General features: G+C 44.0%; 49 protein-coding genes, 4 tRNA genes and 1 rRNA gene (1 of these 54 running past the window's edge). 17 read left to right on the top strand and 37 right to left on the bottom strand.

From position 1 onward, the window contains the following. The 4 genes from htpX to FXV91_RS10510 form a co-directional block, all read left to right on the top strand. Positions 1 to 596, top strand: partial view of a zinc metalloprotease HtpX gene (gene htpX / locus FXV91_RS10525; protein ID WP_229390554.1) — the 3' portion only. Its footprint begins 265 nt before the window's first position; 596 of the gene's 861 nt are visible here — the last part of the coding sequence; its start codon lies beyond the left edge, outside the window; it ends in the stop codon at positions 594 to 596. Between the two features lie 560 nt (positions 597 to 1,156). Continuing rightward, positions 1,157 to 1,810 (top strand): thymidylate synthase, encoded by a 654-nt coding sequence (locus FXV91_RS10520; protein WP_229390552.1) that lies wholly within the window; start codon positions 1,157 to 1,159, stop codon positions 1,808 to 1,810. 115 nt (positions 1,811 to 1,925) lie between these two features. Then, the gene (aroA, locus tag FXV91_RS10515) at positions 1,926 to 3,218 is read left to right on the top strand and encodes a 3-phosphoshikimate 1-carboxyvinyltransferase (RefSeq protein WP_229390551.1); all 1,293 of its coding nucleotides are present in this window, start codon (positions 1,926 to 1,928) and stop codon (positions 3,216 to 3,218) included. A 294-nt stretch (positions 3,219 to 3,512) separates the two neighbouring features. Continuing rightward, positions 3,513 to 4,493 carry a 50S ribosomal protein L11 methyltransferase gene (locus FXV91_RS10510; protein ID WP_229390550.1) on the top strand — a complete coding sequence of 327 codons (981 nt, stop codon included), beginning with the start codon at positions 3,513 to 3,515 and terminating at the stop codon, positions 4,491 to 4,493. Positions 4,494 to 4,729: 236 nt separating this feature from the next. Here the strand turns inward: FXV91_RS10510 and mcrA are convergent, their stop codons facing one another. Genes mcrA through mcrB form a run of 5 tightly spaced genes read right to left on the bottom strand, consistent with a single transcriptional unit; the run spans position 4,730 to position 9,672 of the window. Next, on the bottom strand, positions 4,730 to 6,445 hold the full coding sequence (gene mcrA / locus FXV91_RS10505; protein WP_229390548.1) for a coenzyme-B sulfoethylthiotransferase subunit alpha: 1,716 nt from the start codon (positions 6,443 to 6,445) through the stop codon (positions 4,730 to 4,732). 10 nt (positions 6,446 to 6,455) lie between these two features. Further along, positions 6,456 to 7,202: a coenzyme-B sulfoethylthiotransferase subunit gamma gene (gene mcrG, locus FXV91_RS10500; RefSeq protein ID WP_229390542.1), complete on the bottom strand. Its 747-nt coding sequence runs from the start codon at positions 7,200 to 7,202 to the stop codon at positions 6,456 to 6,458. Position 7,203: 1 nt separating this feature from the next. Then, positions 7,204 to 7,824 carry a methyl-coenzyme M reductase I operon protein C gene (gene mcrC, locus FXV91_RS10495; RefSeq protein WP_229390541.1) on the bottom strand — a complete coding sequence of 207 codons (621 nt, stop codon included), beginning with the start codon at positions 7,822 to 7,824 and terminating at the stop codon, positions 7,204 to 7,206. Positions 7,825 to 7,830: 6 nt separating this feature from the next. Then, positions 7,831 to 8,343, bottom strand: a complete 513-nt coding sequence (mcrD, locus tag FXV91_RS10490) for a methyl-coenzyme M reductase operon protein D (RefSeq protein WP_229390536.1) — start codon at positions 8,341 to 8,343, stop codon at positions 7,831 to 7,833. Positions 8,344 to 8,367: 24 nt separating this feature from the next. After that, complete coding sequence (gene mcrB / locus FXV91_RS10485) at positions 8,368 to 9,672, bottom strand: coenzyme-B sulfoethylthiotransferase subunit beta (RefSeq protein WP_229390535.1); 1,305 nt, start codon at positions 9,670 to 9,672, stop codon at positions 8,368 to 8,370. Positions 9,673 to 10,093: 421 nt separating this feature from the next. On the opposite strand from mcrB, the gene mmp10 reads away from it, so the two are divergent. After that, positions 10,094 to 11,329, top strand: coding sequence for a methyl coenzyme M reductase-arginine methyltransferase Mmp10 (gene mmp10, locus FXV91_RS10480; protein ID WP_229390534.1), 1,236 nt, complete (start codon positions 10,094 to 10,096; stop codon positions 11,327 to 11,329). Between the two features lie 359 nt (positions 11,330 to 11,688). On the opposite strand, the gene FXV91_RS10475 is transcribed toward mmp10, so the two are convergent. The 22 genes from FXV91_RS10475 to FXV91_RS10370 all read right to left on the bottom strand — a co-directional run bounded on the left by FXV91_RS10475 (position 11,689) and on the right by FXV91_RS10370 (position 37,972). Then, complete coding sequence (locus tag FXV91_RS10475; RefSeq protein WP_229390530.1) at positions 11,689 to 15,141, bottom strand: DNA polymerase II large subunit; 3,453 nt, start codon at positions 15,139 to 15,141, stop codon at positions 11,689 to 11,691. 37 nt (positions 15,142 to 15,178) lie between these two features. Next, positions 15,179 to 15,424 (bottom strand): hypothetical protein, encoded by a 246-nt coding sequence (locus tag FXV91_RS10470; RefSeq protein ID WP_229390529.1) that lies wholly within the window; start codon positions 15,422 to 15,424, stop codon positions 15,179 to 15,181. 106 nt (positions 15,425 to 15,530) lie between these two features. After that, entirely contained in the window at positions 15,531 to 16,622 is a 1,092-nt protein-coding gene (locus FXV91_RS10465; protein WP_229390528.1) for an L-threonylcarbamoyladenylate synthase, read from the bottom strand. 114 nt (positions 16,623 to 16,736) lie between these two features. After that, the gene (gene rbcL / locus FXV91_RS10460) at positions 16,737 to 18,023 is read right to left on the bottom strand and encodes a type III ribulose-bisphosphate carboxylase (RefSeq protein WP_229390527.1); all 1,287 of its coding nucleotides are present in this window, start codon (positions 18,021 to 18,023) and stop codon (positions 16,737 to 16,739) included. A gap of 246 nt (positions 18,024 to 18,269) precedes the next feature. Further along, positions 18,270 to 20,228, bottom strand: a complete 1,959-nt coding sequence (locus tag FXV91_RS10455) for a hydantoinase/oxoprolinase family protein (RefSeq protein WP_229390526.1) — start codon at positions 20,226 to 20,228, stop codon at positions 18,270 to 18,272. A 255-nt stretch (positions 20,229 to 20,483) separates the two neighbouring features. After that, positions 20,484 to 21,218 carry a metallophosphoesterase gene (locus FXV91_RS10450; RefSeq protein ID WP_229390525.1) on the bottom strand — a complete coding sequence of 245 codons (735 nt, stop codon included), beginning with the start codon at positions 21,216 to 21,218 and terminating at the stop codon, positions 20,484 to 20,486. A 457-nt stretch (positions 21,219 to 21,675) separates the two neighbouring features. Continuing rightward, entirely contained in the window at positions 21,676 to 22,026 is a 351-nt protein-coding gene (gene mnhG / locus FXV91_RS10445) for a monovalent cation/H(+) antiporter subunit G (RefSeq protein ID WP_229390524.1), read from the bottom strand. Further along, positions 22,026 to 22,301 (bottom strand): cation:proton antiporter, encoded by a 276-nt coding sequence (locus FXV91_RS10440; protein WP_229390523.1) that lies wholly within the window; start codon positions 22,299 to 22,301, stop codon positions 22,026 to 22,028. Before FXV91_RS10440 ends, mnhG begins: the two co-directional genes overlap by 1 nt. Then, on the bottom strand, positions 22,298 to 22,795 hold the full coding sequence (locus FXV91_RS10435) for a Na+/H+ antiporter subunit E (RefSeq protein ID WP_229390522.1): 498 nt from the start codon (positions 22,793 to 22,795) through the stop codon (positions 22,298 to 22,300). The genes FXV91_RS10440 and FXV91_RS10435 overlap by 4 nt, the downstream gene beginning before the upstream one ends. Next, positions 22,792 to 24,360 carry a proton-conducting transporter membrane subunit gene (locus tag FXV91_RS10430; protein WP_229390521.1) on the bottom strand — a complete coding sequence of 523 codons (1,569 nt, stop codon included), beginning with the start codon at positions 24,358 to 24,360 and terminating at the stop codon, positions 22,792 to 22,794. The genes FXV91_RS10435 and FXV91_RS10430 overlap by 4 nt, the downstream gene beginning before the upstream one ends. Further along, on the bottom strand, positions 24,357 to 24,782 hold the full coding sequence (locus tag FXV91_RS10425; protein WP_229390520.1) for an NADH-quinone oxidoreductase subunit K: 426 nt from the start codon (positions 24,780 to 24,782) through the stop codon (positions 24,357 to 24,359). Before FXV91_RS10425 ends, FXV91_RS10430 begins: the two co-directional genes overlap by 4 nt. Then, positions 24,779 to 25,225, bottom strand: a complete 447-nt coding sequence (locus FXV91_RS10420; protein ID WP_229390519.1) for a monovalent cation/H+ antiporter subunit B — start codon at positions 25,223 to 25,225, stop codon at positions 24,779 to 24,781. The genes FXV91_RS10425 and FXV91_RS10420 overlap by 4 nt, the downstream gene beginning before the upstream one ends. After that, a complete protein-coding gene (gene mbhE / locus FXV91_RS10415; RefSeq protein WP_229390518.1) occupies positions 25,222 to 27,633 on the bottom strand; it encodes a hydrogen gas-evolving membrane-bound hydrogenase subunit E in 2,412 nt (803 codons plus the stop codon). The genes FXV91_RS10420 and mbhE overlap by 4 nt, the downstream gene beginning before the upstream one ends. 1,065 nt (positions 27,634 to 28,698) lie before the next feature. Then, on the bottom strand, positions 28,699 to 28,887 hold the full coding sequence (locus FXV91_RS10410) for an MnhB domain-containing protein (protein ID WP_229390517.1): 189 nt from the start codon (positions 28,885 to 28,887) through the stop codon (positions 28,699 to 28,701). A gap of 298 nt (positions 28,888 to 29,185) precedes the next feature. Continuing rightward, positions 29,186 to 29,683 carry an Hsp20/alpha crystallin family protein gene (locus tag FXV91_RS10405; protein ID WP_229390516.1) on the bottom strand — a complete coding sequence of 166 codons (498 nt, stop codon included), beginning with the start codon at positions 29,681 to 29,683 and terminating at the stop codon, positions 29,186 to 29,188. 31 nt (positions 29,684 to 29,714) lie between these two features. After that, complete coding sequence (gene hsp20 / locus FXV91_RS10400; protein ID WP_229390515.1) at positions 29,715 to 30,239, bottom strand: archaeal heat shock protein Hsp20; 525 nt, start codon at positions 30,237 to 30,239, stop codon at positions 29,715 to 29,717. A 170-nt stretch (positions 30,240 to 30,409) separates the two neighbouring features. Further along, positions 30,410 to 32,695, bottom strand: a complete 2,286-nt coding sequence (locus tag FXV91_RS10395; protein ID WP_229390514.1) for a CDC48 family AAA ATPase — start codon at positions 32,693 to 32,695, stop codon at positions 30,410 to 30,412. Then, complete coding sequence (locus tag FXV91_RS10390; RefSeq protein ID WP_229390513.1) at positions 32,692 to 33,384, bottom strand: ArsR family transcriptional regulator; 693 nt, start codon at positions 33,382 to 33,384, stop codon at positions 32,692 to 32,694. Before FXV91_RS10390 ends, FXV91_RS10395 begins: the two co-directional genes overlap by 4 nt. A 537-nt stretch (positions 33,385 to 33,921) precedes the next feature. Beyond that, positions 33,922 to 34,590, bottom strand: coding sequence for a hypothetical protein (locus FXV91_RS10385; protein WP_229390512.1), 669 nt, complete (start codon positions 34,588 to 34,590; stop codon positions 33,922 to 33,924). A 14-nt stretch (positions 34,591 to 34,604) separates the two neighbouring features. Beyond that, complete coding sequence (locus FXV91_RS10380; protein ID WP_229390511.1) at positions 34,605 to 35,981, bottom strand: hypothetical protein; 1,377 nt, start codon at positions 35,979 to 35,981, stop codon at positions 34,605 to 34,607. Between the two features lie 263 nt (positions 35,982 to 36,244). Further along, a complete protein-coding gene (locus FXV91_RS10375) occupies positions 36,245 to 36,703 on the bottom strand; it encodes a Zn-ribbon domain-containing protein (protein ID WP_229390510.1) in 459 nt (152 codons plus the stop codon). A 543-nt stretch (positions 36,704 to 37,246) separates the two neighbouring features. Continuing rightward, a complete protein-coding gene (locus FXV91_RS10370) occupies positions 37,247 to 37,972 on the bottom strand; it encodes a phosphoribosyltransferase (RefSeq protein ID WP_229390509.1) in 726 nt (241 codons plus the stop codon). Between the two features lie 320 nt (positions 37,973 to 38,292). On the opposite strand from FXV91_RS10370, the gene FXV91_RS10365 reads away from it, so the two are divergent. After that, entirely contained in the window at positions 38,293 to 39,075 is a 783-nt protein-coding gene (locus FXV91_RS10365; RefSeq protein WP_229390615.1) for a winged helix-turn-helix domain-containing protein, read from the top strand. Here FXV91_RS10365 and FXV91_RS10360 read toward each other — a convergent pair. Beyond that, entirely contained in the window at positions 39,057 to 40,004 is a 948-nt protein-coding gene (locus tag FXV91_RS10360; protein ID WP_229390614.1) for a formyltransferase family protein, read from the bottom strand. The two genes, FXV91_RS10365 and FXV91_RS10360, sit on opposite strands and share 19 nt — an antisense overlap. 384 nt (positions 40,005 to 40,388) lie before the next feature. Between FXV91_RS10360 and FXV91_RS10355 the strand changes: the two genes are divergently transcribed. Continuing rightward, positions 40,389 to 41,249, top strand: coding sequence for a protease inhibitor I42 family protein (locus FXV91_RS10355; protein WP_229390508.1), 861 nt, complete (start codon positions 40,389 to 40,391; stop codon positions 41,247 to 41,249). Between the two features lie 142 nt (positions 41,250 to 41,391). On the opposite strand, the gene FXV91_RS10350 is transcribed toward FXV91_RS10355, so the two are convergent. Continuing rightward, positions 41,392 to 41,583, bottom strand: coding sequence for a hypothetical protein (locus FXV91_RS10350; protein ID WP_229390507.1), 192 nt, complete (start codon positions 41,581 to 41,583; stop codon positions 41,392 to 41,394). Between the two features lie 239 nt (positions 41,584 to 41,822). On the opposite strand from FXV91_RS10350, the gene FXV91_RS10345 reads away from it, so the two are divergent. From FXV91_RS10345 to FXV91_RS10335, 3 genes are all read left to right on the top strand, one after another. Further along, a tRNA-Met gene (locus FXV91_RS10345) sits at positions 41,823 to 41,897 on the top strand. A gap of 69 nt (positions 41,898 to 41,966) precedes the next feature. Then, a tRNA-Met gene (locus tag FXV91_RS10340) sits at positions 41,967 to 42,041 on the top strand. Positions 42,042 to 42,396: 355 nt separating this feature from the next. Further along, entirely contained in the window at positions 42,397 to 43,728 is a 1,332-nt protein-coding gene (locus tag FXV91_RS10335; protein ID WP_229390506.1) for a signal recognition particle protein Srp54, read from the top strand. Positions 43,729 to 43,884: 156 nt separating this feature from the next. On the opposite strand, the gene FXV91_RS10330 is transcribed toward FXV91_RS10335, so the two are convergent. Then, the gene (locus FXV91_RS10330; RefSeq protein WP_229390505.1) at positions 43,885 to 44,454 is read right to left on the bottom strand and encodes a GMP synthase subunit A; all 570 of its coding nucleotides are present in this window, start codon (positions 44,452 to 44,454) and stop codon (positions 43,885 to 43,887) included. Positions 44,455 to 44,980: 526 nt separating this feature from the next. Here FXV91_RS10330 and FXV91_RS10325 point away from each other — a divergent pair. From FXV91_RS10325 to FXV91_RS10300, 6 genes are all read left to right on the top strand, one after another. Further along, positions 44,981 to 45,778, top strand: coding sequence for a 2-amino-3,7-dideoxy-D-threo-hept-6-ulosonate synthase (locus tag FXV91_RS10325; RefSeq protein ID WP_229390504.1), 798 nt, complete (start codon positions 44,981 to 44,983; stop codon positions 45,776 to 45,778). A 127-nt stretch (positions 45,779 to 45,905) separates the two neighbouring features. Continuing rightward, positions 45,906 to 47,048: a 3-dehydroquinate synthase II gene (locus FXV91_RS10320; protein WP_229390503.1), complete on the top strand. Its 1,143-nt coding sequence runs from the start codon at positions 45,906 to 45,908 to the stop codon at positions 47,046 to 47,048. A 140-nt stretch (positions 47,049 to 47,188) separates the two neighbouring features. Next, positions 47,189 to 47,932 carry a type I 3-dehydroquinate dehydratase gene (aroD, locus tag FXV91_RS10315; RefSeq protein WP_229390502.1) on the top strand — a complete coding sequence of 248 codons (744 nt, stop codon included), beginning with the start codon at positions 47,189 to 47,191 and terminating at the stop codon, positions 47,930 to 47,932. Continuing rightward, positions 47,929 to 48,771 carry a shikimate dehydrogenase gene (locus tag FXV91_RS10310; RefSeq protein ID WP_229390501.1) on the top strand — a complete coding sequence of 281 codons (843 nt, stop codon included), beginning with the start codon at positions 47,929 to 47,931 and terminating at the stop codon, positions 48,769 to 48,771. Before aroD ends, FXV91_RS10310 begins: the two co-directional genes overlap by 4 nt. Before the next feature lie 23 nt (positions 48,772 to 48,794). Then, entirely contained in the window at positions 48,795 to 50,282 is a 1,488-nt protein-coding gene (locus FXV91_RS10305; RefSeq protein WP_229390613.1) for a prephenate dehydrogenase, read from the top strand. 77 nt (positions 50,283 to 50,359) lie between these two features. Beyond that, positions 50,360 to 51,916 carry a HEAT repeat domain-containing protein gene (locus FXV91_RS10300; RefSeq protein ID WP_229390500.1) on the top strand — a complete coding sequence of 519 codons (1,557 nt, stop codon included), beginning with the start codon at positions 50,360 to 50,362 and terminating at the stop codon, positions 51,914 to 51,916. Positions 51,917 to 52,154: 238 nt separating this feature from the next. Here the strand turns inward: FXV91_RS10300 and tpiA are convergent, their stop codons facing one another. The 6 genes from tpiA to FXV91_RS10270 all read right to left on the bottom strand — a co-directional run bounded on the left by tpiA (position 52,155) and on the right by FXV91_RS10270 (position 56,180). Then, positions 52,155 to 52,823 carry a triose-phosphate isomerase gene (gene tpiA / locus FXV91_RS10295; RefSeq protein WP_229390499.1) on the bottom strand — a complete coding sequence of 223 codons (669 nt, stop codon included), beginning with the start codon at positions 52,821 to 52,823 and terminating at the stop codon, positions 52,155 to 52,157. Between the two features lie 195 nt (positions 52,824 to 53,018). Beyond that, positions 53,019 to 54,197: a bifunctional 5,6,7,8-tetrahydromethanopterin hydro-lyase/3-hexulose-6-phosphate synthase gene (locus tag FXV91_RS10290; RefSeq protein ID WP_229390498.1), complete on the bottom strand. Its 1,179-nt coding sequence runs from the start codon at positions 54,195 to 54,197 to the stop codon at positions 53,019 to 53,021. Between the two features lie 264 nt (positions 54,198 to 54,461). Then, on the bottom strand, positions 54,462 to 55,079 hold the full coding sequence (gene nth / locus FXV91_RS10285) for an endonuclease III (protein WP_229390497.1): 618 nt from the start codon (positions 55,077 to 55,079) through the stop codon (positions 54,462 to 54,464). Positions 55,080 to 55,251: 172 nt separating this feature from the next. Next, positions 55,252 to 55,323: transfer RNA gene (locus FXV91_RS10280), tRNA-Cys, on the bottom strand. Positions 55,324 to 55,396: 73 nt separating this feature from the next. Then, positions 55,397 to 55,468, bottom strand: a tRNA-Cys gene (locus FXV91_RS10275). A gap of 142 nt (positions 55,469 to 55,610) precedes the next feature. Next, positions 55,611 to 56,180, bottom strand: coding sequence for a YIP1 family protein (locus tag FXV91_RS10270; protein WP_255680157.1), 570 nt, complete (start codon positions 56,178 to 56,180; stop codon positions 55,611 to 55,613). 358 nt (positions 56,181 to 56,538) lie between these two features. On the opposite strand from FXV91_RS10270, the gene bfr reads away from it, so the two are divergent. Next, positions 56,539 to 57,009, top strand: a complete 471-nt coding sequence (bfr, locus tag FXV91_RS10265; protein WP_229390495.1) for a bacterioferritin — start codon at positions 56,539 to 56,541, stop codon at positions 57,007 to 57,009. A gap of 540 nt (positions 57,010 to 57,549) precedes the next feature. Here the strand turns inward: bfr and rrf are convergent. After that, positions 57,550 to 57,671: ribosomal RNA gene (gene rrf, locus FXV91_RS10260) — 5S ribosomal RNA — on the bottom strand.

The raw sequence follows: 57,671 nt of genomic DNA, 5'->3' as shown, positions 1-57,671 counted from the left end.
ATATTGTTGAGTCCGGGATGCCAAATGCATTTGCAACAGGCAGGAACCCAAAACATGCAGCTGTAGCGGTTACAACCGGGATTCTCAACCTGCTTTCGAGTGAGGAGATCGAAGGGGTGCTGGCACACGAGCTGGCTCATGTCAAAAACCGTGATACCCTTATCAGTGCGGTGGCTGCAACCATTGCCGGTGTCATCACAATGCTTGCTACCTGGGCCCGCTGGGCTGCAATCTTTGGCGGTTTTGGTGGCAGGGATGACGACAACGGCGGAATCGTAGGCTTTATCGTAATGGCTGTGCTTGCCCCGCTGGCTGCAACTCTGATCCAGCTCGCAATCTCCCGTTCAAGGGAATTTGCCGCGGATTACGAAGGCGCCAGGATGTGCAAAAAACCCTGGGCACTTGCAAATGCCCTGGAAAAACTGGAATATGGAAACTCCCACTTCCAGCCAAGCATCAGGGACGTACAGGCAAAAGAGACCACAGCCCACATGTTTATCGTCAACCCTCTCAAAGGTGGAACTATTCAGTCCCTTTTCAGGACTCACCCTGTAACCGATGAACGTGTAAAGCGCCTGAGGGCAATGAGATTCTAAAGCTCTCTGAAAAAACATTTTTTATTTAATTTTAACTTTCCTTTTTGTATTTTTTCTTTTTATTCTTATTTTCAACCTTTATTTACTGATGTATTTGTTCTCTATTTTTCTTTACTTCTTTAACGTTTCACAATTATTTTCATTCTCCGCAACGATTGTACTCATTTCTCTCGCTTTACTTTCTCTCTGAAAGTTTATCCGGTATTCTTTTAAATTTTGCATGCTATATGTTATCAAATTGCATAGAGAAATACCGGGCTTTGCAGGAGAAAAAACACTTATAAAAGAAAGTGATAGATAAAATAGGAAGGACAAATTGTTAATAAAAGACAATAAAAGTCAGTAAACGAATCAGTTTATGACGAACTTACTGACAAGAAGTAAGAACCCAGCCCGCCAAAACAGCATATTTACTGGCTCTTATTTAGAGTTTTTACTTGCCATTTGTAGAAAACGTTCGAAAAGGCAAATTAATAAATCGGGCTGAAAAGCACTTTCTCAATAATAAATTATTACGTTGATTATCCACACCCTACCTTAACCTGAATGGGGAATTTTCTATGGAAGACAAGTTTGAGATTGGCAGGATTATCAGGGCAAAGAATATCTCTGATGCATGGTACCGCGGGCTTAATATTATCTGGAATCACGGGCAGGTGATTACCGACGAAAGGGGGAGCCAGATCAGGGAATTCATGGACTTGATGGTGGTAATCGAAGACCCCTATACGGATAGAATTCCCGAAGATACTGCCTGGAATGAAGAACGGCTCGAAGAATATGCAAAACAGCTGATCTCGGGCGAAAACGTGCAGGACTTTGAATACACCTACGGTCAGCGCCTCAGGAACTGGAATGGAGAAGTGGATCAGATCGAATATGTAATCGAAAAGCTGCAGGAGAGCCCCACTTCCAGACGAGCTACAGCTGTTACCTGGATACCGCCTGTGGATACTAAAGTCAATGAAGTTCCCTGCATGATACTCGATGACTTCAAAATCAGGAATGGGAAGGTCCACCTTACTACTCTATTCAGGAGCCACGATTTCGGAGGAGCCTACCCTGCAAACCTTTACGGGCTTTCCAGGTTACTTGAATATGTTGCCGAAAGGGTAGGAGTCGAACCGGGAACAATCACCACGGTCAGCATTTCAGCCCATGTTTACGACCACGACTGGGATATGGTAGAAAATATCGTGAAAGGCATAAACTGAGAGTTTTTAATCAAATTCAGAATAACCGTATTCAGAATAACCGTATTCAGAAAGCCAAAAGCAAGCAGTTGACAGGAAAAAGTCAGGAATAAAAAATCGAAGAGCTCTGATACACATGCGCATCTCTATCAGCAAATCCTCAGTTACAGGGGAAGTCTTTGCCCCCCCTTCAAAGAGTTACACCCACCGGGCTATAACCCTGGCAGCCCTTTCAAAAGAATCGATCGTTCGCCGTCCCCTGCTCTCCGCCGATACCTTTGCTACAATCAGAGCTTCTGAGATGTTCGGAGCCTCGGTTAAAAGAGAGGAAGAGAATCTCATCATCCACGGTATGAATGGAAAACCCGGTGTTCCGGACGATGTAATTGATGCCGCAAACTCAGGAACAACCCTCCGCTTCATGACAGCAATTGCAGCTCTCACTGACGGAATCACGGTGCTTACAGGAGACGCTTCCCTTCGAACGCGGCCAAACGGGCCTCTTCTTGAAGCCCTCAACAGACTGGGAGTAAAAGCCTGCTCTACGAGAGGGAACGAAAAAGCTCCTATTGTTGTCAAAGGCGGGCTTGAAGGATCTGAAATAGAAATTAATGGCTCAATCAGTTCTCAGTTTATTTCTGCTCTCCTTATAGCCTGCCCTCTTGCAGAAAACAGCACCACGCTCTCCATTACAGGAAAACTGAAATCAAGACCTTACGTGGATGTAACCATCGAGATGCTTGAACTGGCAGGAGTCAAAATACATACGGACGATAAAAACGGTACCAGGTTCATCATTCCTGGAAAACAGAAATATGACCTTAAAGAATATACCATTCCAGGAGACTTCTCGTCTGCATCTTACCTGCTCGCAGCTGCAGCCATGCTCGAAGGAGCCGAAATAACGGTTAAAAACCTTTTCCCCTCAAAACAGGGAGATAGGGCAATTATTGAAACTCTGAAACAGATGGGAGCAGATATCATATGGAACAGAGAAGCCGGTACTGTGACCGTCAGAGGAGGAAGAAAATTAAAAGCCATTACGTTTGATGCCGGAGCAACTCCTGACCTTGTCCCGACTGTTGCCGTCCTGGCAGCTGTTGCCGAAGGAACTAGCAGGATAGAAAATGCCGAACATGTGCGCTACAAGGAAACTGACCGGCTTCGAGCCCTTGCAACCGAACTTCCGAAACTGGGAGTTTGCCTCAAAGAAGAAAAGGACAGCCTGACAATTACCGGAGGAACCCTTAAAGGAGCCGAAGTCCACGGTTGGGATGACCACAGGATTGTTATGGCTCTTTCAATAGCAGGGATGGTTGCGGGAAACACGACAATTGACACCACTGAATCAGTATCGATATCTTATCCTGATTTTTTTAAAGATATGCGCAACCTTGGAGCAAAAATTGAAGAAGTTTCAGAAGAATAAGTTGAAAATAAAATCTAAATTTCTAAGTGCAGATTAGATGCAGACTGAATACGGGTTCTATCTCGATAAGGCGAGATGACTCCTTCCTCGGAACGTAAGCGAAAGGGAGGAATAGTTCACTTAATTTTGATAACTGATCATGAGATGGACCCTCAAACTTTCAGTATTCTCTTTTTTGAATTAACCTCCAATCAGTCAAAGAAACCACCTATATTCTGATGAATCTGAACCAAAGTTCAGGAATAATAAAAAAATGGAATAGTACTTTTACATGGAATATCCATATTTAAGTACATGGAAATAAGATGTAGGTGTGGAGATACGTGCATAAGGCCTGTTTCAGAAGCACTAAAAGACATTGAATCATTCTACAAACCTTGCAACGATTGCAAAACCGAAAAAATAAAAAAATTCTCTCCTCTAGCAGAACAGATTAATTTAGATGAAATAGATAACCATTTTGGAAGTTGTAAATGTGGTAAGAGACAACTTGATACTGTAATATCTCACGTGTTAAAAATAATGATGGATGAAGGAATAAAAGATAAAAAAGCTAATTTAAGGAATGCATGTGTCCCTCTTGTGACTCCTGGCTATCCAGCTAATTCTGTTCCCTATTTGCCTGAAGATTCTTTAGTGATATTATCTAATGAAGTGGATAAAAAATGTGCTGAGACCATTGTAAAGGAAGTTGAGGAAGTTAAAGGGGTTTTAAAGGGAGATATAAGAAAAACTGTGGGTATAAGGGATTCCGATTCTAATCCTCACGTATATGAACTTCTTGCTGGATGCGATTTAAGATGTGATATTATACAGACTCCTTACGGTGCTTTAGGAATATACAAATATCAGCATGAAATTCATATAGAGTTTCCGACGGTGAAATCGCCGAAAATAGAGATACTTGAAAAAGCTTTAGAAGATAATGATGAGCCTACTGTTCTTGATTGTACATGTGGTCCTGGGACTTTAGGAATCGCATGCCTTAAAGCCGGCGCGCGAAAAGTTGTTTTTAATGATATATGGAATCCTGCAATAGAAACTACTTTGCTTAATTTAGAAGCTAATGGATTTCCAGTCAAACTTCCAGGCAGTAAAGAAGAATTAATAGCATCTGGAGGCAAATTTGAAGTTTATAATATGGATATAAGAGAATTAACGGATTGTTTAGATGAAAAATTTGACATTTGTATTATAGATACATTTCCTGGTGTAGATACAACAGAATTTGTAGAAGCCGCAGACAAAATAGGCAAAAAACTTGTCGTGATTTGAAGGGAATTATATGAATTTGGAATGGAAGGAATACTGTTAACACATCTACATTTTTTGAATGAGAGAAAAGAAGCAATTTCACGTAAAATTAGTCCTCTTGAGCGAAGCGAAAAGGACCGCGTACTCCCGAGGCGCAATTCGGGCGAGGCGCAATTCGGGCGAGGCGCAATTCGGGAAAAAGAGAAAAAAGCAGGCCAGAAGGCCTACTCTGTTTTAAAGTGTTTAATTTATAGAGTTTATTTTGCCGGGATGATGAGGGATCTCTCACCAGCAGGCACGAACTCTCTGATGGCACCGCGGCCGAACTCTCTCCTGGGTTCTGCAAAGTTGAACGGCATGAGGTCGTCAGCGAAGCAGACCTTGATGAGTGGGTTCACGGTGAATGCGTCTCCGCGGCCTGCGTGGGCTGCCTGAGCGATACCTGCGTATCCACCCTGGTGACCGACGTTCATTGCATAGTTGGGGTAGTTTGGACCACGGAGTTCGTCTGGGAGACCTTCGTCGCCCTGGTAGGACAGAACGTTTGTGGCACCGCACTGGTCCTGCAGGTCGAAACCGAAGAAGCCGAGACGGCCCCATGCTTCCTTGTGCAGGTACATGGAGAGGTACCAGCCGGAAAGACCAGCGTTGGCGTTTGCAGTTCCGAGGGCAGTTGCAACACCGGCTGCAGCTGCGAGCACGGTTGCTCTCTGGGATCCACCGAAGTGGTCTTCAAGGGCAGTTGGGAACTTCTCGTATGTCTCGATACCGTAGAGTGTGGACTCGGTTGCGATGTCCTTTACGACTTCGAGGGTGGCTTTTACCTTGTTGTCCTTGCCGATGTTTGCAGCACCGTTGTACTTGTCGTTGATGTAGTCTACGTCATAGTACACGTTGTTGTCGAGGATGTCATCGGTGTATGCAGCTGTTGCATACTGTGTGAACCCGACACCACCGGACATGTAGGATCCGAGCCAGATCTGGTCGTAAAGCATGCAGCCTGCACCTACGACTTCGAGGGCAACCTTTGCGGGGTCGTCAGTCACTGTGCGGCTTGTCTGGACGATGTCTGAGAGGTGACCGAAGGAAAGTCCACCGGGCTCGTTGGGTCCACGTGCACGCCTTGCGGGGAGCATTTCACCCATGGAGACGAGGGCTGCGTGCTTTGCAGCGAAGGACAGGTCAGCAACTGCTGCTTCACCGGCGCACATTGCGTATGCGGAGATGAAGGACATACCGATCTGCATGGCTGCCCATCTGGAAGTCTGAGCACCGTCAGTTGTTCTGGAGACAATTGTTGGGATGTGAATTGCCTGCCAGGAGGTCTTGCCGATGGAGGCTTTAAGCTGGGCTGCCTGTTCCTCAGTGAACATCTTGTTGATGTTAATGAGGTACTGCTTGTCGATTTCATCTGCAAGCTCGTCGTCACCTGTGAAGATCTTGACGTAGCAGTCGTCGACAAGAGCGGGGTGGGTTTCGACCATCATTTCCTGAACCACTGCTGCACCGGGCATTGCGTGGTTGAGGGTCTCAAGGTAGTGGTTGATGGTTTCAGGGGTAACTTCCTTACCCAGCCTCTTCTCGAGGGTCTCGTGAGCCATGTCAAGACCGACAATACAGGTTCTCCTGATGTCGTCCCACATCTGCTGCATTGCAGCGTTGTTCACGTAGTGCAGGTCGTCTGGTTCTGCAACAATGTCAGTTCCAGAAATGACGTAAGGGGTAATTGCACGCTGACCGAGGGGTGCACCGGTGTGCATCATCGGGTTGTAGAATGCAATGCCTCTCTTCTCTGCGATCTCTTTTCCGGCCTTAATCATTTCGGCCTTTCTTGCGTCCTGCTCAGGCCCAAGTCTCAGGAACTTCTCGGTCTTGCCGGTGATGTCCGTGGTGGACTGCTGGTTTGAACCAAATTCCTGTGTGAACTTGACTTCCATTGACTTCTTAAATTTAGAGAAAATATCTGCTGCCATTATGGTCACCTCATTTCGGCTGGAATCCGTAGGTAGTCCTCTTATCGAATATTCTGTGTACCCATTCGACGACTTCTGAATCGTCCCTGAAAGCCACATTGTCCACACGGTAGATGGTTGTCCTCTTTGCGGCTTCTTCTTCAGACATGGGTTTACCGAGGTCTACTTTCCTGTCGAGTGGAATTGCAACCTGGTCCTTGTCCATAATGATAGTGCCGTTTTCGAGTCTTCTCCTGTCGACCATGTCAAACATTACGCCGTCTTCCTGAAGACGGACTGAGTGACCATGCACAGTTGAACCGCGCATACCGGAAAGTGCAGGGCAGCTCATTTCAGTTTCCAGCTGGACCTTTGCGCACTTTTCCATGTCCCTCTCACGAGCTTCAACGATCTGACGACCGGAAAGGGTACCTGGGTCTACACCTCTAAAGTTAATTGCTGCGAAGTATGATCTGAAGTAAGGGGTAGCCGGAGCGTTGTACATTGAGTCAGCGAACTGAACGTACCTGACCCTGTCTCCTGCTGCTGCACCGGGTGTTGCTGCTACAGCCTCACGGACGGAACATGCGGGCTCTCCCATTTCTGCAAGTGGTGGGTGGGTGCTTGGGTAGTCGCTCCCTGGGGCACGGTGTCCGAGGACTGCAGTTAAGTCTTCGTCGGAAATTTCCCTGAGTTTCTCAAGTTTTCCGGACATGTGCTTTCTTCTGTTAGCGCCAACTGATGTAGCGCCTGGATAAAATTGTGGTTCGTATGCCATCTCATGCAACTCCTTTATGATCTTCTAACTGGTCTAATGTCGTCTTGACGTATTTTACGATTGAATTTAGTTTATCCCTGGGACAGAAGTCACCACGTGTAACTCCACTTACCATATCCATTACAATTCCCTTCGTACGAATATTTTCATCCCTTGGCATCACTAATCTCGTCTTTATCCCTGCTTCTGCAAAATCTTCAAAATCCACCGGAATCTGGCTGACAACAATTGCCGGGATATCAGCCTGGCTCAGGATCTCCCTGGTTTTTCTAATCACGTGATCCTTAATATTTCCGAGGTGAATAACAGCCAGCTTGTGCATTTCAATCTGTGCGACTTCTACCGGACTCAGTACAAACGATCCTGTCCTCATGCCGGATTCAGGTATCCCTGAACCTGAGTAGAGTACAAGCACACTCACCTGAATGTTTTCCTTCCTCATCCCGTATGTAATCTCGCATACCGGTTTTGTGATATGCCTCTGGCCGGGACTCATAGCAATAGCTACCACATCGGCACGACCAGCTTCCGAAAGAGTGCCTCTTTGAGCAAGCCCTCCTCCTTTGCCGAGTCCTCCGCCGCATCGGCAGTCAACTACCTGTGTTTCCCGATCGATCATCATATCCTTTCACTCATCTTTGTCTTTGTCATCTTCTTCTTCTTGTTTCTCGATGAAGACGAGCTGGTTTACCTTGGCTTTGGGATCCACCATGCCAAGCAAGCGAGGGTCGGTTTCAGGACCATATTTTGCATAATCAGTCACTGTGGGCTTTTTCCTGAAGAAATGTCCTTCCCTGAATTCAAAAGAGAACGGGAGCACTTTATCGCATACTGCCCTGACCTTTTCTTTAGTTTCGGCATTTGAGATTTCAAGCCTGATCCTGCCTACACTGATCTTAAGCTCAATAACCTGATCTCCGATCTGAATAGGCTTCCTTAGGGGGTGTTCCACCTTTTCCCCGGTACCCGGGCCTGAAGACACCTTTTCGGGGAGCCTCGAGCCCTGGACCATAACGCGGATTATCCCGTCAACCCGATAGAGCTCAGTAATAAGTTTCTGAGCGGTTTCAGGAGACAGGATTCTACTGGGAAAGATTTCGATTTGGATAGAATCTTCCGTATTTGAAGCAGAGTCTGACATCGTTAGACCTTTTAAATAATTTGTTTAGAGCGCTCCTGCAACTGCCTTAATTGGCTGGCGGAATTCCTCAATCGATCCGAACACATCGCCGATGAGGCCGGATGTTGATTCGATTGTGAACATCTGAGTACCTGCATCCAGGGCTACTGCTGCGCATACGCAGGGAATTGCGAATCCTCTGGAGTGCCTGGTAACGACGTGGTTACCGTTGAAGACACCGGGTCCACCGCCACCATAGATTGAGTGGCTGAAGAATGAGAATCCTACTGCTACACCCTGTACTTTACCATAGTCGCATCCTGGGAGACCGGTTTCCTTCTCAAGGATGTCGTTGAAGTACAGAAGTGTTGAGGAGACGTTCTGGGCTGCACGGCCTGCACCACAGTTCACGAGAGTGGCTGCAAGGGTACCGGCTGCGGCGTAAGCATTCCACATTGGAACATCGTTTGCCTTGTAGAACTTGTATCCGGAGGGTGCTGCTTTGTCAACGGAAATAACGCCGTCTTCAACTGCCCTGCCGACAATGGACTGAATAACGGTTCCGATAGTACCTTCCTTGCCGTTTTCCTTTACAAGGTCGTATACAACGTTGTTGGCGTTAAGGCCCTGGCAGGCAAGACCGAGGAGCTGGTGCCTCTCGAACATACCGACTGCGCCGCCCATCTCAAAGATACCGGCCTGCTCATAGATTGAGGAGAGAGCTGCTGCGTTCATTGCACCACGGTTGGTGATTGCTGCAACGTGGTTGGCCATGATGTTCCTGAGGGAGAAGCCGAGACCTTCGTTGTTCTGGGGGATGCTCAGAATGCCCTGAACCTGTCCGCCCATGAGGTCCATTGTCTGTGGGTAGCTTCCCCAGACAGCTGCCTTTACGATAGGTGCATCGTACATGTCGGTTCCGAACATGTCCATGATGCTCTGGGTGACTGCTGCTGCACCGACTGTGGTTGCGGACATGTAGTCAGCACCAGCGGCCATCCTGGACTCTGGGGCCTGGATAAGAAGGCTCTTTCCGCCCTTAAGGATCTTGACGTTGGTGTCGTCGCCTTCATCGACCTGGACGAGCTTCTTTACATTCTCTGCAATTGCATCAACGTTGCCTACGATATCGTAGTTAAGCCCACGGCCTAAGATCTGACGGCCCTTGCCGCCCATCTTGCCGCTGGCAAGTGCGCCCTGAATACCTGCGAGGGAGACTGCAACTGACCTCTTGGTGTCCAAGATAATCTTTTTAATTGCTGCGTTTCTTGTTGGAGCAAGGTTCATTATATCGACATTGCTCTCGAGCAGTTTTCCTCTGTCGTCGTAGATGTCTACTGTGTCAGACACTTATAATTTCCTCCTTAATTTATTAAAATCATTTTGGGACTGGTCACCTACTCGAGTGCAAAAAGCACTCACAAATCAAGTACCGCGTCGTTTTTAAGTGTCCACTTTCCCAATGAAATCTCATTCGTTTAGAAGGTACTTAAATCTTTTGTGTTCTCCGCTAGATGAATTCATGTATTTTTTTAAAATTCATTTTATTAAGATGAAATGTATTTTTCTATGATTATATAAAAAACCAGCATCAATAGAAAAATGAATTTTAAAGGTCGCTTAAAATCGGCGGAAATTTCCGGGATCACTTATTTAAGTATTTTTCCTAGAAAAGACTAATATCATATAATTTTTTTTTAAATGTTTAAATCTAACCACAAAAATCATACCAAAAAGATTTAGTAATATCCTCGTGATACGAAACTTTAATATGGAAGTAGTTGTCGACGTAGGCGGAAATCCCGGGGTAGACTGCAAAGGCTTTTGCAAATATTGCTATTTTAAGAAGGTCAAAGACGTTCAGCCCCTGGGCTGCAAGTATTGCCTCCCTTTTAAAAAAGGGTGTGATTACTGTACACGCAGTGTAAAAGAATCGTACTCAGGCTTCAAGTCCCTCCAGATGGTACTCGAAGAGACTGCAAAAAAACTTTACTTCACGACCGGAGAGGTGAAAAAATTCACGGTCAGCGGAGGAGGGGACTTAAGCTGTTATCCCGAACTAAAGAATCTTGTTACTTTTCTATCTCAGTTCGGCGTCCCGATACATCTTGGATATACCAGTGGGAAAGGTTTCAGTAAACCCGATGATGCTCTTTTCTACATAGAGCATGGGGTTACAGAAGTGAGTTTCACGGTCTTTGCAACAGACCCGGCGTTGAGAGCCGAATACATGAAAGACCCTGAACCCGAAGCTTCAATTCAGGTTCTTCGGGACTTCTGTGCCCACTGTGAAGTTTACGGAGCAATAGTTCTCCTTCCGGGAATAAATGATGGAGAGGTTCTTGAAAAGACCCTCAGTGACCTGGAAGCTATGGGTGCAAAGGGAGCTATTTTTATGAGATTTGCAAACTTCCAGGAAAACGGCCTGATCCTTGACAATTCACCTATCATGCCAGGGATAACTCCACATACAGTCTCTGAATTTACTGAAATTGTGCGCAGTTCAGCAGCAAAACATCCTTCTATGAGGATCACAGGAACACCACTGGAAGACCCCTTAATTGGCTCACCTTTTGCAATCCGCAACATTCCTGAAGCCCTTTCAAAACTTCCCAGAGTAACCGGAAGAGCAACTGTCATTACAGGACAGGTAGCATCCTCCAGGCTTACTGAAATATTTGATGCCCTTGGAGGGACTGTAAACGTAGTTCCACTGAAAAAGGATATTGGATGCCTTATTACTATTGACGATTTCAAAATCCTTGACCTCTCCCAGGTGACTGAAACTGTGTTTATTCCGGGAAGAGCTTTTGTCCATGATATGGAAGTCAAGGAAGCCCTCAAAAGAGACGGGGTAGACAGGCTTGTACGCAGAGGACCTGAGTGCCTTTCCGTAGATGGAGAAATGTCTATAGGTATGACCAGGGAAGAAGTTCTGGAACTGGAAATAGAGAACTTTACTGAGCTTATTAACCAGATTAACTCGCTAGGGCTGCCTGTAAAGTAAAATCTGACCCTGCCCGAGAGTCAATAGGGTCGAACTCTGAAGAGACCCAAACATTGATAAAAAAAACATACAGATGTAAGTATAGATATTAAAACAGATACTATATAAATCCAGAATAAATTATATAATTGTGAAAAAAATCAATAGAAAATAATCCAGTTCAATAGTAAAGTCTTTGTCAGTAAAAAAGAGCTAGAAAATGAAAAGACCTCTTTTCCAGAAGAAAAAAAATTCTGCTGGGAAGTTTGGAGACATAATTTATAAACATTCCGATTTCTTCCAACTTTCAGACTGCCCTATCTCCTTCCTACCAGTCGTAAGAAGTTTTTTCATATTCTTAACGCTCTCTGCACTTTAGCTCAACGCGCAGACCCGGACATAAAATCTGAAAGTCCCAGCTGCTTAACCTTGTGGTTTTCAAACAGAGAGCAGATATCATAATCCAGAAGCTCGATTCTCTGTCTGGTATAGCTCGAGACCCCATACCTCTCTCCGATCTCTTTTGAAATTTCAAGGTATTTGCGGACGGATCCCTCGTGCACGGTCAGTATCACATTGCCTCCGCATTTCGGACAGGTTCCGGTAAGGGGTGGGCGCCTGAATTTCTCTGCACATTTGATGCAGCGCATCCGCTGTCTGGAAAAAGAGCGAAGGTTCCCTATCAGATCCGGAAGGAAATGGGACTTGAGCACCCTTTCAGCTACATCCGGCGCATCCACTGCCCTTATCCTGTTAGCCAGAGTAAGCTGGGCCTCCATTTTTTCAATCATACTCCCAAGAGTCTTATATGAGGAATTAAGAGGGCCTGCAGCAATATTCGAGGTATCATGTGTAAACATGAAATGTTCATACTGTTCGGGCGTCCCAAGCCGGCTGCTAACCAGGTCCATAATACTTTCAAGATCAGTGGGGTTTCTGATCTCCTGCGTAGCCCTGTAAAATTCGAGAGGATAGTGCGCAAGAACATCGATATTATGGGCTTCCTTATCCACTTCCTTGGGGTCGATCCTCGTAGTTAGCACGAGAGGAGCATCCATCTTTCCACCCCTTTTGTCTGGCAAATATGACCTTGAAAAATTGAGGATTCCATCCATAAGGAGCATTATGCAGTCTTCATCTCCATCACAATTCCTGCGTTTTGAAGCATGGAAAAAAGGATGGGCGTATCCTACGGAAGCTTTCGTAAACCCTATGAGGCGCCCGAGTACTCCTGCGGAAGTATGAGGAGCAAGCCCTATGAGCAGTGCCCCTACAAGGTCCTGAATAGTTTCGGCATTGTAATAGGGCTCAATCTTATAATACTTCACAAGAAGGTCATCCACGTATTTTGCAGTACGCAGCATATACTCGCCCCCGTCATAAGATATCACAAGATCCTGAACTTTCAGGCAGGTAACCTGGTCATCCCTCTCAAGGGGATTTCCATAAATATCCTCCATATAGCCGAGTTCCCGGAGTTTGGCTGCCGTAATTCCCAGTTCATCAGCCCGGATGTGGGTAAGGGGGATATCTGACATATCATAGCGTACGGTCCCATCCTTAAAAATGTAAACATCATGTTTTGCGCGCAGGATTCCTTTTTCCAGAGGCTCGGGAGTCATCTGCCCGTTCATGAGCCGCTTTACTCCCTTGATCAGATCCATTTTTTCTCTTTCCCCTACATTCTCAAAAGCCTGCTTGTAAATAGAACGAAAATCCAGTTTTACATTTGCAACTGAAGTCGGCTTTCTCCCGCACTTGGGGCAGGTCTCAGCACCCCGTACATCGATTTTACAGCGAGGGCAGGAAAGTTTGGGATTCGTAAATTCGCCGCATTCGCAGCGCCAGAAATAAGCCTCTTTCCCGCAGGCAGGGCATTCTCTAAGCCCCAGTTCCACTTCAATTTCTCCTATCTTTCCATTCATGCAGGATGTGTAGTCGGAGGCAGAGACAAGATTTCGCGTAATTCCCCCGGAATTGTTTATTGGAAAGAGAACCTGGGCTGCAGGGGACATCTTGCGCAGGTCGGATTTTTCCGGCCTTCCCATCCTTGCCCCTATTCTTGAAGGAGCTCTCGGGTATACCTTAAACCCGCTAAGAATACCTGCAGCTTCCACCATATTATCAGTATCTGGCATACTGGCTTTTTCTTTGAGGGAACGTTCAAGCCCGAGGCATAAAATAAACGGAAGAGCCTCTTCAATAAAAATTTCACCTTTTTTTACCCTGTGCAGTACAAGGAGCTTTTCAAGCACCCATTTTATACCTTCTTCAAGGGAAGTTTCCAGGGGCAGTTTAAGGACTCCTGCGCCGGTTGACTCATCTGCCAGAAAGATCCCTTTTTCAGCCACGAATTTTCTCAGAGCTTCAAATTCGTTCCGGTTTATGTCGTGCCAGAGATAGGTGAATTTCGGGTGCAATGGCACATTAAATCCCTCTGCAAGCCTGAGAGCAAGGGCAACAGATGGGTTTTTCAGCTCATCCTCGGGAATTTTTTCAGGGCAGACTGCCTGATAATCGTACTGCCACCATTCAAAAACATAGGGTGAAGGCATAAGAGGGTGATTATTTTCCAGGAAGTCACCGTAATTGATAAGAATTTCCCCGATATCAACAATTACTTCAACCTGTGGGCGGAGTTCATATGCCTCCTTTATATTATCTATACGGATAAGGTCTCCAGAAAAAAGTCTTACCGTAGGTCCTTCTATTGAGTCCACGGCAGACATGGCTGCCGCTTTTCCGGGCCTTTCAACCTTGAGCTGGGTGCCGTTAGCTATAAAATCGTCAAGCAAGACCATACTGGCAGGACTGATTCCTGCAGAAGCAAATGAAGTGTTTCTTGACCGCCCGTATCGCAGCCTGAAACCTCCCGGCCTCGAAGGGTGAGAGAACACAGGCCTTCCGGCGATCAGGTCACGAATATATTTGTCCTTTGGCTTGATCTTATTTTTCTGCTCATCTTCAGCACTCTCTCCGCTTTTAGCGCCTCCGATGAGTGTCTCCAGCCAGTCCCATCCGTCCATCTTCAACTTGTTAACATGCTTCTTGACTTTGGGGGCCTTGAGGGCGAGACCTTCGGCAAGCACGAGGCACATCCCCCCACGAACACGGTTTGTCCCTATCCTCTCTAGATTCCTGTGCCCTTCGACCTCTGCCTCTTCAGTAGGGTCCCCATCAATGCAAACAGGGCAGTTCCGGACTATAAGGCGGATTTCATCTTCGGAAGGCATGTATTGCAGGCTTGCAACCCTCTTGTAAAGCAGGATTTCTTCCACATAGCGCTCTACTTCCTCATCTCTTGGCTTGTAGCGGTCAATCCCGATCCCACGCCTCACATAGTCGCCGACAAGCACGGAAAGAGCCTGCGCAGTCCCTCCTGCGCTTCGGATGGGCCCGGAATAAAAGATCCGGATATACTGAGATCCGTCGTCATTTTTCCCGAGATCTACCTTATCTATTCCTTCTATAGGAGCTGCAACCACCCCTTCGGTCAGGACTGCCATGGAAACACGGATAGCAGCTTCCACTGCATCTTTTTTTGTTGGAAAACTTCCTACAATCCCTTCGGCAACCTGTTTCCCGATTTCAAGGGCAGCTTCTTCCCTGGACATCTTGACCTCAAGTTCCCGGATCTTTGCAGCAACCCCCTGGACTCCAATAAGGTTTTCGACCCTATCTGCAAGGTCTTTGGCAAGGGGAATTTCTACAAAGGGTTTCGGATCTCCGCCCCGGGCCCGGGCCCTGTTTGCAACATCAATTGCCTTTTTTAGCCTCGCCTCAAGCCCATTAAAGTATTCATGCATTTCCTCACTTGCAATCGTTTCACCCATCTTGAAAAGCCCCTTTTTGGAGAAGAAAGAAAAAAGATTATCTCTGCTTGCGTAGAGATCCCGCAGCGAAGAGGCCCGACATAGAAGTTACAAAGAAGACAAAAACTCCTGCCCAAAGAAGATAATACCCGATATCAATACCAAGAATATTTATATTGAGAGTCTTCAAAAGTAGACCTGCAGCCAGGATCGCAAGGCTTACTCCTGTTGTTTTTTTGTTCTGCTTCCGGACTTTTTTATAAGCCCGCATTTTTTCCATCTGTTCTCTTTTTTCCGCCTTCAAGAAAATCTCTCTCCAGTATACTACAAAAATAACTATCATATATGACTGTCAAATCTGACTGTCAAACTCTCACTTATACTATCGCAATTTAACCGGCATTCCCGATTCAAACAGCGTGCCTTATGGACGCGGCTTCTCTTAACCGATTAAGAAGTGCAGCTCCAAGTCCTGAAGGGTTAAAAGAACCATCAGCCAGAATTACATCCAGACTTTTCGCGTCCAGAGTTCTTAGCCCTTCAAAAAGTTTTCTGGCAGCTTCTTCCGGCTCTTCGTAAGGCCCCAGTAAAAAGCATCCGTGGGCACTCAGTCCTTCAGAAGCAAAAAAGCCTGCGGTCTCATTACTAATTAAAAGCCCTACTTTCTTTCCTTCGAGCAGGTAATTTTCAAGCAGGGTACCAATCTTTTCAGAAACTTTTTTTCTTTCTCCTTCTACAAGCACAACCTGCGTATCAGGAGTATAGTGACTGTACTTCTGGCCTGCCTGTTTCTCAGATATAGCCTCTCCATCTTTGGCTTCAGCTCCCATGTATGTGGGCCTGACTTTACCTATAACGTTCTCGAGCTCGTCAATTCCCACGGCTCCGAGTCGTAGAACCACAGGAGGTTCTACTGTCATATCAATCACGGTTGACTCAAGCCCTATGGCTGTCCCTCCCCCGTCAATAATTACATCAATCCTGCCTGCAAGGTCAGCAAGGACATGGGCTGCCAGACTGGGACTGGGCTTTCCCGAAAGGTTCGCGCTCGGAGCAGCCAGAGGAGTGCCTGCCCTTTTTACAAGCTCCAGAGGAATCCTGTGATCAGGCATGCGGAGTCCTATCGAAGGCAGGTTCCCTGAGGTAATTTCCGGGACAATGCCATTTTTTTCAAGAACGATCGTAAGTGGACCAGGCCAGAAAGCATCCATAAGCCTGAAAGCTTTTTCAGGGACATTTTTTGCGACTTTTCCAAGGTCTTCCCTGGAATGGACGAGCAGGCTGAGAGGGTTGCCGGGCGGGCGTTCCTTTGCCTTAAAAATTTTCCGGACAGCGTCAGGGTCGAGCCCATCAGCTCCAAGCCCATAAACGGTTTCCGTGGGGAAGGCAACTGTCCCGCCCCTTTTGATAATTTCTGCAGCCTTGTCAAGAATATCGTCAAAGTTCTCTTCGGATACCCGGAAAAATCGGGTCTCTCTTTTATTTCCGTTTTCTGCTTTCACCAGAAGTAAACCCCTTGCTGATTACTATCCTGCTATTGTTTCTGCCTTTTACATCTGTAACTGTTTCTGCCTGTAGTTGGTTCCGGTTATCCAGTCTGGTTGTTACTTAGAAGCTTATTTCTTCAGCCATTTTCCGAGAGCGACTTCAAGTTCTTTGTGGTCCTTCGAATAGTCCTGCAAGCTGACTCCTTCAAGGCTTGCTTCAAGGGCCTGCCTGCAGGCAGTGGCTCCAGCTGCCGTGCCCATCGGGTGCGCATGAATTCCACCACCGAACTGCATAATAACATCTTTTCCGAAGATAGAATAAAGGTCCGGAATCATTGTAGGGGCAAGCCCTCCGGATGCTACCGGGAACATAGGCTTTAGCCCTCCCCAGTCCTGGTCAAGGACGTGCTGGCTTTCATCCGCAGGCACTTTATCGAGCACACACTGATCTCTGAGATTCAGAACTTCATGCTTTTCTCCGTGCATCTTTCCGACTACAGTGCCTATGTGGAGCTGGTCAAGCCCTACCAGTCTGCAGAGTTTGGCAACTACTAGCATGCTTATCCCGTGGCGTGGGTTTCGGGTATAGGCTGAATGCATGCAGCGGTGAGCATGAAGAGCCAAGCCTGCGTTCTCAGCCTCTTCGCGCAGGGTCTGAATGGCAGTCCAGCCCGCAGGCACGATGTCAACCATTGCATAGCTTGCACCCAGGTCTTTAAGGACATTCATGCGGCGGATCATCTCTTTACAGGTCGGGGCAGTAACATTACAGAGGTACATTTTTCGCTCCCCGGTTTCCGATTCTGCCTTTTCTGCGAGCTTAAGGGTGAGTTCGGCTCTCTTTTCAAAACCGTTAAATTTCTGGTCGGTCAGGTTCTCATCATCTTTAACGAGGTCACAGCCCCCGGCAAAGGAATTGTAAGCAACCTCCGCATGTTTTTCGGAGTTCAGGCCAACTTTAGGCTTGACAATAGTCCCTATAAGCGGCCGGTCCTGCACACCAACAAATTTCCTGATTCCCTGCAGCCCGAAATTCGGACCTTTAAACTCACGGAGCATTGAACTAGAGAAGGCGATGTCCTGCAGCCTGAGGTTGTCAACGACTTTCATGCTCAGTATATTTCCTGCAACAGCACTGAGAACCTGAGGGACAGAGCCCAGTTCAAAGAGGTCTTCCGAATAAGCCACCCTTACAGTCTGTGCTTTCTCATTCGCGTAAAAAACATGGGGCTTCAATTTCTCTGCAAGTTCGGGACTCAGTGTAGCAATCTCAGTCCAGGAGTCTATGGAACTTTCCCCTGCCATATGGGTAGCAGCTTCCTCAAAATTCACTCCTGCTGACGGTTCTATGTGGAATTCACAGATCAGATCCGTATCTTTAGGGCTGTAGCCAATATCTATGTAGTCCCTGCGCATGTTGTCTTCTCCTGATTAATAATCATTTTAGAATCGAATTCAGTAAAAATCCAGTAAATACAATAATCGTCTTCGTTGAAGGAAGTAACTGAACATTAATAAGATTTGTTTACTCGTATTAACAAGGCCTTAATTGAAATCTTGACTGAAATGAAAAAATAAAAAAAGGAGCCAGAGATTTGGCTGCTCTATGTGGAAAAATGGCTAAGAAAGTTCTCGAAAGTAAAAGTCTTTATGTAACCCTTTTTATTGCTCCAGTTTCAAAGGGTTTCCGATACCAAGGCCCACCAGGCGGGTTTCTTTCTGGGCTCCGAAACCCGGATTAAAGTCCTTTCTTTCAAGGTCAAAACGGACCTGCTCTTTCTGAAGCCCGTACCCGTCCATATGGTCGAAAATCAGTTTTTCCATAAGTCCCAGCCCATAGTCCACAGCCTCATGATAATTATCTGCAACCTTCCGTTCCATTTCAGAGAACACGTGATACTGCTCGGTCCCGTGACCTGCCGGACGGATTAGAATTTCGCTTCTTTTGACAATGTTGCCAGCCAGGGACCCTGCGGCATTGCCCACTTCATGAAATTCCGGAATACGGATATCTGCATCGATAAATTCTCTGAGTTCGGGTACGTAAGCTTTGACAGGAGCCCCTATCATTACGACGGGAATATTGATTTTGAACTTTGTGAAACGAGAGCTTGTCAGTAGTTTTTCAAGGTATTCCCGTTTGAAATCTTTTGCAAAGAACGTCAGCAGGTCAAGAGCAATATTCCTTGCAAAAGTCTTTTTTATTTCCCTGGAAAAGCTTTCAGGGTCCAGCCCGAGATAGCTGCCAAGAAGTTCTGCTCCCAACAATGAGGCAGTGCTGTTCCATGCCTCATACTCTCCAAGCACATGCAGGGCGTCAGTAGGTGTAAAACCTATGTGGCAAATGCAGCGCTTCTGGACCAGGGAGCGCAGAGCCTTTACGAACTGCAGTGGATGTTTTTTAACTATTTCTGCAATATCGGATACTGAAACTGGCTCATATCCTATAGCATCGAAAATCTGACGTTCATGGTTTTCCAGTTCAAATTCAATAGAGTAATTAAGTGCCTGTATATCATCATCAGATTCAGGACTCCCGCTCCTGACAAAGAAACTAGCTGGCTGGAAGATATCATTCATTATCCTGTCCGAAACTTTTTCGGCTTTCCTCAACTTATCTTCGATGGAAGGATAATCTGAAGCTGCAAAGCAGAGGGGGATAACCCTGTTAGGGCCAATATAAAGTTGTCTCTGTACCCAGATGTGGCTATCTCCTCCCATAGCCGAAGTTCTGATCCTGACCGCCCTGACCATGGTTTTCCAGTTTCCCACTACAGCTCCGTTTTCACTTATTTCGGGAACTCCGTCTTCTATCAGAGCAATATCAGTGCTTGTGCCTCCAACATCCACAGCCACGCAGGTTTTCAAGCCGCTTATATGGGCAGCCCCTACAAGGCTTGCGGCAGGGCCTGAAAAAATGGACTCCACAGGTTTTTCGAGCGCTTCTTCTATGTGTGCAAGAGAGCCATCGCATTTCATTACCATCATGGGAGCTTTGATATTTCTCGCTTCCATCACCGATAAAACAGCCCGGATGAACTGAGAAGTTATCGGGATCAAGCGAGCGTTCAGAACTGCAGTTACTGCCCTTTCATAAGCTCCAAGGCTCAGGGAAAGTTCGTGCCCGCAAACCACGGGTTTATCGGTCAGCTGTTCTATTGTTTTTTTTACTGAAAGCTCGTGTTCCGGGTTCCTCGCGGAAAAATAAGAAGATACAGCATATGAAAAGAGCCTGCCTCTGGTGTCGTTAACGAATTGTTCCGCAGCTTTAAGGTCAAGGCAGCTAACTTCGTTTCCTTTTGAATCATGGCCGCCACCTATGGAAATTGTTTCACGTGCCGGAATACCTCCGTTTACCGTATAGCCTGTCAGAATCAGCCCTGCAGGATGACCTTTACCCTCCAGTGTGGAGTTTGTAGAAAGAGTTGTGGATACCGAAACAAGTTTTATATTGCCCAGATACTCCTGCTTTAAGCCTGCAACTACATTTTCTATCCCTTCAACCAGATTGGAATGCGTTGTTAATGCCTTGTTAAAATCAAGAATCCGGCCTTCTGAAAGATCCATTAAAACAGCATCTGTGTATGTTCCACCAGTATCAATTCCTAAACCAAGTTTCATGGTTTATAATTTATTTTCAAAAAAATATAACATAGCCGATCAGGATTTTGTAAGAGCATAAGATTCTGCAGGAGGGTAAAATATTAAGGGGTATGAAATAATAGAGGGGGCAAAATATTGAAAGAAAAGAACAATGCAGGCAACAGGGAAGGAAGCAGTGAAAAAGAAAAACAGGTAATACGGAGAATGCAGGTAAAAGAAATCTGAAGTTCTCAGGACTTTTTGTATTCTTAACCCGCCTGTCATATTATACTATTAAATTATACTATCCACAACCCGCTCTTTTTCTCCGGAGGAGAAAACTCTGTGAACCTGCAGATGCCAGCGCGTACATTCGGGCTCAGGCACTTCAAGCTCTATGTAGTTGTAACATTGCAAGGCTTTTCCCCGGATTTTGGACGAGCAGACTGTTCCTGCACTGACAACAAGCATGTCGTTTAATCTCCAGACCCAGGGAATATGCCAGTGCCCGCAAAGCACAAGGTTCACACCTGAACGGTCCAGAAGCTCAAGAACGTCTCCTGCGTCCACGAGTACATTATTTCCCCTGCCTGTCCTGGGAATTGGAATCAGGTGGTGGTGAAGGGCAAAAACCTTAAAACCGTCTTCTGAGAAAGCATTCTCTATCCAGCCATAGTTTTCCCTTCCGATGTGCCCTTCTTCAAGTTCCGGCTGGGAAGAATCAAGCCCTACAATCGTGACCTCACCAAAACGACCTGAAGAAGTCCTGGCTTCAAAAATATCCTCAAAAAAAAGGTAACCCGCATTTCTGGAATCATGGTTTCCGGGAACTATCACTTTGTTTCTGCATTCGATCCTATCAATGAAGTTTTTTGCCCCGTTATACTCGGCTGCGAGCCCGTTTTCCGTAAGGTCTCCTGTAATTACAACAATATCAGGGTTATCCTGATTTATTTTTTCAAGCATTGAATCTGCAATCTCAGGAATATAGTATGCCTCTGAGAAATGGATGTCTGAAAGATGTACCATTCTTATAATATCTATTCCTCTATGCCTGTTTGTTCATATTTCTGACTTTTCAGGATTAGAATTCGCAGAGTATAATATATAGTTATTCGATTTAGTCTATGTATTAAACAATAGATAAATAATAAGCAAATGATCTATATTTAATATATACTTCCCCAGTGTTTAAAAATAGAGCCCTATTAAATCAAGAAACCTAACTTGAAAAGCTGAATAAGGAAAATTGAATAAGGAAAATTGAATAAGGAAAATTGAATAAGAGAAAAATCCGAAGGCCCCCTGAAGAAAAAAAGCAAAAGATTGAGTTTAGAGCCAGAAAATATGAAAAATCAGATGAGACAGAAAACAGAAAAAATGAGATTGAACCAGAAATCCGGAACTAAAACCCGACGATAAAAAGATCGGAGATCCAGTAAAAATAAAAAAATGAATGTGTTTGGGAAACACACTCATTTAATCTTTACTTTCTTCTCTTTCCTGCATATTCATCCATGCAAGTGCCTTCGCAGCATTTTACTCCCATCCTGTAAGCCGCCCGAGCTATCATGTGCCCGGAGATTGGGGAGGTAAGGAGGATGAAAAGTGCGACTGTAAGGGCTTTAATGCCCATCGGGGTAGCACCCTCCTGAAGAATTATACTCAGGAGAACTCCGAAAGCTCCCAGGGTGCCGACCTTGGTAGTTGCATGCAGCCTGTTATAGACATCAGGCAGGCGAAGGAGGCCAATCATACCCAGAGATAGGAAAAAGATCCCTATTATGAGACTGATGATACTCAGAATGTCTGCAACTAGCGCCAGTTCACCAGCCATCAGAGCACCTCCCCTTTATCAAGGTATTTTGCCACTATGACCGTCCCTACGAAGGAAATGATTGCAAGAAGCATGGCTACGTCCATCAGGAAGATCGAGCTTGCCTGATAGGCGTAAAGCGCAAAAATAACACACAGGGCATTACCCATGGCGTCTTCTGCCGCAATCCTGTCAGCAAGGGTCGGGCCGTACAGAACTCTGTAAATACAGGGCGCTGTGGCAACTACCAGCACAATCAATGCCAGGAAATCTGCCTGTTCCAGTGAGATTATCATTCGAATGCCTCCAGAACATATTTTTCAAGATCATCCCTGATGGAATCACGGATTCCCTGTGGATTGGTTGCATCGATTGAATGGACATAAAGAATGGATTGGTCATCCGATATATCCACGGTCAGGGTTCCGGGAGTCAACGTAATCGTGTTTGCAATCCCGGTGATGCCTATATTGGTCTTGGCCCTTATGGGAACCGCGATAATTCCGGGTTTGATGTTGATTGTAGGGCTGAGAACAATCTTTGCGACAACAATATTGGCTTTTATGATTTCTTTGATCAGTACATAAAAGTACTTGATTTTCTTGGGAATCTTTGCAAGCCAATCTCCTGTCGGGTGTACCACTTCATCCAGCCTGTAAAGTTTGCTGAAAGGCTCTACAACTATCATTCCGAAGATGAGGCCAAGAAACAGACTGCCGATGGTTACATACCCACTGACCAGACACCAGACGACCGGGAGTGCCATGTAAGTAATCAAACGACGCTTCATCTAATCACCCTCAATAATACTGCATCAATATACGGCTGCGGATCAGTGACCTGCATCGCTATCGTCTGTGCAATGTCAAGGACCGGGTTGGCAAATAGTCCGAGAATGAACACAAGAGCTGCCAGAAGCATGATCGGACCTACGATCAACATGGACAGTTTGTGATGGGAGTATTCCCCATACTGCGGGTCCCTTTCTCCCCAGAACATAAGCATCCAGCCTCTGAACATATAGAACAGAGTAAAGACTGCAAATAGTAACGCAATAGCGATAGGGAGATAGAATGCCGATCTGAGTCCTGCATCGAAGAGGGAGAACTTACCAATAAATCCGCCCATCGGGGGTACTCCGCCAATGGACATGGCCCCTACGAGGAAGGAAAAAGCCATTAAGGGATTGCTGTTGATCATACCTCCCATCTTACGCATGTCCCTGGTTTCTGCATGGTGAATAATTCCACCCGAAGTAAGGAATAACATACTCTTGGCGATGGCATGGTTTACCATGTAGACAAAGGATGCCGCAACAATTAAAGTCCCGCCTGCAATTTCACCTGCATCGAGTGCAATCGCTCCCATTCCGAAACCCAGGAAAACATATCCTATCTGCGATACACTGGAATAAGCCAGCAAACGTTTGACGTCATTCTGTCCTATTGCAGATGTAGCTCCAAGTCCTATAGTGATAAGAGCGAGCAGTAAAATGATCGGTCCGTACACTCCTTTGAGAGGTGCAAAGATAACAAACAGGATCCTGAGTATACCATAGGCTCCGATTTTGATAATCACACCACTGAGCATCGCACTGATCGGGGACGGTGCTGTTGGGTGAACATCAGGAAGCCAGTAGTGCAGAGGAAAGACTGCTGCTTTTCCAGCGAATACGATGATGAAGAGCAGACCAATAGCGTACATGTGCCAGGGCATTGTACCTGCTTCAGCAAGAATCCTGACCTTAAGTGCAATGTCAGCCATGTTCAGGGAACCAACGGATGCATACAGGGAAGTAACTGCAAGCAGCATCGCGTTTGAACCGAGCATGTTCAGGACAATGTACTTCATTGTAGCTTCCATCTTATCCGAGATCTTCGTAACCTTTGAGGTTTCGTTTGCAACGATCAAAGCTCCTGAAGAAAGCAGCATGATCTCGAAGAAGACAAACAGGTTGAAAATGTCGCCTGTCAGGAAGATTCCGTTGATGCCTGCAAGCATAAGGTTGTACAGAGAATGGTAGGTCAGGTTCAGGGATTTACTCTCTATGTAATCATAGGAATAAATCAGACCCATACAGCCTATAAGGCAACTCAGGACAACCATACTTGAACTTAAAAGATCGGCTACAAGCACGATTCCGTACTTTCCGAACTCACCGACCTCATATACTATGATTCCATCGTTCCAGACAGTATAGATAAGTAGTCCGCTTAAAGCCAGCAGACCGAGACTCACTATTATATCAAGAGCCTTTTGGAATCCCGGGTAACTCTTACTCAGGATAGTAAGAGGAGCCATTAGCAAAGGTATGGCAATCAGGAACATGGGCAGATGCTGCATTAAAAAGCTCATCCCCATAACCTCCTGAGTTCCCCGACATCAACAGTACCGTATTCTTCATTAATGCGGTATGCAAGGGTCAATACGAAAGCAGTGGTTGCAAGCCCGATTACGATTGCAGTGAGCACGAGAGCTTGCACAAGAGGATCCACGAAGTCCATATACGGATTGGTTGTCATTGGCCCGATTATTCCAGCTGTCAGGTTATCATTATAGATAAGGCCCTGATTAAGACCCTCAACAGCTTGATGGTGCTCCAGAATCGGCACAAGTGTACCGTCGGTGAAGACACCGCCTGCAACTATGTAAAGGTTTATGGCATGGGATATGATCCCGAAACCGATGATAACTTTCATCATATCCCTGCGGAAAATCAGGAAAGTTCCGATTCCAAAGAGCAGGGAAATGGTAAGTGCGAGAAGAGTGTTATTCATTTTCCACCCTCCGAAGCTTTGTCAGTTCCTACTTTAGTCACGATAAACAGCAGTCCTCCGACCACCACAAAGTACACACCAAGGTCAAAGAACATGGAAGAAACCAGTTCAAGCTCACCAAGATGAATACCTCCCACTACTACAGGAATGAAATCAAATGCACTTCTGAAGTAGTTGTGGCCTGCAAATAAAGGAGACCATGCTGTAATGCTTGCAAACAGGAGTCCGTAGCCAAACCAGGTATGCCAGTCAGGGTTCCAGATTTTCTTGATATCATCTAGCCCATACGCTACATAGATGAGCCCGATTCCGCAAGCACAGAGTACACCACCAATGAAACCTCCGCCAGGCCTGTTTCCACCGATCAGCAAAAGGTCGATAGAGTACAGCATATCTATCATCAGACAGATCTTTGCAACCGTTTTGGTAATTATTGTGGTCACTCTTCTTCACCTCCCTCAGCTTTTCCAGCTCTGCTCAGGATCAGGTTATAGACACCAAGGGCTGCAAGGGAAAGGACTGAAATTTCTCCTATGGTATCATACCCTCTGAAGTCCACGACTATCACGTTGACGACGTTAAGTCCACCTGTCATTTGCAGGCTCTTATCTATGAAATAGTGAGAGAAGGACTCAAACGGTGCCAGCATTCCAGCATTTGCATTTACCATTAAGGCAAAAACCGCAAATGTAACTACTGCCGAGATTGCAAAATTCACCATAACCTTACCCGCTGGCATGGGTTCCTTGAATTTTTGAGGAATCTTAATGATTGCCAGGATGAAGATAATGGTTGACAGTGTTTCTACACAAACCTGTGTCATTGCAAGGTCAGGAGCCTTCAGGTACATGTAAAGCAGGGACACCAGGAAACCCAGAGCCGAGAGAGACAGGACTGCAGGCAAATATCTCGGGATTACCGTAGCACCGAGCGCTGCTACAATCATCAGAGCATAAAGTACGATCTCATAAGGCTGTGAATTGAAATTCAGCCCTGCAGGGAAGATACTTCCCAGGCTTATACCCTGGGTATACACCGGCCACAGGATCAGGAAGATCATGAAAAGCATTGCGGCTTTGATATAACCTCCGATAGGTCCTGGCTGAGTAACTGCTCCGAACTTGGCAGCTATGCCTTTTGCATTGTTTACGGTTGCGTCATACCAGTAGTTCACGCTAACCCAGGGAAGCTTTGCATTGAAGCTGTTCTGCCAGGCAGCTATTGAGTCATAGAACTTGTAAAGCACAATACCGATGGCAAAGGTTGCTATCGTCATCAGAAGCGGTGTGGTAATTCCATGCCAGAGCTGTATATGAAGGTGTTCTGCATGCGGGACAAGGCCGCTGTAGGCAGGCTGAATCAGGGTTTCAACCGGGAATTTGGGATAGAGCCCGAAGAAGATGATCAGACCTGCAAGGAAAACTGCAGGAGCTAGCATGACCCAGGGAGCATCGTGAATGTGGTGAGGGACATCATGGTCGTGGGTCCTATGCCCAAGGAATATCCCGTCTATCAGTTTGATAGAGTACATAAGAGTAAATACACCACCGAGCACTGCGACAGCCGGGAAGACAATAGCCCATGGACCTCCATAAGTTTCCGAAACCAGCGCCCCGATCTCAACGGATGTCTCATAGAACATTTCCTTGCTCAAGAACCCGTTAAGTGGGGGGACACCTGCCATTGAGGCCGCTGCGATCACCGCAACTATAAACGTTTTTGGCATTTCTTTACGCAAACCGCCCAGTTTTCTGATATCTCTGGTTGTCGCCTCGTGAGCCACAATACCTGCTACCAGGAAGAGGGTAGCTTTGAAGGTTGAGTGGTTCAACAGGTGGAAGGTTGCTGCAGCAAAGCCCAATCCCGGGTGTTCTGCAGTACTGTAACCATACATAGTCATCAGATAGGCCAGCTGGCTAATTGTTGAGTAAGCCAGAATAGCTTTGATGTCGGTCTGCCTGAAAGCCAGGAAACCTGCCATCACCATGGTTATCATACCTGTTCCTGAAACCAGAATCAACCATTCGGGAGTACCCGAAAGGATGGGGTGCATCCTTGCAACCAGATAGACACCAGCCTTGACCATTGTAGCCGAGTGCAGGAAAGCACTGACAGGGGTCGGAGCTTCCATTGCATTGGGCAGCCATATATAGAACGGTCCCTGAGCAGATTTGGAAGCGGCTCCCAGGAAGATCAGAACAAGGATTGCAACATAAAACGGACTTCCATGGAATGTTGAAAGGATTTCGGAGTTCTGAGCGACTTCAGAGATTCCATAGGTGCCTGTAACAACCCTGAGCATCAGGAAACCTGCGAACATTAGAAGTCCGCCACCGGCAGTTATCAGAAAAGCCTTGGTTGCGCCGTATACGGATTCCGGTCTTTCTCTCCAGTATCCGATAAGCATGAAAGATGTTATACTAGTCAGTTCCCAGAAAACAAACATCTGGATCGTATTATCTGTATAGGCAATGCCCAGCATTGCACCCATAAAGAGTAAGAGCCACTGGTAGTACCTTGGCAGATCTTCCTTTGTGGACATATAACCGTTTGAATAGGACATGATGATAACACCAACGCCTGAAACGATTAATGCCAGGAGAACAGCCATGCCGTCTCCGTAAAAGTCTAAGGATAGACCAGCTGTCGGCATCCAGTCCCACGAACCCTTTACAGGAGTGCCTGCCATAGCGTACGGGATTACCTGAGCATTCAGCACAAAACACGTAAATGCGATAAGTGCCGAAATCCAGCCAATCCTCTGTTTGAATACGCGATATAATACAGGTAATGTCCATGCGAGTATAAATGGTAAAAAGACAGCTATTACTATTGCATTAAATGGATCCATTAATCATCAACCCAACCTCTGTAGTTTTTGGTTATTAATAGTGAATACTAGTCAGGTTCAAAAGTTTCAATCCAGAATTCAATCCACATAGAAAATAAAGATATAATGTAATCTTATATTTCCTCGCGTATACTCTTTTGTCATATAGTAAAAATGTTTCGGTTTTTACTGGACACATCTTCAGTATCAAGCAAACTATTTTGCGTCCAAAATTGCACACGAAATCTTCCCAAATTATTCCATTATTACAGTAGATACCTCCCTTTCAGAACTTCAGATTTATTAGATAATTTAAAGTACATCCCGCTTTCCTGATTGAAATTTTAGATATACTCAGTTCTTAATGCTACCGATTCTATCTTGATAGAGGTTTAATGGAATGTATGCGAAGTACTCCAAATTAGAACTAAATAAATATGAAGGACTAAATCGATAGCATAAGGTTCACTAATTTCCATGTGGATTCTCAAATATTTGAATATTTCCAAAAAACACTATAAAGAAAAACAGCAATTTCGAGAAAAAAATATGAAAAATAAAGGTCAGAGAAATTTTTTTTCCTTTTTGAGTAGCAATTTGATCAGAAAAGTTAACTAAATTAATTGATAAGTTACCCCCTCGATCAGTATAATTTATTTAAATCATTAAAACTGTGAATCAGAAGATTTAGTTTGAGAAAGCAACAGAGAATGATTCAGTAGCAGGCTCGTTTGAATTAATTCTATATTTAAATATATATGATTGTATACCAAAAAAATGAAACTTGCAGATAAAATGAATTAAATAGATAAAAAAGAGAATTGTGCGCATTGAAAGTAAAAAAAATCAAAATAGAAAGAAACTCGAAAAAAAGTTTTTTGTCAAAAAAAAGAAATGATTGACAAAAAAAGTTCACAAAAAGGAAAAGAGTATATCTAACATAATTCTTCGAAACTTTCTGTCTGAAACTGTCAGTGAAGTGTTCTGAAAATGTTTTCAGGAATAGGTTCCTGATAATGAATGATAATTACAAAATTTACCTGGCGGACTTTAAAAACTCCATAGCTATTATAAAACGACGTATATTTAAAAAGTACATGTGCCAGATAAAAAGGCGCAGTGAACCGCTACATAGATGAGCCCAATTCCGCAAGCACAGAGTACGCCGCCAATGAAACCTTCGCCAGACCTGTTCCCACCGATCAGTAAAAGGTCGATAGAGTACAGCATATCTATCATCAGACAGATCTTTGCAACCGTTTTGGTAATTAACACAAAGATCTATGCGAACCAACAAACTACATTCTAGGTCAAAGATAAAAAGGTATAGTGAATTAAAATACAAAGATCCGTAAAATGCCATTAGTAGAAACTGCTGATAAAAAAGTCCAGAATTATTTTCTCTTTTATAATTAAAAATGGCTAAAAGAGGTTCATAATTGTTTCTCTTTCATAGTAAAGAGGAGAAAAACAATAATCTTCTGTATTGCTGGTTATAATGAGCATATTTATCAGGGTTCAGGCTTTGTTTCCTGTCCTTCACCCTGAAAGGGGTTCTCTGTCTTTTCTATAATTAATTGATCTCTATTGCTACAGGACTTTCTTCGGGGCAACGCCTGAAGGTGATCTCAAGCACCCCATTTTTGTAACTTGCTTTTGCACTCTTCGGATCCACAAGGACGGGGAGTTCTACGTCTTCGGAATATTCAGAAAGCCCAAGGACTTTAATTTCAAGGTGTTGAGATGTAGCGTGCAGCAGGAGATTTTCCTTTTCAGTCTCCGGGAATTCTGCAAGTACATGCACCATGTCCTCATTTTCAAATATGTCAATTAAAGGTTCTTTTGTTTCTGGGGTAAAGAAGTTCTCTTCGTTTTGAGAGTATTCCGGAACGTTTCCGAATTCCCGGAGTTCAGGATCTTCCCCCGGGCGGTGAATGATCGAAAATCCGTAAACAAAGGGGACGGACTCTCCCATTTCTTCCAGGAGGGCTTCGATCATCTCTTCCAGGTTGTCAAAAAGTTCAGACCCAAAATCTTCAAAGAAATCCTTTCTTTTTTTTGTGCCCACCATTATTACCTCTTATTTTCCTCTCGCTCCCGAATCACTCTATATTGATCGAAGTTCGGGAACTGGATTCCAGCCGGTTAAAGGTAACTTCCAGCACACCATTCTTATATGTGGCTTTAGCGCTCTGGGGGTCCACCTTTATGGGCAGTTCCACACGCTCGGAATATTTTGGATTCCCATCTAATGTTTCGATGTCAAGTATTAAATCAGTTGCGTTCAGTTGAATATTTTCTTTCTCGATGCCCGGCATCTCGGCAATCACATGGACTGTTTCCTCGGTTTCCAGTACATCAATAAGGGGTTTTCTTATGTCAAGGTACCGTTTTTCTCCGGTCTCCGTCTGCTCAAACATCGGAATATTTCCGAATTCCCGGATTTCAGGCTCTTCCCCTGGACGCTGGGTTACGGAAAAACCGTAAACAAAGGGATGCTGCCCGAAGTTATCCATGCTCATTCCCATAGCTGTGCTAAGGCGCTCAAATATTTCTTCCATATCCTTCAGGGGATCAATTCCGAATATTTCATCGAAAAAACTTCTTTTTCTCCTGTCTCTGTCCATCTCATCACATCATTATTAAGTTATGCGTCTTGAGTTTCTTAAATGAGTACTACTCAAATCAATAAGACCATTAATTGAAATCAAGAGGCTATTAATTGAAATGATTACTCTTTTTAATAAAAATTAAAAAAGCCGGCATTTACCGGCACTTCGGCATTTCAGGCAAAGTCTCACTCAGCCTGCAGAAAACTTGGGATTTCTTTTCCCTCTATTTTATTTTCCTGTTCTTTTGATTCAGACTTCTCTTGTTTTACTTCGGAAGCTTCTTCCTCAAACTCAGTTGCATACCTGGCAAAGAGTTCGGCACTCTTTTCATACGCATTCAGTGTTTCTCTGGAGGTTGTAGGCTTTACACGGCGAATTGCTTTTTCGAAGTGTTTTTTGGAAAGCCGAACATCTCCTGCTCTCTCCTGAATGCCCTTTCGGTCGATACCCGGAGTAACTATTTCCCTGAGGGCGAGCATTGCAGCTTCCCTGCAGATGCCTTCGATATCTGCACCCACATATCCCTCGGTCATATCAGCAAGTTCTGAGAGCTTTACATCTTCTGCAAGGGGTTTTTCTTTTGTGTGGATCTCAAAGATCTTCTCCCTGCCTTCTTTTCCAGGAGGCTTGATGTAAATAAGCCTGTCAAAGCGGCCAGGTCTGAGGAGAGCAGGATCTACCATGTCCGGCCGATTTGTAGCAGCGACTATGATTACATCCTTGAGTTCCTCTATCCCATCAAGTTCCGTAAGGATCTGGCTGACCACCCTTTCGGAAACGTGAGTGTCGGAAACGGAGCTTCTTTGAGGAGCAATCGAGTCAATCTCGTCAAAGAAGATTACAGTCGGAGCAGCCTGCTTTGCTTTCCTGAATGTTTCCCTGATTGCACGCTCGGATTCTCCCACATACTTGCTGAGTAGTTCGGGGCCCTTAATGCTGATGAAGTTAGCCTCACTTTCGCTTGCAACGGCTTTTGCAAGCAGGGTCTTGCCCGTACCCGGAGGTCCGAACAGAAGTATACCTCTTGGAGGTTTTATACTGACAATCTTGAACATTTCAGGATACTTGAGGGGCCATTCCACAGACTCGATAAGTTCCTGTTTTGCTTTTTCAAGTCCACCTATATCATCCCAGCCCACATGCGAAACTTCAATGTAGACTTCCCTCATTGCCGAAGGTTCGATGTTCTTCAGGGCTTCTCTGAAGTCTTCCCTGGTGACCATGAGGTTGTCAATGATTTCCTGCGGGATCTCCTCTTCGATATCGATTTCAGGAGTGATTCTCCTGAGAGCATGCATTGCAGCTTCCTTACAGAGAGAGGACAGGTCAGCTCCTACAAAACCATGGGTTACATCTGCAATTTCGCCAAGGCTCACTTCATCTTCAAGAGGCATGCCTCGTGTGTGGATCAGGAGAATCTGCTTTCTGCCGTTCCGGTCAGGAATTCCGATTTCGATCTCCCGGTCAAACCTTCCGCCGCGGCGGAGAGCCTCGTCAATGGAGTTAGGACGGTTTGTGGCAGCGATTACCACCACTTCACCTCTGGACTTGAGCCCATCCATCAGGGAAAGTAGCTGGGCAACGACCCTTCTTTCCATTTCTCCGGTGACTTCACTGCGTTTGGGAGCAATGGAATCGATTTCGTCTATAAAGATAATGGAAGGTGCGTCCTTTTCAGCCTCTTCGAAGATCTCTCGGAGCTTCTGTTCACTTTCTCCATAGTATTTGGAAACGATTTCAGGACCGCTGATGGTGATAAAATTGGCATCGGTTTCGCTTGCAACTGCCTTTGCAATCATTGTCTTGCCCGTTCCGGGTGGCCCACGGAGAAGGACACCTTTGGGAGGCTCGACCCCCAACTTCTGGAAGAGTTCAGGGTGCCTCATTGGCAGCTCGATCATTTCCCTGACAAGCTGGATTTCACGCCTGAGCCCACCTATATCTTCGTACGATACACCTTCAGGCGTCTTAATTTCTTCAATGGATTTTTCTTTAATGATAATTTCAGTATCTTTGGTAACAACAACCGGGCCTGCAGGTCTTGTAGATGCTACGACAAAAGTCAGAGGGTTATTTACAGTTTCAACCCTTATCTGCTGGCCTTTGTTCAGAGGTCTGCCCTCGATTATTCTCAGGATATAATGAGCCCCGCCCACAAGCCTTACAGGCTGGGATGGAGCAAGTGTAACCCTCTGAGCGTGTTTTGCCTGGACTTTCTGAATCGTAACCCTATCATCAATTCCAACCTTCGCATTGCTGCGCAGGTTTCCGTCGATTCTGATCCTGTTCTCCTGTCCGCGCTCGACATTCGGCCAGACAATTGCATAAGTCTTGGATTTGCCCGAAATTTCAATTATATCCCCGCTTACAAGCTCCATTTCCTGCATCAGGCGGGTATCAATTCTTGCAATTCCCCTGCCCACATCTTTATGATAAGCCTCAGCTACTCTCAGATTCATTTCTTCAGTCATTTATTTTCAACCCCGGTCTCACATATTTTCCAGTACTGCTGATTATTTTTAATCGTATATTCAACAAAACCCCTTTCTGCAAGGTCCATAAGATTAGACATTATAACGCTCGGATGAAGACGCAGATTATAGCAGAGGACAGCCGATGTAGCTTCATTTTTAAGAAGCTCGAACAGAAGCTCACATTCTACAGGATTTCTGGCAGCCCCTTCAATTGAGTCCAGGCATTTGTCCATCAATTCCATATATTCAACCTGCAGCTGTTTTTGCATTTGCACAAGCTCTTCCTGCCTTGCTTTGAGTTCCTGGAGCCTGTTACTTAGTTTCAGGAAGAAGCAGGACGATTCATTCCTAGCAATATTTTCTTTCTTCTCGACAGCAGATCCTTCCCCTTTTTTTTCCCTGTCAAAATTAATGTCCTGAAGAGACACTGTATATGCATAAGGTGATACGGACACCTCAAGTCTCATATTATTTGCAATATTGAAGTACTTGCGCCTCTGCTCATCCACACTGCATTCGATCAGCCCTGACTGTTCTAACAGGCTCAGATGACTGATAATCGCCTTTGGCCCTACCCCCAGCCTGCCTGAGATTTCACTGACATAGCATGGGCGGTTTGCAAGAAGCTGAATAATCTTCCTGCGGTTTTCATTCCCCAGGATGTCAAGTAGTTTTGCTGGGTCCATTTTTTCCCTCTGGTAATTATCGAAATGTTATGATGTATAATTAGCTATAAGTTTTGAATCTTATTTTTTATATATTTTAGCCATAATTATTATAATACATGTTTTATATTTGACACAGATTTAATAGTGACCCAGGCTTTTTCTGCAGTTCGTTTGAGTTGTTGTCTTCCTGCTACCCAATCTCCGGTAAAGAGAATTCACGATCCGTATGGAAGCAGTTACACAGAAAAATCTTCCTGGAACCCCTGGCCAGAACACTAACTATTATACGTGCGCAATAGTTAGTAACCATTAGTTATCAATATTATTATATAAAGTTTTCTGTTAAACTGGTAATGTCAGAAATTACCCGAAAATTTATCAGAAATTTTCCAGCAGTGCAGACTTGTTCAGCATTATCAGGACCTGGATTTGTTCAGGGTTATCGGCATATATATAGAAAAATCCAGGTCTGCACAGAGAAGAGGTTGTTTGCTAAAAAAGTGAATGAAAAAAGAATAGGTTATTAAAAACCTTATTCGTTAAAAAGCTTCATCGTTAAATCGCTTTAATTATCAAAATTTCATTCCCGTAATTTGAGGTTTCAGCAGTGATTTTCCAGGCAGGATAATATGTAGTTTGGCCTTTATATTCGCAGGGATAAGTGTCAAAACCGTTGAAGTAAATAAATTTGACATCAGTGATTCTGGTCCTTCCCAGTGAAAACATTGGCAAATTACCTTTCTGAGTGACAAAATTTCGGTTACTTACCTGCTGGATTATGTATTTACCCGAATCATTAAAACCCATCATTTGGGAACTTTCTATTTGTCTGGGTTCAAGATCTGTAGCATGACCGGTTAAGTTAAACATGCTTTCCGCAATTCCATTATTAGCAACAAGGAAACAAATTTCCCCGGTATATCTGTTATTATGAGACTCATTATAATACTCATCGGAGTTAATAAAACTGACATTCAGGGCGCTGGAAGAAGATCTACCTTGATACACAGGGAACTGATTTACAGGTATTGAAGGAACTTCAGTATCAAGAGTTATTCTTTGGTTTGTAAGGATGCTCCATATCCGTACAGTCCCTTTATAAGGCATATCCTCTTTCATGGGTGGATAATAATTAAAAGATTCATAGAATAAAGGCAGAGCAGCATAGTATAATACTGCCATGCCAATAATGATTAGAATTACAGTTTTTACTTTTTTCTGCATATGTATTAAACCTCCTAGGCAGATTCAATCCCGATTGCGATAGGATATTCCGAATGGTCTATGAGGTCGATATGCAGTTTTTCAGAAGAACCAGGCCCGGTAGCATAGTTAGCCCTTACTTCCTGTTCGAAAGTAAGGTTTCTATCCAAAGTAATTTCATACATGTAAATTCCGGGTTCAGCTCTAATCTCAGAAAAAGAAATTTCATTGAGAGGATTCAACGAATAAGTCTTGCAGAACATCGGTTCCTTATAGAAGTCCAGGATTTCGATACCTATCTCATGTGTTTTCTTATCTTCATTTTTCAGAAAGAACTGAAAAGAGTCTGGAGAAAATTTCTGCTCTAATTTTTCTTCGGTATCTTCGTTATAGTATCTGCATATAAGATGGACAACTTTTCCATCATATTTTTGATCCGTAGCTGCAACTCCATAGGAGAGTGTGTAAAAGTCAATATTAATTAAGCCGTCAATTGTATCGTTGCCTACTGCAAAAACTGCACTGCTTTCCGGCTTTCCGACAATGTATCCGGCATAGGTTGTTTGTGAGTTGGTAGTATTGGTTTCTTTCAGTTTCAGTTTTAAGTGCTTTCCCATCAGGCTTAGATTTACACTCCCGTTTGAAGCGGACTCCCTGAATCTTTGAGGGTTTACTATCACGGTTTCAAAATCCTCACAAGCCACAGGGACCTCGAAAGAATGTCTATCAAACACCAGTTCTTCAAATACGCTATTCTCATCGATCATGCAGCTTTTAATCTCTGAAGAACTTCCTGCGGAACCGGAGGCAAAAATGAATCTAAGTGGATTTAACGAGTGTTTCAGTCTCTCTCTGTCTTTTTCCCAGTCCATTATAAATACAGTGTGAACAGTTTTCCCGTCAGATACCTCAGAGGTAACTGCAATATTATACATCAGGTCTTCAAACTCTATGGAGCCGCTAAGTAAATCACCGCATACGTAGAAGGTTGCCTTACTTTGAGGTATTTCTTTAATATGCCCCGAGTAGCGATGTGATTTCCCCCCATTAAGTCTGGAAATCTCCTCGATTTCTACTTCAAAATTTCTCTCTAATAACCTGAGATTTACACTCCCGTTTGCAGCAGAGTTCTCGAATTCTTCAACGTCTATTGTAATAGTTTCAAAACCATCCCAATATTCATGGGACTCAAATGGAATATCCTGAACCTCAATCCTCTGAATGATATTATTACCAGAGGTCCCTGAAAGTTCCCGGAGCGACCTTTCACCTGAAGCAATTTTATCGGGTTGCGCTCCAGGACCTTCAGGAGTTTTAACTTTACTATTATCATCAGTTAAAACAAGAAATCCTGAGAGAGCAGCCAGAATCAGAAAGGCAGCAAGTACTCTTTCTGTACTACTTAATTTCATTCGAATCCCCCAACTCGGAAATAATAAATAACAAACTCTCCAATCAAATATAGATCTGCACTCTTTCTAGAAGAACTTTGTTCTATTACTTCATTCTTTTGTGGGTTTGTGCCCTGATGCCAATAAAAAGAATAAAGAAAAGGCAGGTCACTAAAGATAACTATAGAAAATTATGCTTAAAAGCTGTATAATGAAGAAAAGAGAAGGAGTTCTGCAGATGAATTTAAAGCAGAAGGCTTGATGAAAAAGATAAAGGTCAGAGGTTATCTCTGCTTCTTTGATTTTGATTTTTCTTTTTGCCTTTCCTTCTGCTGGTTAAAAACGGAGGGCAGATGGAGAGCATATGAACCTTCTTCCCTGATTGCCATAACAAGTTCTTTTCGCTCTAAAAGAGAATCCAGATTAAGTTCGTAAGAGCCGGGGCCGAGAATCCTTACGGACTCTACCCTGTTCTCATCAGTTTTACTTTCGTTTCCTAATTGTTGACCCCTGTCTTTTTCTCCGGATGCAAGGGCCTCGTCAATATTCCTGACAACCTCGTCCAGAGAGGCTTCAAGATCCAGTTTTTGTTCTTCCAGAGCGGGCCTTCCCTGGTTTTCCAAACCTTCTGGCTCTTTTTTCACATAGAGGAACTTATTCCAGCCGCAGTTCGGGCAGCCGCTAAGGACTACAGAATCTCCGTCTTCAAAAATGGTTCCGCATCTGGTACATCTATGGGGCATGAGTTCACCGGTAATTGATAATACAAACTTAATTGCTGCAGGATCTATAATCTTATAATGGATATCTTACTAGATCTGCGCACTTAGATACTTCTTAGATATGTATATCTAAGATACTTCTTAAATACGTATTTACTTAGATAGAGATCTTAAACTGATCATTAAATTGGCAACTTAAACAGGCAATTGGATTGAGTATGAGATTGATTCTTATAAGAAATTGACATCAACATCAGTATACATTGATACGTACATCAGTATACATTAAATAATATCTTAAGTAAATACCTTTAATAAATATGTATATTTGTATTTACAATTTTTTTATATAGTGATTTTAACAAAAGATTTGTTTTAACCGGAGGGCTTCCTGCCCTTATCGGCTGCAAACCTCCTGCTTTCAGTAGTCCTGCTTTCAGCAGGTAATTTCTGGGGAGATTATGTCTAGTTTTCCCGGTATCGAGTGTAACCTTGAAATGCAAACTACTGATGCCAGATTACTGGTGCACAGACTATCGACACACAAACAAGCAATAAATATTTTTATAAAAGTTTCCAATACTCCTTCCCGTCAATAACCTCAGAACGGGTTCTACGGACTCGGTCCATCTCTTCCATGACTTCCTGGAGCCTGCCAGGTTGGGTAATTTCAAAAACTACCGGATCAAGGGCGTGGTTTATGTAAAGGCTGTGTTTAAGGTCTTCAAGAGTCCAGAGCTTCTTAGGGTCTTTTCTCATGTTTTTTGTCAGAATACTTATCATGTCTTCCATAAAATTCCAGGGATAGACAATCCATGCCCAATCTTCAAGCCGCTCTCCTACATAATCAGGATCAATTTTCGAGCTTCCCAGGTATTGTAAGGAAGCGGTTCGAACCTCTTTGGGATTCCTGCCTTCTATGTAGGTTTTAGCACTGATCATACTCTCCCCTGTATCCACAATGTCATCAACGATAAGCACTTTTTTGCCTTCGATTACATTGTCTGAGAGAGGATACCGTATATAAGGTTCTCCGGTGTCAATAGCTGCAGACCCTATGTAATGTTCGATTTTAAGGCTGGACAGGTCATCGAGCCCAAGAAAATCACACAGCACACGTCCCGCAAACCAGCCTCCCCTGGCAAGTGCGATAATAACATCCGGCTCATATCCGGAGCTTTTGATTTCTCTTGAAATGTTTCGGCACAGGTTGTAAATGTAATCCCAATTAGTAAGCACACATCTAAACGATTCTATGAAAAACCCTCCCGGATCCGAAACCCGGTGCATTGGTCAGGAAATTAATTATTTCAGGAGCACTCATGTCCAGGCTCCACCTTCGAGATCATATAATTCAGACCATAGACTTTAAGTTTTCTTATCTTGTTAAAAAATAGTTCGGAAAAGGACTAAAAAGAAACACTTTAAGGCAAATTTGAAAACCTTACTGGCATATTTTGATGCAGTTAAGATATTATTTGAAAAAAGCCTTAAAGCTAAAGATATTTGATTACTGCTGCCGGAAATAAAAGGCTCAAGAGATCTTCCAGAAAGCAGAAAGGATCAAAAATAATTTTTCCGCAGAGAAGTGAATCTGGATAGTGAAAACAATGGACAAAATGTTGATAGACCTGCTCTTTATGTCCCAGAAAAGAAAGGACCTTTTGCTCCTCCTCAAGGAGGGAGGAAAAACGATAGAAGAAATCGTAGATCTCCTGAATGTTACCCCTACAGGGATGCTTCCCCAGATCAAAAAGTTAAAGGAGGATTTTCTGGTTTTGCAGGATGATAGAGAATACCGGCTTACCCCTCTTGCAGAAATTCTGGTTGAAAAAATGCAGCCCCTGCTTGACATTCTTGAAGTCATCGAGGAACATAAAGAATTCTGGCAGGAGCGTGATCTGAGTGGTTTGTCTCCAGCCTTCCTTGAGAGACTTAACGAACTAAAACCATATTCTCTTGTAAAACCCGATCCTGATAAAATTTTCGAGACTCCTGCAGTGTTTCTAAAAAATATAGAAAAGTCAAAAAACCTGCTTTCTCTGTCTTCAATATTCCATCCGGCACTTCCAGGGGTATTTCTCAGAACTGCAGATAAAAATACTGAAATTACTCTTGTAGTAACAAAAAGAATTTATGAAAGATTAAAAAACGACTTCGAGAAAGAACTGAAACTTTATCTGGCCAGAAAAAACAGGCGGCTTTTTGTTTGCACTGACGAAATAAAAATAGCTATGTTGACGAAAACTGAACATTTCATGATGGCTGATTTCCTTACTTGGAAAGGAGCTTATGACCAGGAAAGTATTATAAGTTTTGAACTCGCCCCTTTGAAATGGACTGAAGACCTTATTCTCCATTACAAAGACAAGGCTCAGGAGATAAAAGGATAAATTCGGACAAAAAAGTTATCAAGAGAAGGTTTTATTTCAACATATATTTTCCCGTCTCTACAGGCGAAAAAATGCCCTGATTTTTCTTTATAGAGGTTGCCGGTCTCATATCCTGAAGTATTGCATTCTTCGTAATCCAGAATCCTGATACTGAATCCCAGCCTGTAAAAGCTATTTTTCTTCAGCAGAGCGGAGTGATACTTCGGGGTACCGTTTAAAAAATGGAAGACTCTCTCAACACTCCAATCGTCCCACTTTACCAGTTTATCATATTCTTCGGGCTTGATTTTTCTGGCCCTTACTGTTGGAGTGCCAATAGGCTGCTGTTTAATTCTGACACTCCCGTTTTCAAGAACATCCATCGCCTCTGAGAGCAGTTTAATTCCGGTAGAGACCAGCTTTTGACCGGTTTCTTCGAGTGCCTCTCCAGAATTTATAAGGACACGTTCCTGGCAGATGATATCTCCCGTATCTTCTCCCTTATCCACGCAGTGAAGGGTTACACCGGGATTGAGTATATGATCATAGTATTCCCAGAACAGCGGATTGGGCCCTCTGTACTCCGGAAGGTACGAATAATGGATATTAATAGTACCATGTAAAGGAATACTGAAAACATTCTCTTTCAACAGGTGAGACATGGAATATATGACAATAAGATCAGGTTCCACACTCCTGACCCATTTTTCCAGATCCTTACTGTTCTCTTTTCTAAGATAATAGTAAGGGATTTGCAGTTTTCGGGAAAAAAGTCTCAGGCTCAAAGGATTTGAAGTCAGCGAGTAGTGAACACCTGTAAGGAACCTTCCTGCTGCTTTGAGAAACTTATCTGGTTCGTTTGCTGGGGCACAATCAACAATTCCCACAACTTTATGTTTTGATTCTATAATGGCTTGAAGAATTTGCGGAATGCCCTGTGTAATAACCACAACCCTCAATAGAATCCCACCTAAAATTTTATCGGATACCAGATGAAAACAAAACCTCTACAGGCACTTCTTTGAACCTTCCTTTAAACCTTTCTTTCAACCTTTCTTTCAACCTTTCTTTCAACTGCACTTCGTGCCAATCTTAGCCGCTTTTTACTAACTCAAATCGAAAAACTCCCTGAGTGCCGCTCTACTTACTCTTTAAATCCTTTTGGCAAAAATCGATTCGCTATAAAGAGAAAGATGTAGTTCATATAATTTCAAAATAACAGAGAAAATAAACATATTATTAAAGCTGCGAACAGAACTGAAGCTTAAGCAAAGGATAAATTCGAACAGGCTTATCTTTTTATCTATATATTAGAAGAATCAAGAGGGAGATAAATGAAAGAAAAAATAAATGGCAGGCCTGTAATAAATCACAGGTCTGTAAAAGCTGTGAGACTAATGGCAGTCCTGTTCGTTATCTTTACAGTTTCACTTTCCGGCTGTGTTGACGATGGACAAAACAATACGGATAACGAAACAGAAGGTCAAGTAACCGACGGCCAGAACACCAGCGAACAAGAATACATATACGGTACTGCAAACGTGGAAAGCATCGATATTCTGACTCTCGAATCTTTTCCCGTACAGATACACGTGATAGCAGAAGGCTATCTTCCTGATGGATGCACCGAAATCGACGAAGTAAACACTGAAAGGGAAGGAAACGTCTTCAATATCAATATCACGACAAAGCGCCCAAAAGATGTAATGTGTACCCAGGCTATAGAAGATTTTGAGAAAACAATTCCACTTGACGTGCAGGATCTCAAAGCCGGAAACTATACTGTAAATGTAAATGGGGTAACAGGATCATTTGAACTTGCCGTTGATAATACATTAGAGGAACTGCCGAGCCCCATGCCTCCGAGACAGCAGGTAGTAACCGAAGCTGGCAATGGAACAAGTATAAGCCTCGAAAATGAAGAGACATTTTATCTCAGGCTCCAAGAAAACCCTACCACGGGCTATTCCTGGGAACTTAACCTGAGCCAGGGACTCAGTCTGGTTTCGGATGAGTACTATACTCCAGAGTCTGAAGAAGGTGAAGAGCCTCTTGTTGGTGCCGGAGGAGTTCATCTTTGGGAAATCAAAGCCGATTCCGAGGGCAACCAGCAAGTAATGGCAATATATAAAAGATCCTGGGAAAATGAAACCGGCACTGAAGACAGATTTACACTTAGTGTCGAAGTGGTCTGAACTGCAGTCTTGCTTTTCATGCCTTTTCCTCCTTTTTATCTTTTATTAAGTAAGAGAAATATCAAGTTAGGAGGAATCCCAATTAAGAGATGGGGCATGAAAAAATACTTCCTATCAGCAGTCACCTCATTTTCCAGCGATCTCACGGGAGCCCCAGGGCTTGTTTTAAGTCTTTAAGGCAACTGTCGCAGATATACGACGTGCCTATCTGAGTACACCCAAGTATATTTACATCTTCCCTGTGTTCTTTTTCTTCGGGGTTTCCGGAATAGCTTTCGCAGTAGACTCCGCATTTTACTTCACAATAGGCTCCGCAAAACAAACATCTGGTCATAGTATAATGTGGGTCTCCGGCTTTCAAATATCTTTCCTGAAAATTCCAGGTTAACCAGCAAAACTAGAAATGAATAAAAACCTGAAAAAGGTAGGATTGAAACTGTGAAGCTTCTAAAGCAGATGCAAAGTTATCCGATTTTCCGGAAAGATTAATGGATCGAGCGAAAAGTATATAAGTAATCGTTAGTATGTTCAGGTAGTTGTCTCAGGCAAGGTGCCTGACCTATAAAACCCTGTAGCGGGGTGGGGTAGCCAGGAGATCCCGACGGGCTCATAACCCGTAGACCGATGGTTCGAATCCATCCCCCGCTATCAGAGAACTTTCAGATAACTCTTTTCCTGATAATTTTCCTTTTGGACAAAATAAAGCAAAAACCCTGTAGCGGGGTGGGGTAGCCAGGAGATCCCGACGGGCTCATAACCCGTAGACCGATGGTTCGAATCCATCCCCCGCTATCAAAACAATTCTTTTAGATATTGGTTTCATTTTTCTTTACCCGATAATTTGTATTATCTCAGGTTTTGTACCGTACCTCTATTTTTTATATCCGGGCACTCATTAATATCCAGTTAATCAATCCTATCTTATGCTTTCTATCGTACCTTTTTAAAGCGTCAGAAACTCAAAGGCTTATTAAGTAAAGATCACTTTCTTATACAGGATTAACAGGATTAAAATAAATTCAGAAAAGATCACCTTCCTATAAGGTAAAAATAAACGCAAGAAAAAGTAATCTCCTTGCATAGGCTAATAAACGGAACTTAAACTACCTTTTTATCCATTCTCAAAATTAAGCAGGACGATTCTCATATGGTAATGGAAAAACTCGGAGACTCCTTACAGGGGGCACTCAAGAAACTGATCGGCGCAGGGAGAATTGATGAGCGCACGGTCAACGAAGTAGTAAAGGATATTCAGCGGGCTCTGCTCCAGGCCGATGTTAACGTAAAACTTGTCATGGGGATGTCCCAGAGAATCAAAGAGCGTGCAATGAAAGAAGAACCTCCTGCGGGTATGAACCCGAGGGAGCACGTAATCCGCATCGTATATCAGGAACTGATGGAAATCATCGGGAAAGGAGCGGAAATTCAGCTCAAGCCCCAGACAATCATGATGGTGGGGCTACAGGGAAGCGGAAAAACCACGAGCACTGCAAAACTCGCCCGCTACTTCCAGAGAAAAGGGCTCAAAGCAGGAGTTATTGCCGCAGATACATTCCGTCCTGGGGCTTACCACCAGCTTAAGACTCTCTCTGAGAAACTCAATGTGGCTTTTTACGGAGAAGAAGGAAACCCTGATGCTGTCGAGATCACCAGAAACGGGCTTAAAGCGCTTGATAAATATGATATAAAAATCGTAGATACTGCAGGTAGACACGCCCTTGAAGCCGACCTGATAGAAGAAATGGAACGGATTCATGCTATCGCAAAACCCGACCACAAGTTCATGGTTCTGGATGCAGGCATAGGGCAGCAGGCAAGCCAGCAGGCTCACGCGTTCAACAACTCTGTAGGGATCACAGGCGTTATCATCACAAAGTTGGACGGGACAGCAAAAGGTGGTGGAGCGCTTTCGGCAGTTTCCGAAACAAAAGCTCCGATTGCTTTTATCGGAGTTGGGGAAACCCCGGAAGATTTTGAAAAGTTCGAAGCTGACAGGTTTATTTCAAGGCTGCTCGGAATGGGAGACCTCAAGAGCCTGATGGAAAAGGCAGAGGAGAGCCTGAGCGAAGAAGACGTAAATGTTGAAGCCCTGATGCAGGGACGCTTCACCCTGAAGGATATGTACAAGCAGCTCGAAGCAATGAATAAGATGGGACCTCTGAAACAGATTATGTCAATGCTCCCTATGGGCATGGGTGGAATGGGAGGCGCGAAGTTCTCGGATGAAATGTTCCAGGCCACCAGTGACAAGATGAAAAATTACAAGATAATCATGGACTCAATGACAGAAGAGGAAATGACAGATCCTAAACTTATAGGCGGCTCAAGGATCAAAAGAATTTCGAGGGGCTCAGGCTGCAGTCCCGAAGATGTAAGAGAGCTTCTGAAGTACCACAAAACCATGCAGACGGCTCTGAAAGGTTTCAGAGGCGGAAAATTCAATATTCAGAAGATGATGAAGAAAAAACTCGGGATGTAATAATCCCGGGACTTTTTTCTATCGTTTTTATATTTTGATTATTTTTGCTCTTTTTATGTAATTCTTAGAATTTACAGGATTCTTTAAGATAACCCCGACTCTTTTTAGAGATTTAGAGATTTTTTTCTAAATTACAGAAGTGTCAGTACTGATTGATCAGTACTGATCACAAACCTCAAAGAAGTTCATAAGTAACTTTTCTCCCTGCGCGGTGTGGGAAACCTCAGGATGCCATTGGACACCATAAATCGGTTTTGTGGGATGGCGCATGGCTTCAATTTCACAAACATCTGAGCGGGCAAGGTGGATAAACCCTTCAGGAAGAATGGCAACCTCATCTGCATGAGAAGCCCATACAGTTGTTTTTGGGCCAAGTCCCCTGAGTATGTCATCTTCTTCGAGGACCTCTATTTCAACCTCGGCATACCCGCCTTTTTTTCCTGCATGGACATGACCTCCGTAAGCAAGCGCAATTGCCTGGTGTCCGAGGCAGATTCCAAGAATAGGGATATCAATTTCCCGGATGTAGTCAGAGCAGAGGCCTGACCTTTCCATATCCGGCCCTCCGCTCAGGATTAGCCCGTCAGGCTTCTCCGCCAGAATATCCTCTACAGGGGTTATATTGGAAATAATCTTTGTATCCATGTCAAGGTCCCGAACAGCCCTGTGAATAAGGTGGCAAAACTGTCCGTAGTTGTTTACAACAAGGATTTTTAATTCTCTCATAGTTTTTTCCGTTCCTGTTTACAAATGTGAAATGGTTCTTACGCTCTAAGCTTATTCTATTAGCCCATGTTATCCTATTTTAATTCTTGTATCTTCCTGGCTTCGCTTCAGCACTTTCTTATTCTTCACATCCGCATTTCAAGGTTCATGCAGCTATCTCAGAAAAGAGAAAATACATCCAACAAAGAGAAGGTGTCCCAACAAAGAGAAAATACGTATGGGCAGTTATCGAAGGAATGAAATCAGACATGACAATCTAACTATAATGAACTATCCAACCACGAACTGTCAAATAAGAGAAAACTTTAAGAGCTGAGCACTATAGTACATAGATGTACAAATTAGTCCAATGGGTGTTATCTAAACCCAAAGAAGTTGTGAAGCTGCACAGGATCAGGGCTTGAATAAGTTTAAATATAAGATGCGTGCTACTATGTGACATACTAGCACGCTAGAAAGAATCAATTGATAAAATCAATAAAACTTACAAATAAAGTAAATTAGTTCAGAACTTAGGGGAACTACCATGTCAGAGATTGGCAAAAAAATACGCATAGAAAGGCTGATGAATCGGGAGAGCAGAAACATGGTCATTATTCCCATGGACCATGGGATCTCCGACGGACCCATTGAAGGGCTTATTAATATTACCGATACAGTTAATAGGGTTGCCGAAGGAGGAGCAAACGCAGTTCTTATGCAGAAAGGAATGGTCAGGTACGGACATAGAGGATACGGTCATGATATCGGGCTTGTTGTGCATATCAGTGCCTCTTCTATACTGAGCCCCGACCCCAACGCTAAGGTGCAGGTCTGTACTGTTGAGGAAGTGATAAAAATGGGAGCTGATGCAGTTTCAATGCATATCAATGTAGGGTCCGACACGGAAACCGACCAGCTCGAAAAGCTAGGGACAATCTCCAGGGACTGCACGGAATGGGGTATGCCTCTTCTTACTATGATGTACCCCAGAGGCAAAAAAATCACAAATCCTCACGACCCTGTAAATGTGGCACATGCTGCCAGGATTGGAGCCGAACTCGGGGCTGACGTTGTAAAAACCGTATACACCGGAGATCCTGACAGTTTCAGAGATGTGGTAAGGGGCTGCCCTGTGCCTGTAGTAATTGCAGGTGGACCGAAGACCTCAACCGACTTCGAGCTTCTTGAAATGATTGACGGAGCAATGGAAGCCGGAGCTAGAGGAGCTGCAATCGGAAGAAATGTGTTCCAGCACAGGGATCCGGTCAGGCTGACCAGGGCTATTTGCGAAATCGTACACCATAGAAGGCCTGTAGAAGAAGCTCTTGAGCAATTAAAGTAAAGAGACATTAAGAAAAGGGTGCTGAGAAGCAAAAACTAAGCCCGAAATAAAAAATAAAAACCGAAAATGAAAGTACCGGAGTAAGGCCGGAGTAAAAAACAGAATTTATGAACGGGGTTGAAAGCCTTTGAAAAAGAAAAGCGTCTGGATAAAAGCCGATGAAGGCGGATGGGAAGAACAGAAAGAGAGAATCACGACAGGCCTGGAATCCGGAGCCGACTGTGTACTTGTAAATCCGGGAGATGTAGAGAAAGTCAGGGAACTCGGAAACATTACAGTAGCAGCCTTTGCCCGTGACAACAAGTCCGGAGCTGATATCGTGGTAGTGGGAAAGAGAGGAGAAGGTGACGGGACAAAACCCCTGCCCGCGGAGCTTCCGGGTTCTTTTGATGTAAACGCAGCAACCCTGCTCATGGATAAAGGCGTGAACGTAGGCGGATATGTGGTCATCAAGGATAAACACTATGAACGCTTCGCAGCCGAAATGGGAAAGATCTGCGATTATCTGCTTGTGACAGGCACTGACTGGAAAGTTATTCCTCTCGAGAACCTGATAGCCGATCTCCAGCGCGAGAAAGTAAAGATTATCTTCGGGGTAAAAAGTGCTGAAGAAGCAAGGCTCGCCTTCCAGACTCTTGAAGCAGGAGCTGATGGAGTTCTCCTTGACAGCGGAAACCCTCAGGAAATAAAAGATACGATCAAGGCTGCAAGAGAACAGGAAAGCGAAAGCGCCGAACTTGAAGCTGCAGTGGTAACCAGGGTAGAACCCCTTGGAATGGGAGACCGGGTTTGTGTGGATACTTGCAACCTCATGCAGCGCGGAGAAGGCATGCTTATAGGTTCGCAGGCAAGCGGGATGTTCCTGGTAAATTCAGAATCCGAGGAGAGCCCTTACGTGGCAGCCCGCCCCTTCAGGGTAAATGCAGGTGCAGTTCATTCTTACATTAAAATAGGGGATAAAACCCGCTATCTTTCGGAACTCCAGACCGGAGATACCGTAACTATTGTAGACTCGAAAGGAAAACAGAGGGAAGGTATAGTTGGCAGAGTCAAGATCGAAAGCCGCCCTCTAATGTTAATTGAAGCAAGAGCCAGAGACAGGACTTTAACTGCAATCCTGCAAAATGCCGAAACCATCAAGCTTGTAGGAAAGGATGGAAGCCCGATCTCAGTTGCAAAACTGAAGAAAGGAGACGAGGTCCTTGTCCGTCTCGAAGAAGGAGCCAGACATTTCGGCAAAAAAATACAGGAGACAATCATAGAGAAGTAACTTATTATAAGCTTCTTATTCAAAAGCTTAAAACGCAGAAGCTCGATAAACAGGCAGATTATCCAACACAGGTAAATCACTGGTTACAGGCAAAATACCCAGTTACAGACAAATAAACAGCTCCCGGATTCGGAGAAAGCATGACCCACATAGGCCCATTTGACCTTGAACAGAAAACTGCGGTTGTTGCAGTAATTCTCGAAAAACCGATTGATTCCTCAAAAAAAGCAGCCGAAAAAGGAACCGATATTCTTGAAGTCCGGTTGGACTTGCTGGGAGTCAAGGACCTGGAGAGAGCTGCAGAAACAGTAAGGGAAATAAAGTCTGAAACAGGGCTTCCTGTAATCGTTACTAACCGTTCCAGGAAGGAAGGAGGAAAATGGGAAGGAAAAGAGAGAGAAAGAACCGGACTTCTTACAGGGCTCCTTTCTTTTAAAGATGGACCGGATAAAAACGGACCTGATGCAGTTGATATCGAACTCTTTGCAGATAGGGAGGAAAGAGACAAAGTTATAAAAGTGGCAAAAGAGTACGGAAAAACCGTAATTGTGTCTTCCCATGACTTTTTAAAAACTCCTTCTCTTCAGGAAATGAAAGCAATTCTTGAAGAAATGTTTCTTTCTGGTGCAGATATTGCCAAACTTGCAGTGATGCCCCAGTCAATGGAAGATGTCCTTAATCTTTTGCGAGTTACGCTGGATTTCAGGGGTGCGGGAAAGTCAGTATGCACTATTGCCATGGGGGAGCAAGGAAAACATACAAGAGTAATTGCGCCTCTTTACGGTTCAGTCCTGACATATGCTTCGATGGAAAAGGATTCAGCCGCAGCCCCGGGTCAGCTTCCTGTGGATGAAGTAAAGAAGATAATGGAAATGCTAAAATGAAGCAAGTTTTTGGTGTATTTGGAAACCCTATAGGGCATTCCCTTTCCCCTGCCATGCATAATGCAGCGTTTTCAGCCCTTGGAATGGACTGCATCTATCACGCTTTCAGAGTCAGGCCGGAAAAACTGGAAAAAGCAATCCTCGGAGCAGAAGCTATGGGGTTTGGAGGGCTTAACCTGACAGTTCCATTAAAAGAGGAGGCTCTGAAACTGGACTTTATCAAGCCTGATCCCCTTGCAAAAAGAATTGGAGCAGTAAATACTGTAATCTTTGAAAAAACAGGAGAAATTCAGGGGTACAACACCGATGGATTGGGAGCAAGGCAAGCACTCCTGAATGCTGCAGTGGAAATTGAGGGGTCCAGAGTGGTGATCGCAGGGGCAGGAGGAGCAGCAAGAGCGGTCGCTTTTCAGCTTGCAGCCGATGGGGCCGATATCACAGTAATAAACAGGACCGAAGAAAGGGCACTCGAACTTGCAAAAGAGATCTCGGCTGAAACCCTTCCGGGAAAAATAAACGGTGCCGGGCTTTCAGGGCTAAAAGAATTGTTGCAGGATGCAGATATCCTGATCAATACCACAACTCTCGGGATGCACCCGAACACAGATACAACTATTGCAACAGCAGAAGAACTTCACAGCAGCCTTACTGTTTTTGACATCGTTTATAACCCGCTTGAGACCAGGCTTTTAAGGGAAGCAAAGGCTGCCGGAGCAAAAACCGTAAGCGGGGTTTTAATGCTCGTGTATCAGGGAGCAGAAGCTTTCAAACTCTGGACAGGAGTTGAACCTCCAATAGAACTCATGAAAAAAACCATACTGGAGGCTCTGCAGGCTTGAACACGGATCTTGAGACCGGAATAATGAAGGCCGAAAAAGATCAGTGCCATGCGCTGCAAAACCATACAAGAACCCAAATATGGAACCCAGATCTGGAAAAACAGAATTTCGGAAAAACGAAGGTTCTGATCCTTGGCGGAACCGGAGAAATGGGGCAGTGGTTCACTCGTTTTTTTAAAGAAAAGGGCTATGAGGTTACTGTATGGGGAAAAGGGGGCAAGGTGGAAGTCGCCAGGAGACTGGATGTGCCTTTTGCTTCGGACCTTGAAGCAGTTATCCCTGAAAGTGATATAGTAATCGTATCCGTCCCTATCAATGCAACGGAAGAAACTATTGCAGGGGTTGCCCCAAAGATGAAAGCAGGCAGCCTTCTTATGGACTTTACCTCCATCAAGGTAAAGCCTGTAGAAGCTATGCAGAGCTTTGCACCCGAAAATGTTGAGATCCTTGGAACACACCCTATGTTCGGCCCCACAATTCCCACAATCCGGGGGCAAACCGTAATCCTTGTTCCGGTAAAAGGGCGTTCTGAAAAATGGTTTCCGATAATCAGGCAGCTTTTTGAGGAAAACGGTGCACACGTTGAAATCACGACCGCAGTCGAACATGACCGGCTGGTCTCGGTAGTGCAGGGTCTTACTCATTTTGCTTATATCTCTATAGGGGCGACTATTAACAGGCTTGACTTTGACATCAAGAAATCCAGAAAATTCGTAAGCCCGGTTTACAGTATAATGCTTGACTTTGTGGGCAGAATTCTTGGACAGAATCCCTACCTCTACGCCCTGATTCAGATGGAAAACCCGGGTGTTCCGGAAGTGCATGAGGCATTTATAAAGGAATGTGAGGAACTATCCAGCCTTGTACGGGCTCATGATGAAGAGGGCTTTGTAAGAAAAATGAAGGCTGCTGCCCGAAAATATGATGATACATCCCATGCCCTGCACAGGTCGGACAAACTTATTAATTCCAGGATAGCCGAATACGAGACTATCCTTAACTCTGTCGGAAAAGTCTGCGGTTTTTCTCACATTTACTCCGGAAAAGTCCATGTAGGTAGAGTGGAAAAGGTGGGGCCGAACGAGATAGTTCTTACAAAACTGGTTTCGAAAGGTACTGCTCCTAATATCAAAAACAAATTCATAAAACTCAAGCTTGAAAACCTTCGACTTCTTTCGGAGTCCGAGTTGAGGGAATGGAGAAGAAAAAATCTGAAACATTCGATCCGGGATATTTCAGTCCTCATCCCTGAAAGTGCCGACCCTGAGATAGTTCTCGGAGCAGTTAATACAAACAAGCATCTTGCAGATTGTCAAATCAGTGATATCTATAACTGGGCTAATGAGACAGTATCCGAAAAAAACTTAAGTGAGACAAAAAAGCTAGGAGTGACTTATAGGATAACTATTTTTGGAGACTGTAACGCAGATTATGTCGAAACTGAAGTGACAGTCCTCCTTTGCGGGCTTGGGTGCCGGATAAGAGAGAAAAACCTGAAGCGTGAGAAATGAAAGAGATATTTCCTAAAACTGTGACTTAATGAGCAGAGAAACCGATATAAACAATAAATAAATAAATACAAAACATAATGTCTCAGGTCAAATGGAAAATTTCTCTTTTATTTGCACTTATCACTCTTACTATATTTTTTTCACTTCTTTTAAGCGGTGATAAGTTTATTGAAAGCAATGGAAATGCAACGAACGCCACAGCAGTAGCTGGAGTTTCAAGCGAAAATCAGGTCACATATCTCATAAATAGGCTGGAAACTGGTGACCGTGAAACAAGATTAAACTCAATAGCTGAACTTGGAAAATTCGGAAAGCTGGCAGCAAACGCTCTCATTGAAAGGATTGAAAATGTTGAATCGATTGAGGCCGGAAATTCAAGCTCGGGAGAAATAAAAAGTTATATGCTTCTCGCACTTCTTGAAACCGGAGATGAAAGAGCGGAAAGTACTCTTTCAGGAAACTTTGAAGAGAACGGGGCTTCAAATAGGACTGCAGCTGATGAAGCCGGAAAACAGAGTCAGGGAGAAGTTCCAAAAGATATTATGCAGGCTATAGAAACAAAAGATAAAGCCATGCGAGAGAGCCTTGCAAGATCCCTTAATATGGAATACGGAAATGACACGGATATTCTTGAAGAGGCTCTAAAAGCTGAAGAACAGAATTCTACGCTCTATACTTCCTTTGCACTTTCAAAAATTGACCCTGAAGAACCGGGGAACGAAACTGAAAAACTCCTTAACGCTCTTAAAAGCGAAAATGGATACGTAAGAGTTGCAGCTGCAATGGCTCTTGGACAAGAAAAGGAAAAAGCTGCAACAGACCCCTTACTGAAAATGCTTACCAGGGACTACCCTCTGGCAAAATATAGCGCATCTATGGCACTTGGAGAACTCGGAGATGAAAAAGCCGTAGATACCCTGATGATGGAATTAAAAAATAACGAGAAAGATTACATCAGGAGCAGTATTGCAGTCTCCCTTGGAAAACTAGAAGCAGAAGAAGCTGTACCATATCTTATCGAGAGACTGAGAGACTCAAAGGCTTCGGTAAGGAGTAATGCAGCCCTTACGCTTGGTAGAATGGGAAATGAATCGGCAGTAGAGCCGCTGATAGACGTTCTGGCGAGCGGAAAAGAAGCTGAAGGAAGAAGAAAAGATAACCTGAACGCAAATGCAGATGTCCGAAAAAGTGTTGTCCTTGCCCTTGGAGGAATAGGAGGCCCAAAGGCTACGGAAACATTAACCGGAGTGCTAACCGATGATGGGGAAATGGTTGAAGTAAGGGTAGCTGCAGCCTCAGCTCTTGGAAATATAGGAAGCCCTGAAGCTGTAAGTACCCTTAAAATGGTGTTTGACAATCAGACCATGAATATGGGCATAAGAAACGGAGCCCTCCTTGCTCTTGGAAAAACTAAAAATCAGGAAGCTGCAGGGTTTTTCATAAAAAAACTGGCAGATAAAGACTTTGGAGTTAGCGCTAGAGAAGCCCTTATAAATATGGGAGAACCGGCGGTTGAGCCTCTTATAGAAAACCTGAAAACCGAAGACCTGAAAATTAAGGATGAAACTGCCCTGATTCTTATTGAAATTGGGGACCCGAGAGCAGTTGAGCCCCTTATTCAGGCTTATCAGTGATTTAGAGCTATCAGTAATCAAAAACCTGAAAGTCCTGAAAAAACTCAAAAAAGCGGCTGAAAAAGCCGCATTCTTTTTTACTCAGATAATTCTTTACTCGAATTTTACTCTGGTATTTTACTCGGGTGTTTTCATCCATACGGATTATTCATGTTTTCATCCGGGGATTATGCATGTTTTAGATTATCCGTGTTTTTTGAGAACAAAGGTTCAGAAAAAATTAAAACAAGTTAATAATTTAAATCAAACTTATAAGATCTTCCAGTGCAGCCTTTGGATCTGCAGCTTTAACAATTCCAGAAGCCAGAAGCACACCTTCCGAGCCAAGGTCAAGGGCTGCCCTGAGGTCTTCACCTTTTGAGATTCCGGCTCCACAAAGCACTTTTACTTTATGATTGACTTTTGCTACTGCCTCAACAGAACCACTAACAACTTCAGGGTCGGCTTTTGAGACCGGGATTCCGCTGCCTATAAGTTCAGGAGGCTCGATTGCAACATAATCCGGACCAAGGACTGCTGCTGCTGCTGTTGTAGGGACGTTATTCGTACATATCACTGTCCTGAGCCCGAATTCTTTTGCCGCTTTCAGAGAAGCTTCGATTTCTGCAAGAGTCAGACGCCTTTCGGAATGATTGATCAAAGTCCCGACAGCTCCTGCTTCTTTTATGCATTTTCCGAAGATATGGCCAGTAAAGCTTCCTGCGCCTATTCCATCCAGATGCTGGGAAAAGACTGGAAGCTCAACCTCGGAAGCTACCCTGTAAATATCCGGGAGCTGAGGAGCTACCGCAATCTCGATACCTGATTCTTCGGACACGATTTTACAGGCTTTTGCAATATCAACTGCTCCCTGACCTGTGCCCTGTATATAGGTCTTATAGTTCAGTAAAATGAATGGTGAACTCAAGAAAGATACCCTCCTGAGAAGTGAAAAGAAAGTGAAAAATAAAAAGCGTGGAAATCCACACTTTCGTTGAGAGTTTCTGCCGGAGGTTTTGCCGTAACTTTGTTATTAGCGGTTTATTAGCTGTTTCTAACACTTTTAACAACAGCCGTTTTAGCAGTTTCTCCGGCAGCTTTTTAGGAAATATTCGAAACCTGCTCAGAAGTCTGTCATGACCCTGAACTGGTCGATCTCTGGCTTGTTAAGACTATTAATGAACTGCTCAGCCATTTCCCTGATGTCTTTTGCATTGGTGATAGCGCGTCCGACCACAAGGATGTCAGCACCCTGGCTAAGAGCAACAGGTACCTTGTCAAGGCGTACTCCGCCTGCAACTGCAACCAGAGCCTTTGGAGCAATCTTTTTGATTTCTTCAATGTTGCCCCAGGCATGTTCTGTGCCTTCGATATCAATTCCACGGTGGAGTTCGATGACATCGGGCATGACCTTAAGCTGCTTCAAGACCGAAATCGGGTCGTGCTGGTTGAGAGTATCCATTACCGCATAGATACCTGTCTTGTGGGCTTCTTCAATGAGCTTGTCAATGGTGCTAATAGGGGCAAGGGCTGAGACTACAATAGCATCGCCTGCAGCATCTGCAACCATTCTGGCTTCAAGATTTCCGGTGTCCAGAGTCTTCAGGTCAGCAACAATGAAAGCATCTGGCCTTACCTGCCTTATCTTGGAAATTACATCCATGCCGTAGCGCTTGATAAGGGGCGTGCCTGCCTCGATAATGACGTGGTCGCTCTTAGGGATATCCGAGATAGCCGAAAGCACGAACTCGATGTTAGGGTTGTCAAAAGCAATCTGCAGGTATGGTGGGTCCCAGAGCCTTGTGACTTTGAAGCCCATGATAGCGTGTGTGGACTTGTTGCTTTCTTCAAGCACAGTGTCGATGTCAGGGAAGCCTTCAAGTGCTCTCTTGATTGCGAGTTTTGTGGCTCCGTAGTTGTACCTGTAGATCTTATTGTAATCCTGGGCTTCAGGGTGAATAAAGACACTTACTACAATGACAATGTCCTCAACCTGATCCTTAGGGATAACTCCTTCTTCTACAGAGTCTGCTACCGCCTTTGCAACAGCTGACTGGGCAGGTCCGAAAATCCTTGCTGCCTGGTCCATATTCTTTACCGTAACCTTCGGGATAATAAGAGTAGAAGGTTTTGGAGGCAGATTGGGCCTGATAACGGAAAGGAGAGGAGTATGTCCGGCTGAAAGCTGCGTAAGGCCGTTTGCGAAAGCCTGCCCTACAGGACCTCCTTTGTCTCCTATCATCAAATCAATATGGGCAAGTTCTGAGCCCTGCCCCATTAATGCTTCTCCTATCTGAAACATGTTTGACCTCGTAAATTGGTAAATATGAGATGCAGATTACTGATAACATATACTGTGCAGAGTATTGAGAATATATACTATGTAAAGTATGATAGCTGTGTACCTTAAATGAATCTGTCATCGAATTCAGGTTAAAAGTAACCCTTTTGCTGCTTAATGCCAGCTTTATATAAATAATCTCGTATCCTCCATAAGGGTTTTCACCCCTGTACAGAGCCTTATGAATTCGATTCTATAACTAAAAGTAGTTCGGGAAACTCCCAATCAGAGGAAAATTTTAGGGCACATATCGTTCAGGACGCAAATTCCACACCTTGGAGATATAGGCCGGCAGACATTTTGCCCGAATTTTACAAGCAAAATATTTACGTGCCTCCAGTACTTTTGCGGCAGGACTTTTTTTAACTCTATTTCGGTCTCATCAGGATTCTTTGTCACTACCAGCCCAAGCCTATTAGAAATCCTGTGAACGTGCGTATCGACAGCAAGTGCGTCTTCTTTAAGGAATGCATGCGCAAGTACGCAGTTAGCTGTTTTCCTGCCGACTCCGGGAAGTTTAAGGAGAGTCTCCATATTATCCGGAACCTTGCCATTGTATTCCTCCAGTAAAATTCTGGAGATTTCCTTTATCCTTCCGGCTTTGACCCTATAAAAACCCACATCTCTTATGAGTGCTTCAATCTCCTCAACATTAGCCTCGACCATTTCCTCAGGGGTTGAGAACTTTTCAAAAAACCTTTTTGCTGCAGGATAGGTTACGTCATCCCGGGTCCTGTGGGACATAACAGTTGAGATTAATGCGAAAAAGGGTTCCCTTATGTCTACAGTGCAACCGTCCGGATAAAGTTCGAAAAGTCTCTGCATGAGTTCATCAATATCCATGCCCAAAGTTAGTATTCTCTTAATATAAAAATACAGGATTAAAGATATAATTAATTCATTAATTTAAAAAACGAAAACAGACGTTTTAGAGAGGTCTGAGTTAAAGATAAAAAATATAGAAAAGGTAAGAAATGAAAAAGAACTTTAAAAGAGAAGTGGAAAGTGCTTAAGAAGCCAAGGTCCGGATTCGAACCGGAATGGTATCGCTCTGCAGGCGATTGCGTAGCCGCTCCGCCACCTTGGCACAAAGTGGATTCTTTTAAAGCACTTTATTGAATATATAGTTTTAGGTCAAATCGGTTATAATAGAAGAAAAAAGCCAAGATCCGGATTCGAACCGGAATGGTATCGCTCTGCAGGCGATTGCGTAGCCGCTCCGCCATCTTGGCATTTTTGAGCACGTATTAGTCGTGTAGATGCAATTAAAGTAATTTCTTATATATAAATATTTAGCTTACGGCAATAAATTTCAAAGAATTTGATAAACACATTAAAAAATAAAGTGTAATCTCCAAGAAGGAGAAAACCAAATTAGGATGGAAAAATCATGGTATATGCAAGTGATCCTGCCAGAACTACCATAATTATGACAAGCAGGATGACCAGGAAAGTAGGCAGGAGTACAGCCATCGCGGATTTAACCATACTTACATCATGTACGATCATACCGCCCAGAATATAGAGGTATATTCCATAAAACCCGAAGATCCAGCCGATAAATGGAATCCAGGAAAGCAGCAGCACAGCAGTCGCATAAGATACGAACCTCACAGTACCTTCATAGCTTCCTTTGCCCCCAAGCACTTTATAAATAATATAAAGTATTGCAGCTCCGATAATGATAGAAATAATACCCATAATGGGCATCATGATCGCGACCATAAGTGAAGTAGAAAGACCGTATCTTCCAGTACCCATCATTCCATATCCGTACATGCCTCCCATCATTCCGCGGTTAAAAAGTGCGGTCAAAAGTCCGTATATAAAATAGCTGATTGCTGCAAACGTGAGAGGCTCAGCATACCCTCCAGTCGTTGGCATTTTTCTATAAAAATCAGATGGCTTTTGTATAACTTCTTTCCAGGTTTCGATGTAATCCATAGTTTATCCCAATAAAAAATAGGTAGAGTCTTTATAAAAGGATTTGTAAGGAAGGAATGAAAGTTTGTTCCCAGATTAAGAAGGGAATTCAAAAAAGCAAGTTAGAGATAAAACAAATCAGGATAAATCAGGGTTCAGTCTGGACTCTTTTTTCAGCTATGCTCTTAAGATCCAATCTTCAGATCGCATCTCAGAGGCCATTAATTATACGAAGCGATACCGTTGACTGAAAGGAATTTGAAGTCTGAAAAGCGATCACCTCAACGTTTTCAAGAAATAATCAAGTATTCAAGCATTTTTGTAGTGTATAATTATAAATTGTGCAAACTATAATTTCCTTTGCATAGGGGGTTTATGTATGAAAGGAAATGAAAAGATGGTCGAACATCTAAATGCTCGTTTAACTGAGGAATTGACTGCTATCAACCAGTATTTTGTTCATGCTGAAATGTGTGAAAACTGGAATTACAAGCGACTGGGAGAAGAAATCGAAAAGCGCGCCATTGTCGAGATGAAGCACGCTGAAAAGTTGATAGAGCGTATCCTCTTCCTCGAAGGGAAGCCTATCGTCAGCAACTTAAACGAAATGACTATCGGCTCCTTTGTGCCGGAGATGCATGAAAGTGATCGCAGGGCCGAAGATGGGGCCATTAAAGGCTACAACGACAGTATCCGCCTGGCATCAGAAATAGGAGATAATAACACTAAAGTGCTTCTCGAGGCGATCCTGAAGGAAGAAGAAGAACATATAGACTGGATTGAGGCGCAGCTCGACCAGATCAACCAGATCGGTATCCAGAACTATCTGGCGCAACAGATCTATGAATAAGGACTAATAACTGCTGTACTTCTGTTTTTGAGATATCCCTGGGGCCACCTGTGAAAAGCCATGGTAAAGAGTAAAAATTTCCAATGCCCCAGGATATCTAGAGAGATTTATCCAATGGGAAAAAAAACATTATACTTTTAGAATTTTTTTACGAGAATCAGTAAGATTGATTAATAAAGTTTGCCAGACCAGCAAAAGGCGGCAGCATGTACTTCTACAGCCTCAAAAAGAAGGCTAATGTAGAGAGATACTGATACTAAGCTTCGCTCAACAGACAAAAAGTGTACTAAACAGAGAAGAAGCTTCAAAGAATAAAACAACAGTAATAATAAAATCAACTGAAATAGCAAAACAACGTCAAGAAACGATGTCAAAAAATGATGTCAAGAAACGATATCAAAAAACATTATCAAAAAGCAGTTTCAAAAAACATTATTAAAAACTAGCGTCAGAAAACAAAATATTCAGGAAAAACAATATTAGAAAACAATATTAGAATAGGTTTGAAAGTAGTATAGGTTTGAAAGTAGTATAGGGTGAGTTTGGCAGCGATCCAGAGTTCCCGAAGGCTCGCACACTTCAGTACAGTAAGGAACGTGGACAGGCTTATCTTCTGTGTTCGGGATGGGTACAGGAGTTTCCCTGCCGCTATGGCCGCCAGA

Origin of the sequence: Methanosarcina sp. DH2 (assembly GCF_020804225.1) — an archaeon.
Lineage (GTDB): Archaea > Halobacteriota > Methanosarcinia > Methanosarcinales > Methanosarcinaceae > Methanosarcina.
This window is presented reverse-complemented; position numbering and strand designations above follow the sequence as displayed.

What these genes read in the sequence shown, in the direction of transcription:
- FXV91_RS10310 (WP_229390501.1), top strand. Translation starts at nt 47,929, where the DNA reads ATGAAGCAAGTTTTTGGTGTATTTGGAAACCCTATAGGGCATTCCCTT.
- FXV91_RS10290 (WP_229390498.1), bottom strand. Translation starts at nt 54,197, where the DNA reads ATGTTTCAGATAGGAGAAGCATTAATGGGGCAGGGCTCAGAACTTGCC.
- FXV91_RS10520 (WP_229390552.1), top strand. Translation starts at nt 1,157, where the DNA reads ATGGAAGACAAGTTTGAGATTGGCAGGATTATCAGGGCAAAGAATATC.
- FXV91_RS10370 (WP_229390509.1), bottom strand. Translation starts at nt 37,972, where the DNA reads ATGCACCGGGTTTCGGATCCGGGAGGGTTTTTCATAGAATCGTTTAGA.
- FXV91_RS10300 (WP_229390500.1), top strand. Translation starts at nt 50,360, where the DNA reads ATGTCTCAGGTCAAATGGAAAATTTCTCTTTTATTTGCACTTATCACT.
- FXV91_RS10440 (WP_229390523.1), bottom strand. Translation starts at nt 22,301, where the DNA reads ATGATAATCTCACTGGAACAGGCAGATTTCCTGGCATTGATTGTGCTG.
- FXV91_RS10365 (WP_229390615.1), top strand. Translation starts at nt 38,293, where the DNA reads ATGGACAAAATGTTGATAGACCTGCTCTTTATGTCCCAGAAAAGAAAG.
- FXV91_RS10380 (WP_229390511.1), bottom strand. Translation starts at nt 35,981, where the DNA reads ATGAAATTAAGTAGTACAGAAAGAGTACTTGCTGCCTTTCTGATTCTG.
- hsp20 (WP_229390515.1), bottom strand. Translation starts at nt 30,239, where the DNA reads ATGGACAGAGACAGGAGAAAAAGAAGTTTTTTCGATGAAATATTCGGA.
- FXV91_RS10375 (WP_229390510.1), bottom strand. Translation starts at nt 36,703, where the DNA reads ATGCCCCATAGATGTACCAGATGCGGAACCATTTTTGAAGACGGAGAT.
- FXV91_RS10435 (WP_229390522.1), bottom strand. Translation starts at nt 22,795, where the DNA reads ATGAAGCGTCGTTTGATTACTTACATGGCACTCCCGGTCGTCTGGTGT.
- mcrD (WP_229390536.1), bottom strand. Translation starts at nt 8,343, where the DNA reads ATGTCAGACTCTGCTTCAAATACGGAAGATTCTATCCAAATCGAAATC.
- FXV91_RS10335 (WP_229390506.1), top strand. Translation starts at nt 42,397, where the DNA reads ATGGTAATGGAAAAACTCGGAGACTCCTTACAGGGGGCACTCAAGAAA.
- nth (WP_229390497.1), bottom strand. Translation starts at nt 55,079, where the DNA reads ATGGATATTGATGAACTCATGCAGAGACTTTTCGAACTTTATCCGGAC.
- FXV91_RS10350 (WP_229390507.1), bottom strand. Translation starts at nt 41,583, where the DNA reads ATGACCAGATGTTTGTTTTGCGGAGCCTATTGTGAAGTAAAATGCGGA.
- FXV91_RS10385 (WP_229390512.1), bottom strand. Translation starts at nt 34,590, where the DNA reads ATGCAGAAAAAAGTAAAAACTGTAATTCTAATCATTATTGGCATGGCA.
- FXV91_RS10325 (WP_229390504.1), top strand. Translation starts at nt 44,981, where the DNA reads ATGTCAGAGATTGGCAAAAAAATACGCATAGAAAGGCTGATGAATCGG.
- mcrG (WP_229390542.1), bottom strand. Translation starts at nt 7,202, where the DNA reads ATGGCATACGAACCACAATTTTATCCAGGCGCTACATCAGTTGGCGCT.
- mmp10 (WP_229390534.1), top strand. Translation starts at nt 10,094, where the DNA reads ATGGAAGTAGTTGTCGACGTAGGCGGAAATCCCGGGGTAGACTGCAAA.
- FXV91_RS10425 (WP_229390520.1), bottom strand. Translation starts at nt 24,782, where the DNA reads ATGAATAACACTCTTCTCGCACTTACCATTTCCCTGCTCTTTGGAATC.
- mbhE (WP_229390518.1), bottom strand. Translation starts at nt 27,633, where the DNA reads ATGGATCCATTTAATGCAATAGTAATAGCTGTCTTTTTACCATTTATA.
- FXV91_RS10450 (WP_229390525.1), bottom strand. Translation starts at nt 21,218, where the DNA reads ATGGTACATCTTTCAGACATCCATTTCTCAGAGGCATACTATATTCCT.
- FXV91_RS10355 (WP_229390508.1), top strand. Translation starts at nt 40,389, where the DNA reads ATGAAAGAAAAAATAAATGGCAGGCCTGTAATAAATCACAGGTCTGTA.
- FXV91_RS10305 (WP_229390613.1), top strand. Translation starts at nt 48,795, where the DNA reads ATGAAGGCCGAAAAAGATCAGTGCCATGCGCTGCAAAACCATACAAGA.
- bfr (WP_229390495.1), top strand. Translation starts at nt 56,539, where the DNA reads ATGAAAGGAAATGAAAAGATGGTCGAACATCTAAATGCTCGTTTAACT.
- rbcL (WP_229390527.1), bottom strand. Translation starts at nt 18,023, where the DNA reads ATGCGCAGGGACTACATAGATATTGGCTACAGCCCTAAAGATACGGAT.
- mcrC (WP_229390541.1), bottom strand. Translation starts at nt 7,824, where the DNA reads ATGATGATCGATCGGGAAACACAGGTAGTTGACTGCCGATGCGGCGGA.
- FXV91_RS10510 (WP_229390550.1), top strand. Translation starts at nt 3,513, where the DNA reads ATGGAAATAAGATGTAGGTGTGGAGATACGTGCATAAGGCCTGTTTCA.
- mcrA (WP_229390548.1), bottom strand. Translation starts at nt 6,445, where the DNA reads ATGGCAGCAGATATTTTCTCTAAATTTAAGAAGTCAATGGAAGTCAAG.
- FXV91_RS10475 (WP_229390530.1), bottom strand. Translation starts at nt 15,141, where the DNA reads ATGGGTGAAACGATTGCAAGTGAGGAAATGCATGAATACTTTAATGGG.
- aroA (WP_229390551.1), top strand. Translation starts at nt 1,926, where the DNA reads ATGCGCATCTCTATCAGCAAATCCTCAGTTACAGGGGAAGTCTTTGCC.
- FXV91_RS10405 (WP_229390516.1), bottom strand. Translation starts at nt 29,683, where the DNA reads ATGGTGGGCACAAAAAAAAGAAAGGATTTCTTTGAAGATTTTGGGTCT.
- aroD (WP_229390502.1), top strand. Translation starts at nt 47,189, where the DNA reads ATGACCCACATAGGCCCATTTGACCTTGAACAGAAAACTGCGGTTGTT.
- mnhG (WP_229390524.1), bottom strand. Translation starts at nt 22,026, where the DNA reads ATGGCTGGTGAACTGGCGCTAGTTGCAGACATTCTGAGTATCATCAGT.
- FXV91_RS10330 (WP_229390505.1), bottom strand. Translation starts at nt 44,454, where the DNA reads ATGAGAGAATTAAAAATCCTTGTTGTAAACAACTACGGACAGTTTTGC.
- FXV91_RS10430 (WP_229390521.1), bottom strand. Translation starts at nt 24,360, where the DNA reads ATGAGCTTTTTAATGCAGCATCTGCCCATGTTCCTGATTGCCATACCT.
- FXV91_RS10455 (WP_229390526.1), bottom strand. Translation starts at nt 20,228, where the DNA reads ATGAAACTTGGTTTAGGAATTGATACTGGTGGAACATACACAGATGCT.
- FXV91_RS10270 (WP_255680157.1), bottom strand. Translation starts at nt 56,180, where the DNA reads ATGGATTACATCGAAACCTGGAAAGAAGTTATACAAAAGCCATCTGAT.
- FXV91_RS10395 (WP_229390514.1), bottom strand. Translation starts at nt 32,695, where the DNA reads ATGACTGAAGAAATGAATCTGAGAGTAGCTGAGGCTTATCATAAAGAT.
- FXV91_RS10390 (WP_229390513.1), bottom strand. Translation starts at nt 33,384, where the DNA reads ATGGACCCAGCAAAACTACTTGACATCCTGGGGAATGAAAACCGCAGG.